General features: G+C 70.3%; 46 protein-coding genes and 1 pseudogene. 22 read left to right on the top strand and 25 right to left on the bottom strand.

Features of this window, described 5'->3' with window-relative positions:
- Positions 1-19 precede the first annotated feature (19 nt).
- Together ACFU6I_RS27575 and ACFU6I_RS27570 are read right to left on the bottom strand one after the other, a co-directional pair.
- A complete protein-coding gene (locus ACFU6I_RS27575) occupies positions 20-2377 on the bottom strand; it encodes a glycosyltransferase (RefSeq protein ID WP_384371552.1) in 2358 nt (785 codons plus the stop codon).
- Positions 2374-3921 (bottom strand): hypothetical protein, encoded by a 1548-nt coding sequence (locus ACFU6I_RS27570; protein ID WP_384371550.1) that lies wholly within the window; start codon positions 3919-3921, stop codon positions 2374-2376. Before ACFU6I_RS27570 ends, ACFU6I_RS27575 begins: the two co-directional genes overlap by 4 nt.
- A gap of 231 nt (positions 3922-4152) precedes the next feature.
- Here ACFU6I_RS27570 and ACFU6I_RS27565 point away from each other — a divergent pair, with 231 nt between their 5' ends.
- Complete coding sequence (locus ACFU6I_RS27565; RefSeq protein WP_384371564.1) at positions 4153-5292, top strand: acyltransferase family protein; 1140 nt, start codon at positions 4153-4155, stop codon at positions 5290-5292.
- Positions 5293-5481: 189 nt separating this feature from the next.
- Here the strand turns inward: ACFU6I_RS27565 and leuE are convergent, their stop codons facing one another.
- Both leuE and ACFU6I_RS27555 read right to left on the bottom strand, forming a co-directional pair.
- Complete coding sequence (leuE, locus tag ACFU6I_RS27560) at positions 5482-6159, bottom strand: leucine efflux protein LeuE (RefSeq protein WP_384371548.1); 678 nt, start codon at positions 6157-6159, stop codon at positions 5482-5484.
- Positions 6160-6278: 119 nt separating this feature from the next.
- Positions 6279-7859, bottom strand: a complete 1581-nt coding sequence (locus tag ACFU6I_RS27555; RefSeq protein ID WP_384371546.1) for a methylmalonyl-CoA mutase — start codon at positions 7857-7859, stop codon at positions 6279-6281.
- 224 nt (positions 7860-8083) lie between these two features.
- Here ACFU6I_RS27555 and ACFU6I_RS27550 point away from each other — a divergent pair, with 224 nt between their 5' ends.
- Positions 8084-8980: a L,D-transpeptidase family protein gene (locus ACFU6I_RS27550; RefSeq protein WP_384371562.1), complete on the top strand. Its 897-nt coding sequence runs from the start codon at positions 8084-8086 to the stop codon at positions 8978-8980.
- Positions 8981-9168: 188 nt separating this feature from the next.
- Here ACFU6I_RS27550 and ACFU6I_RS27545 read toward each other — a convergent pair whose 3' ends face one another.
- The 5 genes from ACFU6I_RS27545 to ACFU6I_RS27525 all read right to left on the bottom strand — a co-directional run bounded on the left by ACFU6I_RS27545 (position 9169) and on the right by ACFU6I_RS27525 (position 14899).
- Positions 9169-10296: a hypothetical protein gene (locus tag ACFU6I_RS27545; protein ID WP_384371544.1), complete on the bottom strand. Its 1128-nt coding sequence runs from the start codon at positions 10294-10296 to the stop codon at positions 9169-9171.
- Positions 10296-11018, bottom strand: a complete 723-nt coding sequence (locus tag ACFU6I_RS27540; protein WP_384371542.1) for an RNA polymerase sigma factor — start codon at positions 11016-11018, stop codon at positions 10296-10298. Before ACFU6I_RS27540 ends, ACFU6I_RS27545 begins: the two co-directional genes overlap by 1 nt.
- A gap of 620 nt (positions 11019-11638) precedes the next feature.
- The gene (locus ACFU6I_RS27535) at positions 11639-12208 is read right to left on the bottom strand and encodes a hypothetical protein (RefSeq protein ID WP_384371540.1); all 570 of its coding nucleotides are present in this window, start codon (positions 12206-12208) and stop codon (positions 11639-11641) included.
- A 169-nt stretch (positions 12209-12377) separates the two neighbouring features.
- Positions 12378-13076, bottom strand: coding sequence for a DUF4328 domain-containing protein (locus ACFU6I_RS27530; RefSeq protein WP_384371538.1), 699 nt, complete (start codon positions 13074-13076; stop codon positions 12378-12380).
- 212 nt (positions 13077-13288) lie between these two features.
- Positions 13289-14899, bottom strand: coding sequence for a glycoside hydrolase family 20 protein (locus ACFU6I_RS27525; protein WP_384371536.1), 1611 nt, complete (start codon positions 14897-14899; stop codon positions 13289-13291).
- 213 nt (positions 14900-15112) lie between these two features.
- On the opposite strand from ACFU6I_RS27525, the gene ACFU6I_RS27520 reads away from it, so the two are divergent.
- The 6 genes from ACFU6I_RS27520 to ACFU6I_RS27495 all read left to right on the top strand — a co-directional run bounded on the left by ACFU6I_RS27520 (position 15113) and on the right by ACFU6I_RS27495 (position 20086).
- Positions 15113-15745 (top strand): 2-oxo-4-hydroxy-4-carboxy-5-ureidoimidazoline decarboxylase, encoded by a 633-nt coding sequence (locus tag ACFU6I_RS27520; RefSeq protein ID WP_384371560.1) that lies wholly within the window; start codon positions 15113-15115, stop codon positions 15743-15745.
- A gap of 185 nt (positions 15746-15930) precedes the next feature.
- Entirely contained in the window at positions 15931-16311 is a 381-nt protein-coding gene (sdhC, locus tag ACFU6I_RS27515; protein WP_384371534.1) for a succinate dehydrogenase, cytochrome b556 subunit, read from the top strand.
- Between the two features lie 5 nt (positions 16312-16316).
- Positions 16317-16790 carry a succinate dehydrogenase hydrophobic membrane anchor subunit gene (locus tag ACFU6I_RS27510; RefSeq protein WP_345515111.1) on the top strand — a complete coding sequence of 158 codons (474 nt, stop codon included), beginning with the start codon at positions 16317-16319 and terminating at the stop codon, positions 16788-16790.
- Between the two features lie 29 nt (positions 16791-16819).
- Positions 16820-18574: a succinate dehydrogenase flavoprotein subunit gene (gene sdhA, locus ACFU6I_RS27505; RefSeq protein ID WP_384371532.1), complete on the top strand. Its 1755-nt coding sequence runs from the start codon at positions 16820-16822 to the stop codon at positions 18572-18574.
- Positions 18574-19332 carry a succinate dehydrogenase iron-sulfur subunit gene (locus tag ACFU6I_RS27500; RefSeq protein ID WP_327244728.1) on the top strand — a complete coding sequence of 253 codons (759 nt, stop codon included), beginning with the start codon at positions 18574-18576 and terminating at the stop codon, positions 19330-19332. Before sdhA ends, ACFU6I_RS27500 begins: the two co-directional genes overlap by 1 nt.
- Before the next feature lie 178 nt (positions 19333-19510).
- Positions 19511-20086 carry a hypothetical protein gene (locus ACFU6I_RS27495; RefSeq protein WP_384371530.1) on the top strand — a complete coding sequence of 192 codons (576 nt, stop codon included), beginning with the start codon at positions 19511-19513 and terminating at the stop codon, positions 20084-20086.
- Positions 20087-20494: 408 nt separating this feature from the next.
- Here ACFU6I_RS27495 and ACFU6I_RS27490 read toward each other — a convergent pair whose 3' ends face one another.
- Positions 20495-21004: a MarR family winged helix-turn-helix transcriptional regulator gene (locus ACFU6I_RS27490; RefSeq protein ID WP_384371528.1), complete on the bottom strand. Its 510-nt coding sequence runs from the start codon at positions 21002-21004 to the stop codon at positions 20495-20497.
- An 88-nt stretch (positions 21005-21092) separates the two neighbouring features.
- On the opposite strand from ACFU6I_RS27490, the gene ACFU6I_RS27485 reads away from it, so the two are divergent.
- The 4 genes from ACFU6I_RS27485 to ACFU6I_RS27470 all read left to right on the top strand — a co-directional run bounded on the left by ACFU6I_RS27485 (position 21093) and on the right by ACFU6I_RS27470 (position 24031).
- Complete coding sequence (locus tag ACFU6I_RS27485) at positions 21093-22331, top strand: MFS transporter (protein ID WP_384371526.1); 1239 nt, start codon at positions 21093-21095, stop codon at positions 22329-22331.
- Positions 22332-22398: 67 nt separating this feature from the next.
- The gene (locus ACFU6I_RS27480) at positions 22399-22833 is read left to right on the top strand and encodes a hypothetical protein (protein ID WP_384371524.1); all 435 of its coding nucleotides are present in this window, start codon (positions 22399-22401) and stop codon (positions 22831-22833) included.
- Positions 22830-23300 (top strand): thiol-disulfide oxidoreductase DCC family protein, encoded by a 471-nt coding sequence (locus tag ACFU6I_RS27475; protein ID WP_384371522.1) that lies wholly within the window; start codon positions 22830-22832, stop codon positions 23298-23300. The genes ACFU6I_RS27480 and ACFU6I_RS27475 overlap by 4 nt, the downstream gene beginning before the upstream one ends.
- A complete protein-coding gene (locus ACFU6I_RS27470) occupies positions 23294-24031 on the top strand; it encodes a TetR family transcriptional regulator (protein WP_384371521.1) in 738 nt (245 codons plus the stop codon). The genes ACFU6I_RS27475 and ACFU6I_RS27470 overlap by 7 nt, the downstream gene beginning before the upstream one ends.
- Before the next feature lie 282 nt (positions 24032-24313).
- On the opposite strand, the gene ACFU6I_RS27465 is transcribed toward ACFU6I_RS27470, so the two are convergent.
- The 4 genes from ACFU6I_RS27465 to ACFU6I_RS27450 all read right to left on the bottom strand — a co-directional run bounded on the left by ACFU6I_RS27465 (position 24314) and on the right by ACFU6I_RS27450 (position 29414).
- Positions 24314-25750, bottom strand: a complete 1437-nt coding sequence (locus ACFU6I_RS27465) for an IS1380 family transposase (RefSeq protein ID WP_384371558.1) — start codon at positions 25748-25750, stop codon at positions 24314-24316.
- Positions 25751-26016: 266 nt separating this feature from the next.
- Positions 26017-27570, bottom strand: a complete 1554-nt coding sequence (locus ACFU6I_RS27460; protein WP_384371519.1) for an ABC transporter substrate-binding protein — start codon at positions 27568-27570, stop codon at positions 26017-26019.
- 209 nt (positions 27571-27779) lie between these two features.
- On the bottom strand, positions 27780-29078 hold the full coding sequence (locus tag ACFU6I_RS27455; protein ID WP_384371517.1) for a metallophosphoesterase: 1299 nt from the start codon (positions 29076-29078) through the stop codon (positions 27780-27782).
- Positions 29079-29168: 90 nt separating this feature from the next.
- Positions 29169-29414 (bottom strand): SCO4848 family membrane protein, encoded by a 246-nt coding sequence (locus ACFU6I_RS27450; RefSeq protein WP_327244736.1) that lies wholly within the window; start codon positions 29412-29414, stop codon positions 29169-29171.
- A gap of 121 nt (positions 29415-29535) precedes the next feature.
- Between ACFU6I_RS27450 and ACFU6I_RS27445 the strand changes: the two genes are divergently transcribed.
- Positions 29536-30813: a D-alanyl-D-alanine carboxypeptidase family protein gene (locus ACFU6I_RS27445; RefSeq protein WP_384371515.1), complete on the top strand. Its 1278-nt coding sequence runs from the start codon at positions 29536-29538 to the stop codon at positions 30811-30813.
- On the opposite strand, the gene ACFU6I_RS27440 is transcribed toward ACFU6I_RS27445, so the two are convergent.
- The gene (locus ACFU6I_RS27440; protein ID WP_384371513.1) at positions 30761-31690 is read right to left on the bottom strand and encodes a YihY/virulence factor BrkB family protein; all 930 of its coding nucleotides are present in this window, start codon (positions 31688-31690) and stop codon (positions 30761-30763) included. The two genes, ACFU6I_RS27445 and ACFU6I_RS27440, sit on opposite strands and share 53 nt — an antisense overlap.
- 183 nt (positions 31691-31873) lie before the next feature.
- Positions 31874-32017, bottom strand: a pseudogene (locus ACFU6I_RS27435) (decaprenyl-phosphate phosphoribosyltransferase); the annotation flags it as partial.
- A gap of 154 nt (positions 32018-32171) precedes the next feature.
- Between ACFU6I_RS27435 and ACFU6I_RS27430 the strand changes: the two are divergent.
- Positions 32172-33521, top strand: a complete 1350-nt coding sequence (locus ACFU6I_RS27430) for an FAD-binding protein (RefSeq protein WP_384371511.1) — start codon at positions 32172-32174, stop codon at positions 33519-33521.
- A 54-nt stretch (positions 33522-33575) separates the two neighbouring features.
- Positions 33576-34331, top strand: coding sequence for a decaprenylphospho-beta-D-erythro-pentofuranosid-2-ulose 2-reductase (locus ACFU6I_RS27425; RefSeq protein WP_384371509.1), 756 nt, complete (start codon positions 33576-33578; stop codon positions 34329-34331).
- Between the two features lie 56 nt (positions 34332-34387).
- On the opposite strand, the gene ACFU6I_RS27420 is transcribed toward ACFU6I_RS27425, so the two are convergent.
- Together ACFU6I_RS27420 and trpS are read right to left on the bottom strand one after the other, a co-directional pair.
- Positions 34388-34978: a 2'-5' RNA ligase family protein gene (locus ACFU6I_RS27420; protein ID WP_384371507.1), complete on the bottom strand. Its 591-nt coding sequence runs from the start codon at positions 34976-34978 to the stop codon at positions 34388-34390.
- Between the two features lie 141 nt (positions 34979-35119).
- On the bottom strand, positions 35120-36133 hold the full coding sequence (gene trpS / locus ACFU6I_RS27415) for a tryptophan--tRNA ligase (protein WP_384371505.1): 1014 nt from the start codon (positions 36131-36133) through the stop codon (positions 35120-35122).
- 232 nt (positions 36134-36365) lie between these two features.
- On the opposite strand from trpS, the gene ACFU6I_RS27410 reads away from it, so the two are divergent.
- From ACFU6I_RS27410 to rocD, 4 genes are all read left to right on the top strand, one after another.
- Entirely contained in the window at positions 36366-36917 is a 552-nt protein-coding gene (locus ACFU6I_RS27410) for an RNA polymerase sigma factor (RefSeq protein WP_384371503.1), read from the top strand.
- Positions 36914-37735, top strand: a complete 822-nt coding sequence (locus ACFU6I_RS27405) for a hypothetical protein (protein WP_384371501.1) — start codon at positions 36914-36916, stop codon at positions 37733-37735. Before ACFU6I_RS27410 ends, ACFU6I_RS27405 begins: the two co-directional genes overlap by 4 nt.
- Positions 37736-37843: 108 nt before the next feature.
- The gene (locus tag ACFU6I_RS27400; protein ID WP_384371499.1) at positions 37844-38668 is read left to right on the top strand and encodes a hypothetical protein; all 825 of its coding nucleotides are present in this window, start codon (positions 37844-37846) and stop codon (positions 38666-38668) included.
- Positions 38669-38780: 112 nt separating this feature from the next.
- Entirely contained in the window at positions 38781-39986 is a 1206-nt protein-coding gene (rocD, locus tag ACFU6I_RS27395) for an ornithine--oxo-acid transaminase (RefSeq protein ID WP_384371497.1), read from the top strand.
- Between the two features lie 192 nt (positions 39987-40178).
- Here rocD and ACFU6I_RS27390 read toward each other — a convergent pair whose 3' ends face one another.
- Both ACFU6I_RS27390 and ACFU6I_RS27385 read right to left on the bottom strand, forming a co-directional pair.
- On the bottom strand, positions 40179-41372 hold the full coding sequence (locus ACFU6I_RS27390) for a glutathionylspermidine synthase family protein (RefSeq protein WP_384371495.1): 1194 nt from the start codon (positions 41370-41372) through the stop codon (positions 40179-40181).
- A gap of 6 nt (positions 41373-41378) precedes the next feature.
- Entirely contained in the window at positions 41379-41654 is a 276-nt protein-coding gene (locus ACFU6I_RS27385; RefSeq protein ID WP_266982384.1) for a hypothetical protein, read from the bottom strand.
- Between the two features lie 121 nt (positions 41655-41775).
- Between ACFU6I_RS27385 and ACFU6I_RS27380 the strand changes: the two genes are divergently transcribed.
- Complete coding sequence (locus ACFU6I_RS27380) at positions 41776-42630, top strand: hypothetical protein (RefSeq protein ID WP_384371556.1); 855 nt, start codon at positions 41776-41778, stop codon at positions 42628-42630.
- Between the two features lie 31 nt (positions 42631-42661).
- Here ACFU6I_RS27380 and ACFU6I_RS27375 read toward each other — a convergent pair whose 3' ends face one another.
- Entirely contained in the window at positions 42662-44065 is a 1404-nt protein-coding gene (locus ACFU6I_RS27375) for a PLP-dependent aminotransferase family protein (RefSeq protein ID WP_384371493.1), read from the bottom strand.
- Between the two features lie 47 nt (positions 44066-44112).
- On the opposite strand from ACFU6I_RS27375, the gene ACFU6I_RS27370 reads away from it, so the two are divergent.
- Together ACFU6I_RS27370 and ACFU6I_RS27365 are read left to right on the top strand one after the other, a co-directional pair.
- Positions 44113-44625 carry a carboxymuconolactone decarboxylase family protein gene (locus ACFU6I_RS27370; protein WP_345515080.1) on the top strand — a complete coding sequence of 171 codons (513 nt, stop codon included), beginning with the start codon at positions 44113-44115 and terminating at the stop codon, positions 44623-44625.
- Positions 44626-44693: 68 nt separating this feature from the next.
- Entirely contained in the window at positions 44694-45422 is a 729-nt protein-coding gene (locus ACFU6I_RS27365) for an isocitrate lyase/phosphoenolpyruvate mutase family protein (protein WP_384371491.1), read from the top strand.
- Here ACFU6I_RS27365 and ACFU6I_RS27360 read toward each other — a convergent pair whose 3' ends face one another.
- The 4 genes from ACFU6I_RS27360 to ACFU6I_RS27345 form a co-directional block, all read right to left on the bottom strand.
- Positions 45423-46811 carry a B12-binding domain-containing radical SAM protein gene (locus ACFU6I_RS27360; RefSeq protein ID WP_384371554.1) on the bottom strand — a complete coding sequence of 463 codons (1389 nt, stop codon included), beginning with the start codon at positions 46809-46811 and terminating at the stop codon, positions 45423-45425. It lies immediately after the preceding gene.
- Between the two features lie 161 nt (positions 46812-46972).
- Positions 46973-47962 carry a malate dehydrogenase gene (locus ACFU6I_RS27355; RefSeq protein ID WP_266982393.1) on the bottom strand — a complete coding sequence of 330 codons (990 nt, stop codon included), beginning with the start codon at positions 47960-47962 and terminating at the stop codon, positions 46973-46975.
- A gap of 182 nt (positions 47963-48144) precedes the next feature.
- Positions 48145-49191 carry a DUF2690 domain-containing protein gene (locus ACFU6I_RS27350; RefSeq protein ID WP_384371489.1) on the bottom strand — a complete coding sequence of 349 codons (1047 nt, stop codon included), beginning with the start codon at positions 49189-49191 and terminating at the stop codon, positions 48145-48147.
- A 462-nt stretch (positions 49192-49653) separates the two neighbouring features.
- Positions 49654-50874: an NADP-dependent isocitrate dehydrogenase gene (locus tag ACFU6I_RS27345; RefSeq protein ID WP_384371488.1), complete on the bottom strand. Its 1221-nt coding sequence runs from the start codon at positions 50872-50874 to the stop codon at positions 49654-49656.
- Positions 50875-51004: the final 130 nt, after the last annotated feature.

Below are 51004 nucleotides of genomic sequence, written 5' to 3'. Positions count from 1 at the left end.
GCCCCGCTTCGTCCTGCCGTCAGATACGCACGCCGCCCTGGATCACCCGGAGGTCCGCGGCGTTCGCCTCGGTGACCTTCCAGAGTTCCTGCTGCCTGCCGTGCACATCGGCGACCGTCGCCGCGTGGTCGTCCAGCAGCCCCGCCGCCCGCTCCACGAGCCGCGCCCCGAGGTGCCGGTCGTGGACGGAGATGCCCCACTCCGGGCGGTCGATGTCGGACAGGAAGTACGCCATCTTCGGGTGCGAGATCAGGCTGATGATCGGCGTACCGCAGCCGAACGGGATCATCCCCGCGTGCCCGCGCATCCCGATGACCAGCTTGGTCCGGGCGTACGTGGACCGGATCTCGTCGCATTCGAAGTCGTACATCGGGATCACCGGCAGCGAGATGCCGTGCTCGCGCCGCAGGTCGAACGCGATCCGCTCGTCGTCCAGCGAATGCGCCACGCACTTCACCTCGGCGCGCTTGCCGAGTTCCTTCACCGCGGTGGCCATCTCGGCGAGGAAGTGCCTGTAGTCGTGGCCGAAGCGGAGCCCGGACCGGTCGTACGCGGCGTTGATCAGCACGGTGTTCTCGCGCTGTGCGGGGTCGGTCCAGCCGCGGACCAGCTGCCGGGTGACCGTGGTCGGGCAGGGCTGGAAGCGGACCTTGTCGTGCAGCGACGGCGGCAGGAGCTCGCGGACCTTCTCGATGGAGCCGTGGTTGCGCAGCCCGAAGAACGAGGCGCGCTCCACCAGCTTCCGCAGGGAGGAGAGGAACCGGTCCCGGCCGTGGCCGTACGCCTGGCCGTCGAAGGCGTTGAACCCGACGGCGTACACCATGACGGGTACGTCGATCCGCTCCAGCAGCTCGTCGGGGACGTTCCACTGCCAGCCGCTGTTGCCGTTCGGCGCGGTGTCCGGGATGAAGAGGCCGCCGCCGCCGATGACCAGTCCGCGCCGGGCGTTGACCCGCTCCAGCGCGGCCTCGTCGAAGAGCCGGTGGGCGTGGATCGAGTGCCAGCGGGCCGGGCCGGTGTCCTGGCCGAACGCCAGCCGGACGCTCTCCGGGAGGAGCTTGTCCCCGGCGTTGCCCTGCCGGTCCATGTAGAAGGCGACATGCGCGAGCTGCTCGGCCGCCGGTCCCTCCACGGGGGTGGACACGTCCTTGGTGCGCTTGTACATCAGCCGGTTCGCCCGGTGGGTCGGGTCGACGCCGAGCCCTTCGATCGCGTACGCCGCCGCCGTGGCGTCGTCGCCGTGGATCCAGGCGATCTGGGCGAGCCGCGCGAAGGACGTCGCGGCCCGGTTGGGGGCGGCGGTCGCGAGGAGGAGCTGGGCGCGGGCCTCCTCGTAACGGGAGACGCTCATCAGCGCGTGGCCGAGCACCTCGTGCGGCCAGGCGTCGTCGACGGGTATCCGGACGGCACCGAGCAGGTCGGCCGCCTCCTGGTACTCACCGGCGGCGATGTGCGCGGCGGCGACCCGGCGGGCGCTCTCCGGGTCGGCGGTACGGCGCACGTGCGGAGTCCCGTAGTGCACCAGCAGGTCGTGGTGCTTGGTGCCGGGCAGCGCGAGGTACGCGGCGTGGAACTCGGCGTCGGGCAGCTCGAACTCGCGCCAGCGGTCCTCGGCCTGGCCGTAGCCGGCCTCGCCGCCCTGCCAGGGCTTGTGCCGCCCGGTGAAGTGCAGGATCGCGGTGGTGTCGGGCACCGGGAGGTCGCCGGAGAGCCGCCGCTTGACGAAGTTGTAGCGGGCGTCGAGCTGCACGAAGTCGCCGTCCAGGACAGCGTTCAGGATGCCCTGGTCGTGCTTGTCGAGCTCGTACGTGCCCGCGCGGCCGACCTCGTCGATCTTCGCGCAGAACTCGTCGCTCAGGTACTCGCGCTGGATGACCAGCAGCCCGCTGTTGAGCTTGTGCTGCCCGAAGAAGAACTGCGGTACGGCGGCCAGGCCGTCGCGCAGCTGCAGCAGTTCGCCGAGGTCGCCGAGGACCACCATGTCGGTGTCCAGAGTGATCACGGTGTCGTAGTCGCGCACCCGGAACACGTCGAGGATGAAGTACGCCTTGCGGACCAGGTAGTTGTCCTGGTCGCCCTTGGCGTACGAGTCGTAGTGCTCGGCGTCCACCCGGCGGAAGTCGATGCGCGGGTGCAGCGCCCGGATCTGGGCGACGGAGGCGGGGCGCAGTCCGTCGTGCAGGACGATGAAGTCCTCGCAGACGCCGGGGTTGGACAGGGCGAGGCTGCGCAGCAGGGCCAGGAAGCCGGGCAGGTAGTTCTCGTCCACGAAGCTCGCGAAGGCGACGCGGCGCTTGCCGGTGAGCGCGTTCGCGGGGGCGGGGGTCCGGGGCGCGGGCACGCGTGCCTGCGCGGTGGTCGTGGTGGGCGTCGTCATCGCAGACTGATCCTCATATCGGTGACGCTCTGGGCGCGTTCCATGACCCACGCCTTTTCGCTGGTGTACTCGTGCACGGAGGTGATGGGCATCTTCATCGCGGCAGGCAGGCGGTAGGCGCCGCTCTCGTAGAAGTCGAAGCCGATCAGGTCGAGCTGCGAGCTGACGTCCAGGTAGTCCAGCAGCCACAGCATGTTGAAGCCACTGGTGGGGATCGCCGGCCAGACGTCGGTGCCGACCTTGCCGATGTCGCGCAGCGGCCAGCGCAGCGATTCGTCGCCGAGGTACTTCTGGGCGCCGGGTACGAGCCGGTTGCGCAGCGAGTACTTCCAGTCGCCGGAGAGCCCTCCGAAGACCAGCCGGGTGTGGACCTTCCGGTCCCAGTTGAAGCCGTGCTTGTGGATGGTGGCGTGGATGTCGGTGCGCTTGCCGGTCGCCGACGGGTCGATCCTGTACGAGTTGAAGCGGACGACCAGGTCGTACGCATCGATCTCGGCCCCCATCGAACTGCTTCCGACACGCTGCGAGTTCGCGATCAGACAGATCGACTTGCCCGCTATCCGGTTTCGGAACTCGCCGAGCGTGGTCCATTCGACGTCGCCGAAGGTGGGGTCGCCGATCGGGCCGCGCATCCGGGTCCGGCGCTGCTCGGCGTAGAGCGCGATCAGGTCGGTGAGGACCGCGAGGTCGGTGGGACCGGTAAGACTGCCGGCGCCGCTGCCCGCCAGCCCGCCGGCCTCCATCGCGAGGCCCAGGTACTGGGACGCGGCCTCCTGGATCTCCGGCACCGGGGCTCCGGCCCGGTCCTGGGTGAGCAGCGCGCCGATCAGCCGGGGCCGGGCCGCATGCCAGTCGCCGCGCGCCTGCAGCTCCAGGCCTTCGGCCCAGGATTCGGTGACGGACCGGCCGGTGAACTCGCCGGCTTCCGGGCAGTCGCGCTCCAGCTTCCGCAGGAGCTCGTCCTGGCGCTCGGCGCCGGCCCGCAGGCCGGCGATCTTCGCCGCCACACCGAAGCCGTCCTCGTCGGTGAGCCCGAGGTAGCGCTCGTACGCCTCGACCGCGGCGTTCTCCGCCCCCATCGCCTCCAGCGTCCGGGCCCGCAACCGCCAGCCGGCGCGGGAGCGCCTGCGCTGGGTGAGCACGGTGTCGGTGATGAGGATCGCGAGCTTCAGCTCGTCCTCGTAACCGCAGTCCAGCGCCTTGTTGCCGACCGCGAGCAGCGGATCGAGCAGTGCGTCGCCGAGCACGAGCGAGGATCCTGTCCCGCTCCTGCCCGGGCGCCGCAGCAGCGGGAGCGGGGAGGCCGCGGCGGCCGTCTGCTCCATGGTGGCGTGGGTGGCCAGCAGGTTCCTGAGCGCCTCCGCAAGCGCCGTACGCCGCCGGTCGAGCCCGGCGACCAGCTTCCCGCTGTGCGCGGCACAGGCGCGCAGGCAGGTCTCCAGTTCCGTCGGGAGGACGGCGGCGAGGTGGGACGTCCCGCCTTCGGGCGGGGCCGAGTCCTCCGCGTCACGTTGCCGTGGCCAGCGGGTGCGGGCTTTCGTCATGGCGCTCCAAGCGTCTGGTGCCCGTGGGGGGAAGGGGGCGTGAGAAGGGGTACGGATGTTCGGCGACCGTGTGAGGTTCCGTAGCACGCTAAGAAACCTGAGCGGCCGCGAGATGAACTCGCCCTGTCAGCACAGGAAACTGCTCCCTTCCCGCCCGTTCCGGAGCCATCTGCGCCCTAGCCTGACCCTTCGCCGCTGTTGGAAGGGACGTCAGTGACCATCACTCCGGAGATGCCGGGCAGGACGATCGAGCGGGTTTCCACCGCCCGCGCGCAGGTGGGGCCCCGGTCACCGCAGCCGCGCGCCGCACCCCGGCTGCGGGCCCTCGACGGGCTGCGGCTGGTCGCCGCGCTGATGGTCGCGGCGTACCACTACGGGGGGCGGGGCGGTGAGATCACCACGGCGTGGGGAGTCTCCGCCGCTTCCCTGTTCCCGTCCGCCCACACATGGTTCGCCTACGGCTGTCTCGGTGTGCAGATCTTCTTCGTCATCAGCGGCTTCGTGATCTGCATGAGCGGCTGGGGCCGTTCGCTCGCGTCGTTCTTCGCCTCGCGGGCGGCCAGGCTGCTGCCCGCGTACTGGGCGTCGGTCGTCCTCGTGACCCTGGTCTTCGCACTGCCGACGGTGGCGTACGAGGCGGTCTCGCCCAGCGACGCACTGGTCAACCTGACGCTGCTGCAGCAGCCGCTGGGCGTGGACCGGGTGCTGGGCGTGTGCTGGACGCTGTGGGCGGAGATCCGGTTCTACGCCCTGTTCGCCGTGTGCGTCGTCCTGCCGGGGGCCAACCGGCGACGGATCGTCCTGTTCTGCGCCGCGTGGACCCTGGCAGCGGCGCTCGGCAAGGCATCCGGCGAGCCGCTGCTCGACGTGGTCCTGATGCCGGCGTACGCCCCGTTCTTCATAGGCGGCATCGGGCTCTACCTGGTCCACCGCAACCGGCGGGACGCCACGGCCTGGGGCATCGTCGGCGTCAGCTGGCTGCTCGGCCAGCACTCCGCGGTGGCCGATCTGTGGCATCCGGCGGGCCCGCACGCCTTCTCGTACCGCTCGTCACTGGTCATCATCGCCGTCGTGACCGCCGGTTTCGCCGCCGTCGCCGCCATCGCACTGGGCGCCCTGGCCCGCTTCGACCACCGGTGGCTGACCGTCGCCGGAGCACTGACGTACCCCTTCTACCTGATCCACGAGCATCTGGGCTGGGTGGCGGTGGACATGCTCCATCAGCGCCTCGGGGTTCCCGCGTGGGCGACGGCGGTTCTCACGGTGGTCCTGATGCTGGCGCTGGCCTGGTTGCTGCACCGGTACGTGGAGCGGTGGCTCACACCGCGGCTGCGCAGATCGCTGACGGGCGGTGCGGGCCGCCCGGCCTGACCACCGCCCGACGCACCCCGTACCGCGCCTCGATCCCCGCGATGATCAACCGCGGGCCGTCCTCGAACCGTTCGTCGACGCGTTCCGCGGACCGCACTTCACACTGCCGGCCGTCGGCACGGACGCCGGACTGCCCGCGCTCGGCGTCTCGGCGAGGCACGACAGCGGTGAACGGGCCGCCCGTCCGCCTCACACGCTGCTGAGCGAGAGCTTCGCCGCGAACCCGAGGAACAGCACACCCGCCGCCGAAGTGGCCCCGGCCGACAGCCGCTTGCGGCGGCGGAACGCGGCGGACAGCCGGGTGCCGCCGAATATCAGCGCCGACAGGTAGAGGAAGCTCGCGATCTGCAGCAGCGTCCCCAGCAGCAGGAAGGACAGCGCCGGATAGGCGTACCCGGGGTCGACGAACTGCACGAAGAAGGAGATCAGGAAGAGGATCGCCTTCGGGTTGAAGAGGCTCACCACCAGCGCCCGCCGGTACGGCCGCTCCACCGCCCCGGCCGCCGTCGTCGTTCCGTCCGGTCCGGCGGCCTCGTCCGTCAGCTCGGCGATCTGCCGGTGCCGCTCGCGCCACATGGACGCCGCGGCCCGCAGCATGCCGATCGCCAGCCAGGTCAGATAGCCCGCGCCCGCGTACTTGACGACGGCGAAGAGCACCGGCGTCGTCTGCAGCAGGGAGGCGGCGCCGAGCGCGGAGAGCGTCATCAGCACGGTGTCACCGGTCCACACACCGGCAGCCGCCACATACCCGGTCCGCACACCGCGGCGGGCGGCGACGGAGAGCACGTACAACGAGTTGGGCCCCGGCAGCAGAACAATCAGCACAAGGCCGACAAGATAGGTCGGAAGATCAGTGACACCCAGCATGAACAGGAGTGTCGCACGGGGGTACGACACTCCGTCCAGGTGTCTCGGAGGGCGGTACGGGGCTCAGCCTTCGCCGTCGAGCGGGCGGGAGAACATCCGCGAAGCAGGCGGACCCCCGCTCAGAAGGCGTCCGTCGGCACGTACGTCCCCCACACCTCCCGCAACGCGTTGCAGACTTCGCCGACCGTCGCCCGCGCCGCCAGCGCGTCCTTCATCGGGTAGAGGACGTTGTCCGTCCCCTCGGCCGCCTTCTTCAGCCGCCCCAGCGCCTCGTCGACGGCGGCCTGGTCCCGTTCGGCTCGGAGCTTCGTCAGCCGGGCCGCCTGCTGGGCCTCGATCGCCGGGTCGACGCGGAGCGGCTCGTACGGCTCCTCCTCGTCGAGCTGGAAGCGGTTGACGCCGACGACGACGCGCTCCCCGCTGTCCGTCTCCAGGGCGATGCGGTAGGCGCTGCGTTCGATCTCGTTCTTCTGGAAGCCCCGCTCGATGGCGTTGACCGCGCCGCCCATGTCCTCGACCTTGCCCATCAGCTCCAGGGCAGCGGCTTCGACGTCGTCCGTCATCTTCTCGACGACGTACGAACCCGCGAACGGGTCGACCGTGGCGGTGACGTCCGTTTCGTACGCCAGGACCTGCTGGGTACGGAGCGCGAGCCGGGCGGACTTGTCGGTCGGCAGGGCGATCGCCTCGTCGAACGAGTTGGTGTGCAGCGACTGCGTGCCGCCGAGGACCGCGCCCAGCCCCTGGACCGCGACGCGCACCAGGTTGACCTCGGGCTGCTGCGCGGTGAGCTGGACGCCCGCGGTCTGGGTGTGGAAGCGGAGCATCAGCGACTTGGGGCTCGATGCGCCGAACTCCTCCTTCATGACCCGGGCCCAGATCCGGCGGGCGGCACGGAACTTGGCGACCTCTTCCAGGATGGTCGTACGGGCGACGAAGAAGAAGGAGAGACGCGGGGCGAAGTCGTCGACGTCCATGCCCGCCGCGACGGCGGTACGGACGTACTCGATGCCGTCCGCGAGGGTGAACGCGATCTCCTGCGCGGGCGAGGCTCCGGCCTCCGCCATGTGGTAGCCGGAGATCGAGATGGTGTTCCACTTCGGGATCTCGGCCTTGCAGTACTTGAAGATGTCGGCGATCAGCCGCAGCGAGGGCTTGGGCGGGAAGATGTAGGTGCCGCGGGCGATGTACTCCTTGAGGACGTCGTTCTGGATGGTGCCGGTCAGCCTGTCCGCCGGGACGCCCTGCTCCTCGCCGACCAGCTGGTAGAGGAGGAGCAGCAGGGCGGCGGGGGCATTGATCGTCATGGACGTGGAGACCTTGTCCAGCGGGATCCCGCCGAACAGCACCCGCATGTCGTCGATCGAGTCGATCGCCACCCCGACCTTGCCGACCTCGCCGGACGCGATCGGCGCATCGGAGTCGTGACCCATCTGGGTGGGCAGGTCGAAGGCGACGGAGAGACCCATCGTGCCGTTGGCGATCAGCTGCTTGTAACGGGCGTTGGACTCGGAGGCCGTGCCGAAGCCGGCGTACTGCCGCATCGTCCACGGCCGGCCGGTGTACATCGTGGGGTACACGCCGCGCGTGAAGGGGTAGGCACCGGGCTCTCCCAGTTTGTCGTCGGCGTTCCACCCGTCGAGTGCGTCCGGCCCGTACACCGGCTCGATGGGCAGTCCCGACTCCGACTCGCGCGTCATCTGCTGTGCCTCCCACTGAAGCTACTAACTGGTAACCAACGATCCTCGCGACGGACTGTAGCGGCGGCCGCGCGACCGGTGGAGGGGCACCGGCTGGGACCTTGCTCACAGGGTGCGTCCTACGGCCTTCGCCACCGCACTCACCATCATGCGCGGGCTTTGGCAACCGGGCAGAGCGGGAATCCGTCCCAAGAGGGAACGAAGGAATCAGGGGGCCAAGGATGATGCGGATACAGAGAACCCGGCACGGCCGAGGAACAGCACACCGGGCCGGCGCCACGGCGGTGACCGCCGTCGTCGTCCTGACGCTGGCCGCCACGACCGCGGGCTGCCAGGCGCATGCCTCCGGCGGTTCCGCGGCGAAGCCCTCGTCCCCGCCGAGGACCTCCGCCCCGGCGACCGACGACGCCAAGCCCGCCGCGACCCCCTCGCCGTCGACCGCCGCGCCCTCGCCGTCGGTTTCCGCCGCACCGAAGCCCGCTCCGCAGGGCAGGACGCTGATGGCGACCGGCTCCGAGGGCAAGCAGGTACGGGAGCTGCAGGCCCGGCTCCGTCAGATCGGCCACTTCGACCGCAGCCCGACGGGCTACTACGGGACGCTCACCGTCGCCGCCGTGCAGTCCTTCCAGGGCAAGCGCGGTCTGTCCCGCACGGGCCGAACGGACACCCTCACCTGGCAGAAGCTGGTCGCCATGACGCGGAAGCCGACGGCGGCCGAGCTGAACCCGCCGACCTCCCGGCCTGCCGCCAGGCCCGACAAGCGCTGCATGACCGGGCGGGTGCTCTGCATCAGCAAGAACAGTCGGACCCTGTCGTGGATGATCGACGGCCGGGTCGTCTCCTCGATGGATGTGCGGTTCGGCTCGCAGTACACGCCGACCCGCGAAGGCACCTTCGCCATCTACTGGAAGTCCCGGCACCACGTGTCGACGATCTATCACACGGCCATGCCGTACGCGATGTTCTTCAGCGGCGGTCAGGCGGTGCACTACTCGGCGGACTTCGCGGCCCGCGGCTACACCGGCGCGTCGCACGGCTGCGTGAACGTCCGGGACGAGGGGAAGATCGCCGCCCTCTTCGACCAGGTGCGCAACGGCGACAAGGTCGTCATCTACTGGTGAGCGGAGGTGGGGAAAGGGGGCGCGGGCGGGACCGGGGGAACGTGTCCCGCCCGCGCCAGGTGCGCTGAGCCGAAGGTACGGGGGGAACCCCGGCTCTGTGCGCTGCCGATGACCAGTCGGCTCACTCTCTACTGCGTCAACGGGCCGAAAAGTGTCACACCCGGGGCGAGCGGAGCGGCCGGAACGGCTCAGCCGTCGGCCGAGGCGGCCTGAGCCGTGACCGTGGCCGTGGCCGTCGGGGAGGCGGCACCGGTCGGGGACGCCGGGGCGGACGGGGACGCCGGGGCCGGGGTACCGGGTGCGAACCAGAGCGACTGGCGCGCGTTCGCACTGCCGTCGGCCCGGTCCGCTGCGCCTGCCTCGTCCGCGTCTGAACCGTTCTGCTTGTCGGCGCCGTTCCCCTGATCCTGGTCGCCCTCGTCACCGGCCTCGTCGAGCATCCGCTGACAGAACCGGTCCAGGTTGGCGGCGCCGTCGGCCAGCTTTTCGAGACGGCGTCTGCGGGCGTCGTCGAGCTTGCCGTCGCGGTAGTCGCGGCACGCCTTGAGAGTCCGGGCGGACCAGACACCCGACGTGTCGTCCTGACCACCGCCGGGCGTGCCCCTGCTGTCGGTCGCGTCCGGGGAACGGAGGCCGTCGCTCCCGCCGTTCCGGGCGCCGCTCCCGTCCGGCGATCCCGCAGTGCCGGACGTGCCGTCACGGTCGTCCTTGCCCTGGTGGGTTCCCTCGGATGAATCCGGGGACGTGTTCACGTCCGGCGATCCCGACGGCGGGGCGGTCGTCCTGCCGGACGCGTCCCCGGAGCCCAGTTCCTCCGGAACCGCGGACGCCGATACCGAGGAGGCCGGCAGCGGGTCGGCGTGTTTGCCGAACGGACCGGGAAGCACGCCCGCGCCTGCCGCGACCGCCACCCCACCGAGCGCGCAGCCGGCGAGGGAGGCGGCAAGACCGAAACGGACGGGACGGCTCCAGCGCGGCGCACGCGTGCGGCTGCCCTGGGAGGCCGCGGGACCGATGCGTACCGGTCCCAGCGTCTTCGGTCCGCTGTCCTTCGCGGCGTGTCCCGCCGACCGGACGTCCGCCGGAACCGTCGCCCGCGTCCCTGCGCGCAGGGCTGTCCGGAACGCGGCCAGTGCCGCGGCCTCGCCCGGCAGTTCACCTGCGGCCGGGCGGGCACTGCGGGCAGCAGCGTCCAGCGCGGCCACGAGCCGTTCGGCGTCGGCGCGCGCATGGCCCTCGCCGGGATCGACCGGTTCGCCGCGGAGCAGTCGCTCCGCCGCGTCCCTGTCAAGCCATGCGTCCTGCTCGTCGGCCATCACATGTCCTTCTGCGTCCACGAACGCGAATCCGTCACACCGGCGGACGCCGCCAGACCGGTCCGGGAAAGGCGCTGCGTGGGTACGGCGCCGAGTTCCGCCGCATGACCTGCCGCGCTCCCGTGCGGCAGAAATCCCCGCGACACGTCCTCTTCGCCACCGTCGTCGTCACTGTCCGCGCGGAGCAGCTCCGCCAGCCGTTTCAGTCCACGGTGCGCGGCGGTGCGTACCGCTCCCGGCCGCTTGCCCAGCGTCTGCGCCGCGCTCTTCGCATCCAGGCCGACCACCACGCGCAGCACGACGGCCTCGGCCTGATCCTGCGGCAGTTGGGCGATGAGGGACATGGTACGCCCGGTGGCCAGGGCCTCGATCGCCTCGTCGGCGGTGTCGGACTCGGCCGGTTTCTCCGACAGTTCGGTCTCGTCGCCGCCGATCGCGGGGCGCCTGCCGCGCATTCGCACATGGTCGAGAGCCCGGTTGCGGGCAATCCGCGCCGCCCAGCCGCGGAACCGGTCGGCGTCCCCGCTGAACCGGTGGAGGTCGCGCGCTATCTGCAGCCAGGACTCGGACGCCACATCCTCGGCGTCCGGCTCCCCCACCAGCGTTCGTATGTAGCCCAGCAGCCGCGGCTGCACAGCGCGGTACACAGAACGGAAGGCGTCCTCGTCCCCGTCCTGCGCCGCGAGCACCGCGGCGGTCAGTTCCGCGTCGTCCCCCAGCACTCCCTCAACCCGCCCTGCTGTCCTGAATCGCAGCTGGTCACCACTACCGCGCCACCCTGCGCGCCTCAGCACGCTACGTCCTTCGCGGGGGCCGCGTCCATGACTTGTACAACCGGCAACGTTCCCGGACACAGTGAGGTGTGACAGAAAACGCACTCACGACGCTGAAAGGAGTACGGGGTCGTCCTGCGGCCCCGCGGAAGACGACCGGGGCCTCTCCTGTGGGGGGTGGCGGCCCCGGTCGTCTTCGTTCTTCCGGGGAATCCCCCGGGGCCACCCGGTGTGCGCCGCCCGCTCAGTGGCCGAAGAGCGCCCGGCAGCCGGGGACTTCGTCCGACCGGTGAGGGGCGGTTCCTCCGCCGGTGTGCCGGACCGCCGGTGTCCTTCGTCCGGGCTTCCGGGCGACCGCACCCTTCCCCTCCGGGGTGGGGCGCACCGGTGGACGCCTCGCGAATCCGAGGCTCGCCGCACACAGTCCAGGCAGTCGTGAACCGTCGCACACCGGACGGGCCTGCCGTTCCTCGATCGCCGGGCGGGCTCGCGATCAAGGCCCGGCCGGCGATCGAGGGCGCCTTCAACGCCCGGCGACGGAGGACGGAACGGTCACCGGACGGGCCCGGTCACGCCCCGTCCGGCCCGCGCCCCCGCGCCCTCCGCGCCGTCGCCGCGCGCAGCACTCGCTGCCCCTCCGTCGACACGTCCAGCACCTGGCGCAGGCCCGCAGTCCCCGTACCGGAATCCGCAAGCATCTCCAGGATGCGGATCTGGCGGCGTACTTCCCCGGCCACCAGCGGTCCCGCCTCCTCCGGACCGCCCTCGCGGCAGCGCCTCAGCACGTCCACCCCGGCACCGGGCGTCGGGTCCTGTTCGAGGTGGACCTCCAGGGCCAGCAGCGAGCACGCGTCCGCCCACTCCCGGAGGCCCGGAGCCGCCCGGTCCGCGGGCGCGTGGGCGAGCAGCTGCCGTATCTGCGTCCGCGTCTCCGCGCCCTTCGCACCGTCCAGCGCCTGGCGCGCCTCCGCGAGGCGGTCCGGCCACGCCTCACCGTCCGCGCAACCGGCCCAGAGCGGACGCAGCGGATCCGGTTCGGCGCCCTCGGCGGGCTGGGGCAGGCATCGGTCGAGGCAGGCGATCCCGCTCGCGACCAGCCCCCGCTCGTCGGCGGCAGCGATCAGTTCCAGCAGGCTCATCGGCTTCTCCCCGTCGGCCTGTCCCCGTACGGGTCCGCACGGGGACGCGGCGCTTCCCGCTGCCGCATACCGCTTTCAGCGCCGAATGGCTCAAAATCGTCACTGCTGGAGTCTGAAATCGCACCCTTCAGCGGGTCCGTCCCTCGTCGAGTCCTCGATGGGTTCGTCCTCAGCTGAGCGGATACACGCCCAGCGCCGCCCGCTCCCCCTGCATACGGGTCAGCTTGCGTACGAAGAGGATCGCGAGGACCGCGGCCACGATGGAGAACGCATCCGCTACCAGCATCCGGCCGGCCGCGTCCATGATCTCCTGCACCTCCTCGGCCTTCATGTACTGCTGGGAGGCGTACCGCGAGAAGAGCGACGAGCAGACCCACGCCCCCCACCACAGATTGACCGGGGCCGCGGAGACCGTCCGCCAGCTGCCGTCGGTGTTGGTCTGGGCGCTCGCGGTCCAGATGCCGCCCGCGATCCGACGCGGCAGCACCAGGTTGGCGAACGGGACGAACCAGGCGCCGACCGCCCACCCGGGCTTCATCTGCTGCATGCTCGCGTCGAACACCTCGGCGTTCAGCCGCACCCGGCGGAACCAGAGGATGAAGACGACGCCGGTGGCCAGCAGCACCAGGAGCTGAAGGACCCCGGAGGCCGCGTAGAGGTTGTCGGCGCGATCCGCCTCGGCGTCGTCGATCGTGGCGAGGCCGTTGTCCAGCACATCGCCGAGCAGGCTGCGGATGTTCAGCCCCGCAAGCACGGCCAGCAGGTCGGACACGGCGGCGACCACGAGCAGGATGACGACGGCCCTCGCGAGCCCGTCGGGTGAGCGCAGCTGCTGCTGCGGTGACGAGAAGGGCGGGGCCGCAGGCATCGGCGCCGACGCCCCGTCCGGCCCGGCACACAGGATGCAGCGCCCGTCCGCGGTGACCGGCGGTCTGACTCGGCAGATAGAGCACAGCATGAAGTGGCCCCCAGGGTTCCGAAACTTGCCGCAGGAACGCGCGCCCCTCCCGGAGCGCGCGGCAAGCGGAATGTAGCCCCGGCCCACCGGGCTGTCCATCGAGATCCGGTGCGGCCGCCCGCTCAGCCCGCCTTGTCGATCGTCGCGGCCAACGCCTGGAACTGACCCCAGCTCAGCGTCGGCCTTCTCGGATCCCACAGCTTCTGGGCCGTGGCCCGCAACGGCATCCGGATCCCCGCCGCCACCTGCGCCGGGGTCTGCGCCTGCGGCAGGTCGCCCCAGACCGCGAACCGGCCGCCCAGGATCTGCTTCGAGTAGCGGGCCGGTACCGGCTGCGTGCCGCGCAGGACGAGCGGGGTCCACTGTTCGTAAATCCGCTTCCCGGTCGGGTAGACGAATGCATTGGGCTGGCCGAGCACGTAATAGAGGAACTCGTCGTTGAGGTTGACCAGGCGCCGGCCCTCGCTCAGATACTCCTCCGGCGGCCGGGCACCGTACTCCTTGCCCGTCCAGTACTCGACCTCGATGTTCTTGTCGGCCTGGACGACTCCGCCGCGGAAGAAGCCGTCGTTCCAGGCCTTCGGCTGCTGCCCGTGCGGGCGCACCACTGCCGCGCGGTCGTTGAGCCAACCGGTGGCGAGGTCCTTGATCCCGGCGGCCGGTCCGTACTTCTGCTGGGCGGCGCGCTGGAGCTGCGGGTACGAGGCGGCCGGGTCCTTCACCATCAGCGCGCGGTACTCGTCCCCGCCCAGGTGCCAGTACGCGCCGCCGAAGAGTTCGGCGAACTCGCCGATCAGCTGGTCGACGAGTTTCGCCGCGCCCGGGTCGGAGATGTCGATCGATCCGATCGAGCGCACGCCCGCCGCGTTGCGCAGCTGGAGCTCCGGGTGGGCGCGCAGGACGGCGCCCAGGTGGCCCGGGGAGTCGATCTCGGGGACCACGTCGATGTGCAGCCGGCCCGCGAGGGCGAGGATCTGACGGACCTCCGTCTTGGTGAGGTGCTGGGGCGACACCACCTCGGGGTGGGTGTCGGACTGGATCCGGAACGCCTGGTCGTCGGAGAAGTGCAGGCCGAGCTGGTTGAGCTTGAGGTCGGCCATGTCGCGCAGCCGGTCCTCGATCCAGCCGACGGTGTAGTACTTGCGCGCGATGTCGAGGTTGAGTCCGCGCTGCGGCCGGTCGGGACGGTCGCGCACCTCGCCCTCGGGCATCACGCCGTCGGCGCGCAGGGACTGCTTCAGCGTGCGGGTTCCGTAGAAGACACCCGCCTGGTCGGGGCCGGTGATGACGACCCGCCGGTCGTGGGTCTTCAGGGTGTACGACTCGGGGGCCCCGCCACCCGGGGCGCCGAGGGCCAGCTCGACATCGCCCGCACGGGCCGGGACGGCGCCCCGGTAACGGATCTTCAGCTCCTTGGCGAGCAGCTGCGCCTCGTCCGCGAGCGGACCACTGCCGTTGGCGATCACGACGGTGCTGGTCGGGCCCGGCCGCCAGCCGGGGCCGCGGGCGGCGATGTGCTCACGCACGGCGGGGATGGCCCGGGGCGCCGTGGAGAGCGGGTAACTGCGGGTCGGCGAGGGAGTGAGGGAGGCGTGCGAGGGGGCGCTGGCCATGGACGCCTCCCCCGGGGGGCCGGTGTCCGCACCTTCCGGCCAGACGACGACGGCGATCGTCACGGCGGCTGCCGCGACGAGGGCCGCACCGGCCGCGAGGGCTCCGCGCGAGGGCGACATCGGTCAGAAACCTCCGGTTGAGGCGGGCAAAAAAGAAGAAGTAAGGAGATAGCCGGGCATTCTCCTCGAAGAAACGTCCATCAGTCGTACCGAAACTCTCCCTTCCGGGTGAAATTCGTGCATCCGTCGCACGGCCGTTGCCCGGCCCCGATAGCGTTGGGCACATTCGTCTCTCCCTTCACCCTGCATCTCCCTGGTCTCCGGTCCCCCTCACTGCACCAGGCTCACAGAGATGCCGATGTTTCGAGGAGTCCCACGCTGTCCAGGCCCAGCGAGTCCCACGCCGGCCTCCCGGAACCACCGCAGCGGCGGGTCGGCCCGCCCGCGCTCCCCGCCCAGAACTGCGGCCCGGCCCCGGCTTGCCTCAGCACCCGCCCCCTCGGCCTCGACCGGTTCAACACCGCACCCACCGCCGACGCCGAAGCCGCCCTGCTCCGCTGCTGCGGCAGTCCCCGCTGGGCGCTGCGGCTGGCCGCCCACCGCCCGTACCCCGATCTGGACGCCCTCCTCGCCGCCGCGGACGAGGCGGGGTACGACATGGCGCCCGCGGATCTCGCCGAGGCGCTCGCCGCCGAGGTCTCCCCGGGACTGCACCACGCCGCACCGCACTCCGCGCATCTCGCGCTGAGCGCCGCGCACGCCGCGTACGAGAGCCGCTTCGGCCATGTCTTCGTGATCTGCCTCGACGCCTTCCGCCCCGCCGAGCACCCGGACCAGGTGCTGGCCGGCATCCGGGCCAGGCTGGGCCACGACCCCGACGAGGAGCGGGTGGTCACGGCGGACGAGATGCGCCGGCTCGCCCGGGGCCGCATCATCGAGCTGGTGACGGGCGCCGGACGGGCATGATCCGAACGAAAGGGCCTAGCCCGTCCGTGCCTGTTTCATTGCCACTTTGATCACACCAGAGGCCCCGGCGCGAGCGAACCGACAAACCGTCGCTACGATGGCCGGGGCCGGTGGACCGTACCCGGCCGGGTCAGACCGACAGTCAAGCCGGCCGACCCCAATCCCCGCTCCCGGAGGGTTCTTCCGTGCCGGCTGGAACGCTGTACCGCGGCCGGGAAGGCATGTGGTCGTGGGTGGCTCATCGAGTCACCGGTGTCCTCATTTTCTTCTTCCTGTTCGTACACGTCCTGGACACCGCTCTCGTCCGCGTCTCCCCCGAGGCCTACGACAACGTCGTGGCCACGTACAAGACCTGGCCTGTTGCGCTCCTCGAATACGGCCTGGTGGCCGCCATTCTCTTCCACGCGCTGAACGGTCTCCGTATCGTCGCCGTGGACTTCTGGGCCAAGGGCCCGCGCTACCAGAAGCAGATGCTCTGGTCCGCCATGGGCATCTGGATCGTGCTGATGGTCGGGGCCGTGTACCCCGTCCTCGGCCACGCCGCACGCGCAGTCTTCGGGAGCTGAGGCCAATGTCCACCGAGTCCTCCGCGATCGGCGCCGTCGAAGGCGTCAGCCTCTACGACGTCGACCACCCGGCCCCGGTCATCGAGCCCCCGCGCAAGCGGACGGGCAAGACCCCCAAGGGTTCGCGCACCAACTTCGAGATGTACGCCTGGCTCTTCATGCGCCTGTCGGGCATCGTGCTCGTCGTCCTGGTCATCGGCCACCTGCTGATCCAGCTCGTGCTGGACGGCGGTGTCTCCAAGATCGGCTTCGCCTTCGTGGCGGGCCGCTGGGCCTCGCCGTTCTGGCAGGTCTGGGACCTGACGATGCTGTGGCTGGCCATGCTGCACGGCGCCAACGGCCTCCGTACGGTCATCAACGACTACGCCGAACGGGACAACACCCGCTTCTGGCTGAAGATGCTGCTGTACACCGCCACGGTGTTCACCGTCCTGCTGGGCACGCTGGTGATCTTCACCTTCGACCCGAACATCCGCTAGGCGCCGGGCCAGAGGGACCAGAGGAAATCATGCAGATCCACAAGTACGACACCGTCATCGTCGGCGCAGGCGGCGCCGGCATGCGCGCGGCCATCGAGTCGACGAAGCGCAGCCGTACCGCCGTGCTCACGAAGCTGTACCCGACCCGCTCCCACACGGGCGCCGCGCAGGGCGGCATGGCCGCCGCGCTCGCCAACGTGGAGGAGGACAACTGGGAGTGGCACACCTTCGACACGATCAAGGGCGGCGACTACCTGGTCGACCAGGACGCCGCCGAGATCCTGGCGAAGGAGGCCATCGACTCCGTTCTCGACCTGGAGAAGATGGGCCTGCCGTTCAACCGCACGCCCGAGGGCAAGATCGACCAGCGTCGCTTCGGCGGCCACAGCCGTAACCACGGCGAGGCCCCGGTCCGCCGGTCCTGCTACGCCTCGGACCGCACCGGCCACATGATCCTCCAGACGCTGTACCAGAACTGCGTCAAGGAGGGTGTGGAGTTCTTCAACGAGTTCTACGTCCTGGACCTGCTGCTGCAGGAGGTCGACGGGGTCAAGAAGTCCTCGGGCGTCGTCGCGTACGAGCTGGCGACCGGCGAGATCCACATCTTCCAGGCGAAGGCGATCATCTTCGCCTCCGGCGGCACCGGCAAGTTCTTCAAGGTGACGTCGAACGCCCACACCCTGACCGGTGACGGCCAGGCCGCCGCGTACCGCCGCGGGCTGCCGCTGGAGGACATGGAGTTCTTCCAGTTCCACCCGACGGGCATCTGGCGCATGGGCATCCTGCTGACGGAGGGCGCCCGTGGTGAGGGCGGCATCCTCCGCAACAAGGACGGCGAGCGCTTCATGGAGAAGTACGCGCCCGTCATGAAGGACCTCGCGTCCCGTGACGTCGTGTCCCGCTCCATCTACACGGAGATCCGTGAGGGCCGCGGCTGCGGTCCCGAGGGCGACCACGTCTACCTCGACCTCACGCACCTGCCGCCGGAGCAGCTGGACGCGAAGCTCCCGGACATCACCGAGTTCGCGCGCACGTACCTCGGCATCGAGCCCTACACGGACCCGATCCCGATCCAGCCGACCGCGCACTACGCCATGGGCGGCATCCCGACCAACGTCGAGGGCGAGGTGCTGGCCGACAACACCACCGTCGTCCCGGGCCTGTACGCCGCCGGCGAGGTCGCGTGCGTCTCCGTGCACGGCGCCAACCGTCTGGGCACCAACTCGCTGCTCGACATCAACGTCTTCGGACGCCGGTCGGGCATCGCCGCCGCCGAGTACTCGGCGAAGAACGACTTCGTCGCGCTTCCCGAGAACCCGGCACAGATGGTCATCGACCAGGTCGAGCGGCTGCGCAACTCGACGGGCACCGAGCGTGTCGCGACGCTCCGTCTGGAGCTGCAGGAGTGCATGGACGCCAATGTGATGGTGTTCCGTACCGAGCAGACCATCAAGACGGCCGTCGACAAGATCGCCGAGCTGCGCAAGCGCTACCTGAACGTGTCCATTCAGGACAAGGGCAAGCGGTTCAACACGGACCTCCTGGAGGCCATCGAGCTGGGCAACCTGCTCGACCTGGCCGAGGTCATGGCGACCTCCGCGCTGGCCCGTAAGGAGTCCCGCGGCGGTCACTACCGCGAGGACTACCCGAACCGCGACGACGTCAACTTCATGCGCCACACCATGGCGTACCGCGAGGTCGCCGACGACGGCACCGAGTCGATCCGGCTCGACTACAAGCCGGTCGTCCAGACCCGCTACCAGCCGATGGAGCGTAAGTACTGATGGCTACCCCGACTCTGGACAAGGTGGAGGCGGAGTCCGCCGCCTCCCCGTACATCACGGTCACCTTCCGGATCCGCCGCTTCAACCCCGAGGTCTCCGACGAGGCCCAGTGGCAGGACTTCCAGATCGAGATCGACCCGAAGGAGCGTGTCCTCGACGCCCTTCACAAGATCAAGTGGGACACCGACGGCACCCTGACGTTCCGCCGTTCCTGCGCCCACGGCATCTGCGGCTCCGACGCGATGCGGATCAACGGCAAGAACAGGCTCGCCTGCAAGACGCTGATCAAGGACATCAACCCGGAGAAGCCGATCACGGTCGAGGCCATAAAGGGCCTCACGGTCCTCAAGGACCTCGTGGTCGACATGGACCCGTTCTTCCAGGCGTACCGCGACGTCATGCCGTTCCTCATCACCAAGGGGAACGAGCCGACGCGTGAGCGTCTGCAGTCCGCCGAGGACCGCGAGCGGTTCGACGACACCACCAAGTGCATCCTGTGCGCCGCGTGCACCTCGTCGTGCCCGGTGTTCTGGAACGACGGCCAGTACTTCGGCCCGGCGGCGATCGTCAACGCGCACCGCTTCATCTTCGACTCGCGTGACGAGGGCGGCGAGCAGCGCCTGGAGATCCTCAACGACCGTGACGGTGTGTGGCGTTGCCGCACCACCTTCAACTGCACGGACGCGTGCCCGCGTGGCATCGAGGTCACCAAGGCGATCCAGGAAGTGAAGCGCGCGCTGATCACGCGTCGCTTCTGACCCTTCCGGTACGCCAGTTGCACAGGAGGCCCCGCTTTTCGTAGCAATGCTGCGGGAGGCGGGGCCTCCTGCTGCGCTGCGCAGGTCTGTTCGGTACGGTCGTGCGGAGCCGGAGTCCGGTTCACCGCCCGGGGCAGCAAGGCGCGGGGCGCACAGGCTTGATCGAGAGCGGGGAACGTTGAGCGATCCGAATCCGTACGCGGACGACTCATACAAGTGGGGACCGCCCCAGCAGCCGGGCAATCCGCCCACCGTCGCGGATGGTCAGGGATACGGCTACCCGCAGCAGTTGCCCGACGCCGCGACCCAGCCGGGCCCGGCCTACGGCTATCCGGCCGTGAACCCGCCGGCTCAGCCTGCCCCGCCCGGTTACGGGTTCCCGCCGCAGCAGGGCCCGGGGCCCGGCGGCGGGGCGCCGATGCTGTCGCTCGGGGACATCACCGTCATGAACGATTCGATCGTGACGCCGTCCGGCACGCTGCCGCTCAAGGGCGCGGTGTGGACGGCCACCGACATGTCGCGCACCGAGGAGAAGATCCCGACGGTCGCGATCGTGCTGGCGATCATCTTCGCCCTGCTCTGCCTGATCGGGCTGCTCTTCCTCCTGATGAAGGAGAAGAAGACGACCGGGTTCATCCAGGTCTCGGTGACCAGTGGCGGCCGCCACCACTCGACGATGATCCAGGCGACCGGCCCGGAGACGTTCCAGATGGTGATGGCCCAGGTCAACACCGCGCGCTCCATGAGCATCTGACGCACCTTTGGCGAAAGGGCGGACGGGGGCGGCGCCCGGGCACCGGCAACGCCCTTCCCCACGGGGCAGGGTGGCGTCATGGCCCGCTTCCACCGCACCGTCACCGTCGCCCCATGGAACACCACCGGCTCGACGAGTACGCCGAACCGGCCCGTGATCGCGCGGAGTCCGCCCGGTCCCGCGGCCAGGAGACCGTGCCGCCGGACGGGCGGGCCCCGGACGGCCCCAGCCCCTCTTGGGGCGTGTGTCGGAAGTCCCGCCTGCCCCGCGACGCCCGGCACGCTCGCTGCGTTGTCGGGGCCGTCCTCGTACGTCCGGTACGAGGACGACCCTCCGCCTTGCGATCGCACGCACCGGACGCCGCCGGGCCCACCCTTCGGGCGGACGGCGGGACTTCCGACACACGCCCTAGTCCCAGGCGGCTCCGCCGCGGTCCTCCGCGACGACCATGATGCGGCGCAGCATGTCGTTGAGCAGGATCTGTTCGCCCTTGTCGAGTACGCCGAGGAGCCGGTCCTCCTCGTGACCGAGGAAGTCCATCGCGCCGAGCCAGGTCGAGCGGCCTTCCTCGGTGAGTTCCACGTCGACCCGTCGCCGGTCCGTGGTGGAGGGCGTACGGCGAATGAAGCCGCGCCGTTCGAGCGCGTCCAGCCTGCCGGTGACGGAGGCGGGGGCGAGGTCGAGGTCGGCGGCGAGTTCGGAGGGGGCCGCCTTCCCGCCGCGTCCGGCGAGCTTGTGGAGCGTCTCGAACTCCTGGCGGTCCAGGTCGAAGTCGACCAGGGACTGTTCGCGCACCCTCCGCAGATGGACGGAGAGCTTCTTCATACGCGTCACCGCACCCTCGACATCGGGATCGAGGTCGGGAAGCACGGGCTTCCACCGCTCGACATGTCCGTCGGTCCAGTCGCGTGGCTCCATGAGGAAAGGGTACGCCCGGCGCACATATGCGCTTCGGCGTCAGATATTTCGTTGACGAATAATTCGGTACCGAAATAGATTGCCCCGCATGCCGCATCCCTTGCGCACGCGCGCCTTCCGCCTGCTCTTCATCGGACGCACCCTCTCCCTCCTCGGCGACGCCGCCATCCCCACCGCCCTCTCCCTCGCCGTCTACCTGGCCACCGGCTCGACCGCCGCCCTCGCCCTGGTGCTGGCGTGCGCGATGGTGCCCAAGCTGCTCCTGCTGCCCCTCGGCGGCGTCGTGGGCGACCGCTTCAACGCCCGCACGGTGGCACTCACCACCGATCTCGTACGGTGCGCCACCCAGCTCTTCGTCGGCATGGAACTGCTCGGCGGTGAACCGCGGCTCTGGCAGATCGCGGTCGCCGAGGTGATCGGCGGCGCGGCCGGCGCCTTCGCCATGCCGACCGTGTCACCACTGATCCGCGGCACGGTGGAAGCTCCGGGCCTGCTGCGCGCCAACTCCCTGATGGCGGTCGCCACCAGCGCGACCCGGCTCGGCGGCCCGGCCGTCGCCGGAACGCTGATCCTCACCGCGGGCCCCGGCTGGGCATTCGTGCTGGACGGCGCGAGCTTCGCGGTGAGCGCCGCCCTCCTGTCCACGATCAAGGTCCGGCACGTGCCGATACCGCACCGGTCGATGCTCGCGGACCTCAAGGAGGGCTGGGGCGAGGTCCGCGGCCGCGACTGGTACTGGACGAGCCTCATCGCCCACTCCACGTGGAACGGCGCGGCGGCCGTCCTGATGACCCTCGGACCGGCACTGGCCGTCGAGGACATGGGCGGCGAGGGCGCCTGGATCGCCCTGCTCCAGACCGGCGCGGTCGGCCTCCTCCTCGGCTCGCTGCTGGCCGGGCGCGCCCGGCCGCGCCGCCCGGTCCTGGCCGCCAACCTGGGCCTCGCCACGTACGCACTCCCCCTCGGCCTCCTCGCAGCCGGCGCCCCCGCGCCGCTGACCATCGCCGGGTACGGCATCGCGCTTGCGGGACTCGGCTTCCTCGGCCCGGTCTGGGACACCTCGGTCCAGTCCGCGGTGCCCGCCCACGCACTGGCCCGCGTGACCTCGTACGACTGGCTGCTCTCCCTCGGCGCGATGCCGCTGGGCTACACCCTGGCGCCGGTCGCGGCCACGGCCTGGGGCTCCGAAGTCCCGCTCGCCGTCGCCGCCGTGATGGTCGGTGCGGCCTGTCTGGCGACGGCGGCGGTACCGGGCGTGCGACGGTTCAGGGCGCCTGCATCCCAGACCGGGGCAGCCGGGGAGAAGCACCCCCGAGTACCCGCTTGAACATGTTCAAATTCAGGTCTAGAGTCCATGACAACGACTTTTGAACGCGTTCAAGGGAGGGTGGGGCATGGACCTCACTGTTGTGGCGTACGTCGTCTACCTACTGATCAGCGTGGGGCTCACGGTGTGGGTCGCCCGCACACTGAGCCGTAACGGAAAGGTCTTCCTCGCCGACGTCCTGCACGGGAACGAGAAGCTCGCCGATGCCGTCAACCACCTGCTGGTGGTCGGCTTCTACCTGGTCAACCTCGGGTTCGTCGCCCTCTACCTGAAGAACGCGGACGGGGTCGCCGACGCCCGTGGACTCTTCGAGGCGCTCTCGGTGAAGGTCGGCGTCGTCCTGCTCGTCCTCGGAGTGCTTCACCTCGGGAACGTCTACGTACTCAACAAGATCCGCCGCCGCGGGCTGATGGAGCGTGAGCAGACCCCACCGGTACGGCCGCAGGGCTGGACGGGCCCCGCCGGCCAGGGCCCGTGGGCCGCACCCGCCACAGGCCGGTGACCGCGCCGGTGGCGGTCACGGCCGACCGGGAGCGGACGCCCGTCGAGGGGCTCACCGTGCTCTACGACGCGCGGTGCCCGCTCTGCGTCCATCTGCGCCACTGGCTGATGAAGCAGCGTCAACTCGTCCCGCTCGATCTCGTCCCGGCGGCCTCCGAGGAGGCACGGCGCCGCTTCCCCGGGCTCGACCACTCCGGGACGCTCTCCGAGATCACCGTGATCGGCGACCGGGGGCAGATCTACCGGGGGACCTCCGCCTGGATCGTCTGCCTCTGGGCGCTGGCCGAACACCGGCCCAGGGCGCACTGGCTGGCCACCCCCGCGGGGCTGCCGTTCGCCCGGGCTTCCGTGCTCGCCGCCGCCAAGTACCGGTCGCTGACCGCGGCGCCCTGCGGCCCCGGGGACGGAGCGTGCCAGGTCCCCGGCACGGAGGACCAGGGCGGACGGCTACCCTCGGGGCTGTGGTGAAGGAAGCGAAGGACGCGAAGGAAGCCAAGGCTCCCAAGAGCGAGCAGACCCGCACACTCATTCTCGAGACGGCGCTCCGGCTCTTCGAGGAACGCGGCTACGACAAGACGACGATGCGGGCCATCGCGCAGGAGGCCGGGGTCTCCGTCGGCAACGCCTATTACTACTTCACGGGGAAGGACGCTCTCGTCCAGAGCTTCTACGACCGGCTAGCCGCAGAGCACGAGGCGGCGGTGAAGCCGGTCCTGGAGGGCGACAAGGACCTGGCCGTGCGCATCCGCGGGGTGCTGCTCAGCTGGCTCGACGTGGCCGAGCCGTACCACCGCTTCGCCGCCCAGTTCTTCAAGAACGCCGCCGACCCGGAAAGCCCGCTCTCCCCGTTCTCCGAGGAGTCGGTCGCGGCCCGGGAGGCGGCGATCTCCATCCATGAACGGTGCCTGCGCGGCTCCAGCACCAAGACCGACCCCGACATGACCGACGTGCTGCCGCAGTTGATGTGGCTGATACAGATGGGTCTGGTGCTGTTCTGGGTGTACGACCGGACGGAGGGCGCCGAGCGCAGCCGCCGCCTCGTCGAGCGCACCGCACCGATCGGTGCCCGGGCGATCGCGCTCTCCCGGTTCCGGGTGCTGCGACCGCTCGTACGGCAGATCCACGACGTGCTGGCGGACTTCCTGCCCGGGTCAGTGAAACAGCCGACCACCGCGCGGCCGGGCCGGGAGAAGGCGTAAAGGGCCGGGGCCGGCCGGAGACCTCGCACACGGTGTGCGGCAGTCTCCGGCCGGCCCCGGCCCTTACGGTTCCCTGGGACCGGGGGGCGGGTGGATCGCGGCCCCGCCCCTGGTCCGCCGGGCACTCCTAGCCTCGCCGTTTCGGTTGGGCTGAAGCGGCGTCGCTGATGACCAACTGTGGGGTGGTCGAGGCGATTTTGTTTCCTGGGCATGGCGGGGCCCCGGCGCGGTGGTCGGGTTCTCCGGGGTCCTTCGGGTTGTGGGTGGGCGGGGGACAGCCGGTCAGCCAACCGGTCGGGGCAGTGCGGCAAGGCGGTGGAAGGCCGTGGCCAGTGCGTGTCTCCAGGGCCAGGTCGCCGAGATCCGTAGGCGGAGGCGGCGTCCGCCGCGGGTGAGGCGGGCGGCGACGTGCAGCAGCCGGTAGCGGAGTTTCTTGGGTTCGGCAGCGGCGAGTTCGCCATCCAGCAGGAGGAAGCGGGCCCAGGCGAGGAGATCGATTGCCGCGAGGCTGAGTTCAAGCCAGGTGGCGTTGACGTCGAAATGGCGGGAGGGGAAGCGGCCGAAGCCGGTGCTCTTGCCGCACCGGATGTGGTCCTCGACGGTGGCGTGTCCGCGGTGGCGGACCTCCAGGAACTGCGCGGAGCCGCTGCCGGGGTAAGGGGTATCGGTAAGGAATACCTGGTGCCGCAGGCCCTCGTTGTGATCGAACAAGGACAGCTGGGCGCCGGGGTGCGGACGCTCTCGACGCACGATGATGCGGGTGCCGGCCGGGTAGCCGGCAAGGTCGACCATGCCGGTCAGCTCGGCAACCGCGGCTCCCTCTCGCAGTGTCCCGTTCTGGTCCAGGGCGGGATGCCAGACCTGCTCAGGCAGGGTCCGGATCGCACGGCGGACCGGCTCAGTGACCGCGTATCCGACCGAGAAACGCAGGTCCAGGCCGTGCTCGCGCAAGGTTCGGATGTGGGCGAGGAAGGCTTTCGCGGATCCGGCGCTGTCGGCGCGGACCAGGATCGCGGTGCCGTGCCGGTGGGCGTCGGGGATCTGCGCGAGGGCGTCGTCCAGCACCGCAATGTGATCGGCGGCGGTGTTGGCTCCGGAGTTGCCGGGCCGCAGCCGGCCAGACATGGCCTCGCCGGTATTCGCGAGGAAACACAGCAGCGGATGAAAGCCGAAGCCGCCCTTATAGGTGGGCGCGGCTTGTTCCTTTTCCGAGTGGGAGGTGATCAGCGTGGCGTCGAGGTCCAGGACCAGGCCAGGAAGTTCTCGTCCGCCGGCCCGGACGACGGGTATGCCCTGGCCGGTCTCGGCGGCCTGCATCCAGGCGACTTCCCGGGCCGAGGCGCGGGCCGCTCGCAGCGAAGCGAGTACTGCACCGTCGGTGTCGGCGAGCAACCGCCAGGCCGTGGGCGTGGAGGCGACCGGTCCGAACACCTCGCCTTGGTCCCGCAGCACGGCCAGATCCGCTATCGCCTCACCACCGTCGGCGAGCATCACCGCGAGATCGGTCGCGGTCCGGCCCGGATCATGCCCGGTGCCACGCGGTCGCAGCGGCCTGAGCGCAGTGGAGTACGCGGTGGCCAGACCAGTGGCCTCGGCAAGATCCGTCAGCAAACGTGCCCCGGCGTGCCCGACCACGCCCGAACCGTCGGTGGACACATGAAGCTTGGGACGAGAACCGATACCCTGCACGCAGAAAGTGCCTTCCGCTTGGACCGACAGAACCCCTCGACAAGGTTCATCGTCCCAGCTCAGAAGGCACTTTCGCGTATCCGGCCAACATCCGGACCAGCCCCAACCGAAACGGCGAGGCTAGGGCGTGTGTCGGAAGTCCCGCCGTCCGCCCGAAGGGTGGGCCCGGCGGCGTCCGGTGCGTGCGATCGCAAGGCAGAGGATCGCCCTCGTACCGGACGTACTCGGGTGATGCGACAACGCGGCGAGGTGCCGTGCCGGGCGTCGCGAGCCGGTGAACCCTTCCGGTCGCAGCACTAGATCCAGTTGAGTTCCCACAGCCGCCAGATGCCCGTGCCGTCCGACAGGTACTGCGAACCGGAGACATCGGTCGTGCTGACGACGTAGTCCTTCTTCTGCCACAGCGGCACGAGCGGCACGTCCTCGCCGACCAGCGCCTGGAGCTCCTTGAAGTCGTCCGAGGTACGGCTGCGGTCGCTGTACTGCAGCGTGGCCGAGATCAGGTCGTCCATCTTCTTGCTGGTGTAGCCGTTGTGAAGGCTGCTGTCGCGGCCGACGAGCGGCTGGCTGAAGGTGTCGGGGTCCGGGTAGTCGGGCAGCCATCCGACGGTGTACGCGTCGTACTTGCCGGCCGCGTAACCCTTCTGGAAGTCCTGCCAGTCCACGGCCTTGACCGAGACCTTGAACAGCCCGTTCGCCTCCAACTGGCGGCGGAGCTCGGCGGTCTCCTTCGTGTACGCGTCGTCGGCGCGGTAGGCGAAGGTGATGTGCAGCGGGGTCTGCACGCCCGCCTCCTGCATCAGCCGCTTGGCGCGCTCCGGGTCGGGCGCCGGGTAGGCGTCGAAGAACGGCGTGCTGTGCCCGATGTAGCCCTGCGGGATCAGCGAGTAGAGCGGTTCGACGGTGCCCTTGTAGACATCCGTCACCAGCGGCCCGCGGTCGATGATGGACGCGATGGCCTGCCGGACCTTCTTGTCGGCGAGGGGGGACCCGGCGCGCACGTTGAAGACCAGGTTGCGGATCTCGGCGCTGTCCGCCTCGGTGATGCGCACGTCGGGGTCGCCGGGGTTCAGCTCGGCGAGCGTGGACGGCGGCAGCTGCCGGTGCGTCACATCGACCTGTCCGGACTTCCAGGCCGCCAGGAGGTCGTCCGACTGCTTGTAGTAGCGGACGGTGACGGGAACGCCGGTCTTCTTCAGTGCGCCCTTGTACCGGGTGTTCGGGACCAGCTCCGCCTCGACGCCCGGTTTGTACGACTTGAGGACGTACGGCCCCGAGCCGTCGACCGTGGTTCCGGTGCGGAGCTTGTCCGCCGGGTACTCCTCGCGGTCGACGATCGAACCGGCTCCGGTGGCGAGCTTCTGCGGGAAGGTCGCGTCACGCGAGGAGAGGTTGAAGGTGATCGTGCGGCCTTCGGACACCACGTTCTTGAGGCTCGGGAACAGGACCGACGGACCCACGTCCGTCTTGATCTTGATCATGCGCTCGATGGAGTACTCGACATCGGCGGCGGTCATCTTCCGGCCGCTGGCGAAGGTCAGGTCGTCGCGCAGTTTGCACTGGTACGTCTGGAGCTTCTGACCGATGAACCCACAGCTCTCGGCGGCGTCCGGCTCCGGGACGATCGCCCCGGACTTGAACGTCATGAGGGACTGGTAGAGGTTGCTGTACATCGCCCAGGAACCGGCGTCGTACGCACCGGCCGGGTCGAGGGACGTCACCTCGTCCGTCGTCCCGACCATGATCGGATCGCTCTTCACCTCGTTCGAGGGAAGCAACTGCCAGGCGACGACGCCTGCGATGACCAAAACCGCGAGAATCGCGAGAATCCGTAGCCGGATCGACCGCATTGCCGTGCTCTCCCTTAACAGCCCCACCTGGGCAGATGCGCTCAGAAACGCACATCACCGTGCTCACGGTCAGCCAATCACACGATTTTCACATCTGGAAGAGGAAATCCGTATCTCATAGCCTTTTGTTCGACAGTTGAAACCTCGGCTGGGCCGAACGGCTGAAAACTGTGGAGGCGCCGTGCAATTGAGTCGCCCCTTTTGTGCCGTTACGCCTGACGGGACGCCAGGTGTACGACGGTGATGTCGGAGGGAGCGCCGACCCGTACGGGCGGACCCCAGGCGCCCGCGCCCCGAGAGACGTACAACTGGGTGTCGCCGTAGCGCTCCAGGCCGGCGACCGTGGGGTTGGCGAGTTCGGCGGCGTAGTTGCCCGGCCAGAGCTGGCCGCCGTGGGTGTGGCCCGAAAGCTGGAGATCCACGCCGTACGCGACCGCGTCGTCGATGACGACGGGCTGATGGGCGAGGAGGACGGAGGCGCGGGTCCGGTCCCGGTCACCCAGGGCGCGCTCGAAATCCGGGCCCTGCCCCTCGCTCTCCCCGGCGACGTCATTGACCCCGGCAAGATCGAAACCGTCGATCTCGACTCGGGCGTTCTCCAGTGGGCGCAGGCCCAATTCCCTTACGTGATGGACCCATTGGGCCGCACCGGAGAAATACTCATGGTTGCCGGTGACGAAGAACGCGCCATGGCGGGCCTCCAGCCGGGCGAGCGGCTCGGCGGCCGGACCGAGGTCGGCGACGGAGCCGTCGACGAGGTCCCCGACGACGGCGATCAGATCGGGCTGGGTCCGGTTGATCGTGTCGACGATCCGCTGAGTGTGGGCGCGGCCCAGGATCGGGCCGAGGTGGATGTCGCTGACGACAGCGATCCGGAAGCCGTGCGCGGCGCGGGGCAGTTTGGCGAGCGGAACGGTGACCTGCTTGACGCGCGGACCGCGCAGCACGCCGTAGGTGCCGTAGCCGACGGTGCCGAGCCCGGCGACGGCGGCCGCGCCCCCGACGGCGCGCGCGACGAACAGGCGGCGGGTCGGGTCGGCGGGGCCGGTGGCGGGGGCGTCGGCGACGAGGGTGGCGGGGGCTCCGCTCACGGCCGCACGGGCCGGGGAGTTCCCTGCCGCGGGTGCTTCGACCCGAGATGAAAGGAATTCGGCCGAATCGTTCTCGGTAGTCGTACCGCCGCCCGCCCGGCGCGCGAGGACCCGCCGCAGAACAGGCCGTACCGCCTCGCCCACCAGCAGAGCCAGCGTCAGGTACAGCAGCGCCGCCAGCCACAGATAGCCCGGCCAGGCCAGCACCTGCTGCAGCCAGAACGGGGCGCCCGTCCGCCCCGAGACCAGGGCGCCGATGCTCAGCAGCGGCAACAGCCAGACCGCCGCCGTGCCCACCCTGCGCAGCGTGCCGCCCGGGGCCGTCGTGTCGGCGACGAAGCGGAGCCACACATAGCGGTGCACACCGACGAGCAGCGCGAGGACCGCCAGCGCCACCACAACGAAGACCACTGCCACGTCACTCCCCCACCCATGTGCGGCTCTCGGTACGCCTGCGCCTTGTGCGCCGGCGCTTCGTACACCTATGTCCGGTCGCCGCGCGGCCGGTTATGAACGTTCGCGGCGCAGGGCCCTGAGTCCGCGGAACCCGATCAGACCGACGGCCGTCCCCAGGAGAAAGGACGTGATGGCGAGCAGCAGATGGACCCAGAAGTACGCAGTCGGGTCACCCGCGTCGTCGAAGGCAAGTCCACTGCCGTCTTTCCATAGATTCTTGGCGAAAGTGACCCAAATGACCCAGCTCCACACCCCGAAGGCGAGCAGGAACCAGGAAACGGGGCGGCTGAGCTTCATGGATCCAGTATCGCCACCGCGCTCCGGCCGGAGCGCCCGGGGTGGGCTGTCCCAGCGTCGCGGACGGCCGGTCAGCAGGTCCGCAACACTCGTCACATCATCAGCCTGTACGTTTCCGACCGTGCCCGCTCTGAAAAAGACCGCGCTGACGGTCATCTCCGCCGCCCTGTTGTCCACTTTCGTCATCAGTCCCGCGTCAGCGGTCGACAAGGACACCGCCGACGACCCGAAGCCGACCGTCCCGATGTCGAAGGTCGGCGGCGCGCAGCTCGGCCGGGTCGGCACCCAGGTCGAACTGGGGCCCGGCGCCCCGGTGCTGCCGAAGGACCTCACCGGGCGGTCCTGGATCGTCGCGGACGCGGAGAGCGGTGAGGTGCTCGCCTCGCACAACTCCCACTGGCGGCTGCCCCCCGCATCCACCCTGAAGATGCTGTTCGCCGACACGGTCATGGACTCGCCCGAACTGCAGCCGAAGACCCTGCGGCACAAGGTGACGAGCGAGGACCTCGCCGATGTCGGCGAGGGCAGCAGCCTGGTCGGCGTCAAGGAACGTCTGACCTACACGGTCCACGACCTGTGGCTCGGCGTCTTCCTGCGCTCCGGCAACGACGCGGTACATGTGCTGTCCGCGATGTACGGAGGTGTGCCCCGGACCGTCGCCGCCATGCAGGCACGCGCCGAGGAGCTGCAGGCCCTCGACACGAACGTGGTGTCTCCCGACGGATACGACGCACCCGAACAGGTCTCCAGCGCGTACGACCTCACCCTGTTCGCCCGCAGCGGGCTGCAGAAGGAGGACTTCCGCGAGTACTGCGCGACGGCCACGGCCGACTTCCCCGGGGAGAAGAAGAAGGGGAAGAAGCGCGGGACCTTCGAGATCCAGAACACCAACCGGCTGCTCACCGGCGCCGGCGTCGAACCGTACAAGGGCATCGCGGGCGTCAAGAACGGCTACACCACGCATGCGGGCAACACCTTCACGGGCGTCGCCGAGCGCAACGGCAAGGTGTTGCTCGTCACCGTCATGAACCCGTCGTCGAAGGAGCCCCACGCCGTCTACAAGGAGGCCGCGAGCCTGCTCGACTGGGGCTTCGACGCGGCCGGCAAGGTGACCCCGGTCGGCGAACTGGTCCCCCCGAAGTCTGCACGGACGGGCACCGGGAAGGGCAACGAATCGGCCGACGGCAACAGCTCCTCGGGCACCTCCGACTCGGGAAGCAAGGGTGCGGGCAAGCACGGTCCGGCCGTCACCGGGGCGGCGGCCACCCAGGGCTCCAGCGGGGTCGGGATCGCACTGGGGATCGTCGGCGGAGTGCTGGTGCTGCTGGCCGGCGGCGTGTTCCTGGTCAACCGGCGCTGGCCGCTGCCGGACCTGGTGCGCCGCCTCCCTCGCCGCTGACGGCCGCGCCGCCCGCCCCGACGTCCTTGCTGCTCGGCGTCGCCGTCCAGGCGGCGCAGAACAGCAACAGCCTCGCCGTGAAGTTGATCCACAGCAGGAGGGCGACCGGCACACCGAAGGCGCCGTACATGCTCTTCGACGCGACACTCTTCATATAGCTGCCGAGCAGCAGCTTGAGGAGTTCGAAGCCGATCGCGCCGATCACCGCCGCTGTCAGCAGCCTGCGCCGCGGCGGCTTCACGCCCGGCAGCAGTGTCAGCAGATAGAGCAGCAGCAGGAAATCGGCAACGGCCGCCACGAGCAGGGCCACGGTCTGCAGCAGCACTCCGCCCGCACCACGGTTGGGGATGCCCAGGAGGCCGGCGGTCCAGCCGACCGCGGTGGAGCCCGCCGTGGACGTGGCAAGGGTGACGAGCGCGGCTCCGCCGAGGCCGATCAGCAGTCCGGCGTCCTTGAGCTTGCGGACGACCGGATTGCCCTCGTCCACATCGTCCTTCTCCCAGACAGCGCGCAGACAGCCCCGCATCGCACCGATCCAGCCGATGCCGGTGAAGAGCAGCAGTGCACCGGCGACCAGCCCGACCGTGCCCGCATTGGCCACCAGATTGCTGATGCCCAGCTGGTCGGAGATGCCCGGCACCTGGTCGGCGATCAACTTCTCGATCTTGTGCAGCTGCTCGTCGGAGAGCAGCGCGGCGCCGATCGCCGCGCCGACCGCGATCAGTGGGAAGAGCGCCAGGAAGCTGATGAAGGTGATCGCGGCGGCGAGCCTGGTCCAGTGGACCATGTCCAGCCGTTCGTACGAGCGCCAGGCGTGCGTCATCATCAGCCGGGCGACGAGTGGCCCGATGACGGGAAGATTCTTCAGCCAGTCCATGACGTGCGCGTACCCTCCTGGGCGCGAAAAACCGGTGTACGGGCCCGGGCACGCGGGCGCCGGGTGGTGTCGGGCCGAGCCCGTGGGCGACACGGCCGGACGGACCAACTGCACCACAGAGCCGCGGGCGTCGACGGCGACCAACACCCGGTACGGCCGAGGCGGACCCGGCAGGCGGGACCGTCACAGGTCGGCGAACGCCGGCCCGTACGCGGCCGCCCGCAGCAGCCCGATGACGGCGAGCGCCCGGTCTCCCGGCACCACGTCCTCGGGGGTGCCGGGCGTGCGGCGGTCGGCGAACACCGCGTACCGCAGCGCCGCCAGGACCCCGCCCCCCTTCCGGGTCGTCCCGAAGCGAACTCTTCTGGTCAGCAAAGGAAGTTGCGCGTCATTGACGAGCCAAACTCCCTTAATCACCCATTTCGGTGAGCTGTGTAACAAATCCCTCAAAGGTGTTTTCTCGGGCGATACGGTCACCACCATGTCTGTCGACACCGTCTCCCTGACCGGCTGGGGCCGTACCGCTCCGACGACCGCCCTGCGGTTCCGTCCCCGTACGTACGAGGAGGCGGCGGTCGCGGTGCGCGGCTGCGGACCCCGTGGTTCCATCGCGCGCGGTCTGGGCCGGGCCTACGGCGACGCGGCGCAGAACGCGGGCGGCTCCGTCCTCGACATGACCGCGCTGAACCGGATCCGCACCATCGACGCCGCCACCGGTCTGGTGGTGTGCGACGCGGGCGTGAGCCTGCACCGGCTGATGGAGGTACTGCTGCCGCTCGGCTGGTTCGTGCCGGTGACTCCCGGGACCCGCTACGTCACCGTGGGCGGAGCGATCGGCGCCGACATCCACGGCAGGAACCATCACATCTCGGGCTCCTTCTCCCGCCACGTGCAGGACATGGAACTGCTGACCGCCGACGGCGGGATCCGTACGGTCCGGCCCGGCACCGCTCTCTTCGACGCGACCGCGGGCGGCATGGGACTGACCGGGGTGATCCTCTCGGCCACGCTCCGGTTCCAGCCCGTCGCGACGTCACTGATGTCGGTCACCACCGAGCGGGCTGTCGATCTGGACGACTTGATGGCCCGGCTCACCGCTTCCGACCACCGCTACCACTACTCGGCCGCCTGGATCGACCTCCTCGCCCGGGGCAGGGCGACCGGGCGTTCCGTACTCACCCGAGGGGAGCACGCGCCCCTGCATGTGCTCCCGGCGCGCGCCCGGCGCACACCGCTCGCGTTCCGCCCGGGACAGCTGCCCGTCGCGCCCGCGTTCGTACCGCACGGACTGCTCGGCCGCACCTCCGTCGCCCTGTTCAACGAGCTCTGGTATCGCAGGGCTCCCACGTACCGCATCGGCGAACTCCAGAAGCTGTCCACGTACTTCCACCCGCTGGACGGCGTGCCGCACTGGAACCGGGTGTACGGCCGCGGCGGCTTCGTGCCGTACCAGTTCGTCGTCGGATTCGGGCAGGAGGAGGCGCTGCGCCGGATCGTGCGCCGGATCTCGCGACGGCGCTGCCCGTCGTTCCTGGCCGTGCTCAAACGGTTCGGGAACGGCGATCCGGGCTGGCTGTCGTTCCCGATGCCCGGCTGGACACTCGCCCTCGATCTGCCCGCCACGCTGCCGGGCCTGGCCCGCTTCCTCGACGAACTGGACGAGGAGGTCGCGACGGCCGGTGGCCGCGTCTACCTGGCGAAGGATTCCCGGCTGCGGCCCGAGACGCTGGCCGCGATGTATCCGCGGCTGCCCGAATTCCGGTCGCTGCGCGCCGAACTGGACCCGGACGGGGCGTTCCGTTCGGACCTCTCCCGCCGCCTCGGCCTCTGAGTCCACGCACTGCCCGCTCCCTCCTCCCCCGCCGCCCCCGCTAGGAGTGTTTTCGTGAAGGACGCCTTCGGTGCCCCGCAGTCCCTGCTCGTCCTCGGTGGGACATCGACGATCGGGCTCGCCACCGCGCGCCGGCTGATCGCCCGCCGCACCCGCACGGTCTGGCTGGCCGGACGCCCCTCCCCCGCTCTGGAATCGGCCGCGGCCGAACTGCGGGAACTGGGTGCGTACGTCCATACCGTCGCCTTCGACGCCCTCGACTCCGAGTCCCACGAGACCGCTCTCGGCAAGATCTTCACCGAGGGCGACATCGACATGGTGCTGCTTGCGTTCGGCATCCTCGGGGACCAGGGACGCGACGAGGAGGAACCGCTCTCCGCGGTCCGGGTCGCCCAGACCAACTACACCGGCGCCGTCTCCGCCGGACTGGTGTGCGCCGGCGCACTCCAGGCGCAGGGGCACGGATCGCTGGTGGTGCTCTCCTCGGTGGCGGGTGAGCGTGCCCGGCGAGCCGACTTCATCTACGGGTCGAGCAAGGCGGGCCTGGACGCGTTCGCCCAGGGGCTGGGGGACGCGCTGCACGGCACGGGGGTGCATGTGATGGTCGTACGGCCGGGCTTCGTACGGTCGAAGATGACGGCCGGGATGCCGGAGGCACCGCTCGCGACAACCCCGGACGCGGTCGCGGAGGCGATCGTGACGGGACTGCGGCGGCGCTCGGAGACGGTGTGGGTACCGGGGGCGCTGCGGGTGGTGATGTCGGCGCTGCGGCACGTGCCGCGGCCGCTCTTCCGGCGCCTGCCGGTCTGAGCGCAACGCTCGGCCCGGGTGCACTGTCCGTCGTGCACCAGGCCGTCACCGACGCCTCAGGGCCGCAGGGACGGCTCGTCCACCGAGCTGCCGCCCTGCGCGGGCACGGCGGGCGCGCCGCCCCCGGCCCCGAACGGGAACTCGTTGATCTTGCGCCAGACGGCGTCCGGGCCCTGTTCGTACAGCGCGAAGGAACCGCAGGTCCAGGACGCCTCGTAGTCGGCGAGCTCCTCGTACGCCCGGTCCATCGCCTGCTCCGGGATGTCGTGCGCCACGGTCACATGCGGGTGGTACGGGAACTGCAGCTCGCGCATCAGCGGGCCGGACGCGTCCCGCACCCGCTTCTGCAGCCAGGAGCAGGCAGACGCGCCCTCGACGACCTGGACGAAGACGACCGGCGACAGGGGGCGGAAGGTCCCCGTGCCGGACAGGCGCATCGGGAAGGGACGGCCACCTGTCGCGATCTCGGCGAGATGCCGCTCGATCGCGGGCAGGTCGGCCGCCTCCGCCTCGGTCGGCGGGAGAAGCGTGACGTGGGTGGGAATGCCGTATGCGGCAGGATCCCCGAAGCTCGCGCGCCGCTCCTGGAGCAGGCTGCCGAAGGGCTCCGGGACCGCGATCGAAACGCCGAGCGTAACGGTCCCCACGTCGTTCTCCTCACTCTTCGAAGTCGGTGACCGGCGTGCCGTCGTCACCGCGGTCGATGGCTGGATTCAGACCATCACCGGGGTTGGTCTCCCACCGCCAGTGTGCAGCCTGGAGCCGTCATCTCGCCAGGGTCCTTGGACTCAGTGCTTCGCAGGCAGAAAGCCCATCCGGTCGTACGTCCGGGCCAGGGTCTCGGCGGCCACCGCCCGGGCCTTCTCCGCCCCCTTGGCCAGGATCGAGTCCAGCGTCTCCGGGTCGTCGAGATATTCCTCGGTACGGGTCCGGAACGGTGTGACGAACTCGACCATGACCTCTGCGAGGTCGGTCTTCAACGCACCGTAGCCCTTGCCCTCGTACTTCTGCTCCAGATCCGCGACACCCGTGCCGGTGAGGGTGGAGTAGATGGTCAGGAGGTTGCTGACACCTGGCTTGTTCTCGACGTCGTACCGGATGACCGTGTCGGTGTCGGTGACCGCGCTCTTGACCTTCTTGGCCGTGGTCTTCGGCTCGTCGAGCAGGTTGATCAGGCCCTTCGGCGTGGACGCCGACTTGCTCATCTTGATCGACGGGTCCTGCAGGTCGTAGATCTTCGCCGTCTCCTTGAGGATGTACGGCGCCGGAATGGTGAACGTGTCACCGAACCGGCCGTTGAAACGCTCGGCGAGGTCGCGGGTGAGCTCGATGTGCTGGCGCTGGTCCTCGCCGACCGGGACCTGGTGGGCCTGGTAGAGCAGGATGTCCGCGACCTGGAGGACCGGGTACGTGAAGAGGCCGACGGTCGCCCGGTCGGCGCCCTGCTTGGCGGACTTGTCCTTGAACTGCGTCATCCGGGAGGCCTCGCCGAAACCGGTGAGGCAGTTCATGACCCAGCCGAGCTGGGCGTGCTCCGGGACATGGCTCTGGACGAAGAGCGTGCAGCGCTCGGGGTCGAGACCGGCGGCCAGCAGCTGGGCGGCCGCGAGCCGGGTGTTCGCACGCAGCTCCGCCGGATCCTGCGGAACGGTGATCGCATGCAGGTCCACCACCATGTAGAAGGCGTCGTGGGACTCCTGCAGCGCCACCCACTGGCGGACTGCACCGAGGTAGTTGCCGAGGTGGAACGAGCCTGCGGTGGGCTGGATTCCGGAGAGCACGCGGGGGCGTTCAGAGGCCATAGAACTCATTGTCTCAGGTACGGAACCGATCTCCGGCAGCCGGTGTATGAAAGGTGTGAGGACGCAGGAGGGGGCCCTGCAGAGGGGCCGGGAGGGGGGCCGCGCCGTCGAGGACAGGGGTGCGGACCGCGCTCCCGGGCGTGCCGGAGGGCAGGCCGAGGGGCGGGTCGAACAGCGGACCGGGACCCGTGCGGAGGCGTCGGAAGGGGCGCCGGCAGAGGGCGAGGCCGCGGTGATCGCTCGTGTGCGCGCCGGAGAGGCGGAGGCATACGCGCAGCTGGTGCGCGCCCACACGGGCGTCGCGCTGCGGGCCGCGGTCGCCTTCGGGGCGGGGGCCGAGGCGGAGGATGTGGTGCAGTCCGCGTTCTTCAAGGCGTATCAGTCGCTCGGGCAATTCCGGGAAGGCGCGGAGTTCCGTCCGTGGCTGCTGCGGATCGTCGTGAACGAGACGAGGAACTCACTCCGGTCGGCCGGCCGGGCGCGGGCTGTGGCCGGGCGCGAGGCGGTGCTGCGGGGCGCCGAGCCGGTGATACCGGAGTCGGCGGATCCGGCGGTGGCGGCGCTCGCGGAGGAGCGGCGGACGCTGCTGACAGCCGCGCTCGACGAGCTGAGCGAGGAGCATCGGCAGGTGGTCACCTACCGGTACCTGCTGGAGATGGACGAGGCGGAGACGGCACGGACGCTGGGCTGGCCGCGGGGGACGGTGAAGTCCCGGCTGAACCGTGCGCTGAAGAAGCTGGAGAAGAAGCTCGGGACCGGGGTGGGAGGGGGTGACGTGGGATGACGGGTGTGAATGATCCGGACCGGGCCCGCCTGCGGGCGGAGCTGCTGGCGCTGGGGCGCGGGATGGAGGTCCCCGAGCCGGAGGGCGGCGGACCGACGATGGCCGAGCGGGTGCTGGCACAGATCGTCGCCGAAGCGGTCCCGGTGCCTGTGCCGGTACCCCCGGGACGGCTGGAGCGGGCCGGGGAATGGGCCCGTCGGCGGGCCCGCCTGATGGCCGCGGTCCTCTCGGGTCTCCTGGTCGTGCTGGTGCTGACGCCTCCGGTGCGGGCGACGGTCGCCGACTGGTTCGACTTCGGCGGGGTGGACGTGCGGTACGACCCGTCCGCGCCGGTCCCCGCGCGGCCGGGAGCGCCGGTGCCGGGCTGCGGCACCCCGGTGACGACGGAGGAGGCGGCGCGGCGGTCGGGTTTCCGGCCGGTCGTGCCCGGGGCGCTCGGTGCGCCGGACGCGGTGTCCGTGTCGGGCCTGCCGGACGGCCGGTGGATGGTCACGCTGTGCTGGCAGGAGGAGGGGCGGACGATACGGCTCGACGAGTTCGCGGCGCCGCTGGATCCGTACTTCACCAAACAGGTGCGGGAGCAGCCGGAGTGGCTGAAGGTGGCCGACGGCCGCGGCGGCACGGTGGACGGCCTCTGGTTCGCGAGGCCGCATGTGCTGCGGTTCGGCATGGTCGATGCGGACGGCGTGCGGTGGTCACGGTCCCAACGGACTGCCGGACCCACCCTGTTGTGGGTGAAGGACGGGCGGATGACACTGCGGCTGGAGGGCGTGGCATCGCGGGAGCGGGCCCGTTCGGTCGCCGGTTCCGCGCTCTGACGGTCCAGGAGAACGGTCGGCCCGGAAGGGGAACCTGCGGGGCCCGGGCGGTGTATCAGAGGTGACACGGTACGGGCGGTCCGTACCGGACAGCGCAAGGGGGACGTCATGCGAAAGCCAGGAGGCCGGCTCGCGGAACGACAGCCAGGCGTTCGATCCACCCGGCGGCCGGTGGGCCGCTTCCGATTTCTGCGACGGCTGGCCGTGTCGGCGGCGGCGGTGTGCGGGCTGAGTCTCTGTCTCGCTCCGGGTGCGGTGGCGGGCGGGCCGACGACGGTGCTGGTCGCCTCACCGGACAGCGGGAAGGCGGCCGCGCTCTCCGTCACGGATCCGAGGTACACCAAGCTGGAGGCGCTGCTGGGCGCGGCGGGCGAAGGCGACAAGGAGCGGCCCCAGAGCCTGGACGGAGCGGTGGGGACGCGGCAGATCAATGTGACCTGGATGGTCCACGACCTGGAGCCGATGCGGACCGACCGGGTCTTCCCGGGAGACGATCCGGACACGGTCTGGATACACACGGCCTCCGAAGTTCCCTATACCTACCGCGGGTACTGGCACCGGGCGAAGAAGCCGACGGAGCTGGTCGCGCTGTTCAAGCACCTCGGACTGCTGGGGAAGAAAAGCAGCGAGGAGGCGTATGCGGCGCTGTTCCCGCAGCCGTGGGAGGACAGTGGGCAGTCCGCCCCCCAGGGCCGCGCGGCGGGCCCCGCACCGGCACCGTGGCCCTCCGCGTCCGCTGCCCCGACGGCGGCCGGCGCCTCCGGCTCGTCCGACCGCTTCAACGGTGTGTGGTGGGCCGTACCCGGGCTGGTGGCAGGGGCGGCGCTCGCCCTGGCCCTGCGGCCGCTGGCGTCCCGTCGAAGCGGCGGAGGCGGGGGCGAGGGCCGTTACGGCCGGGAGACCGGTCCGCGTCAGGAACTCCTCGACCTCTGACTGCGCAAACGCATGGGCGCGCCGTGGATTGAAGGTTTCCTCCCCGAGGATCCGACCGACGATACAAAGTGGGCATCACCCCTGCCCACGCCGCACGACGAACGGAGATCCCGTGTCGACCACGGAAACTGCCATCGCCTCCGCCGAGGCGCACAGCGCGCACAACTACCATCCGCTTCCGGTCGTCGTCGCCTCGGCGGACGGCGCCTGGATGACCGACGTCGAGGGTCGGCGGTACCTCGACATGCTCGCGGGCTATTCGGCGCTCAACTTCGGCCATGGCAACCGGCGTCTGATCGAGGCCGCCAAGGCACAGCTGGACCGGGTGACCCTGACCTCGCGCGCCTTCCACCACGACCGGTTCGCCGATTTCTGCACGCAGCTCGCCGAGTTGTGCGGCATGGAGATGGTGCTGCCGATGAACACGGGGGCGGAGGCCGTGGAGACGGCGGTGAAGACCGCCCGCAAGTGGGGCTACCGGGTCAAGGACATCCCGGACGGCATGGCGAAGATCATCGTCGCCGCGAACAACTTCCACGGCCGGACGACGACCATCATCAGCTTCTCCACGGACCAGGAGGCCCGGGCGGACTTCGGCCCGTACACGCCGGGGTTCGAGATCGTGCCGTACGGGGACCTCACCGCGCTCCGTGCGGCGATGACCGAGAACACCGTGGCGGTCCTGATGGAGCCGATCCAGGGCGAGGCCGGGGTGCTCGTGCCGCCGCCCGGCTATCTCCCCGGGGTGCGCGAGCTGACCCGAGAGCGGAATGTGCTGTTCATCGCGGACGAGATCCAGTCGGGTCTGGGCCGGACGGGCAAGACCTTCGCCTGTGAGCACGAGGGCGTCGTGCCGGACATGTACGTGCTCGGCAAGGCGCTGGGCGGCGGCGTGGTCCCGGTGTCGGCCGTCGTCTCGTCGGCCGAGGTGCTGGGGGTCTACCGGCCCGGTGAGCACGGTTCGACGTTCGGCGGGAATCCGCTCGCCTGCGCGGTCGCACTGGAAGTCATCGCGATGCTGCGTACCGGCGAATTCCAGCAACGGGCAACGGAGTTGGGTGACCACCTCCATCAGGAGCTGGGCCTGCTGGTGGGCGGCGGCGCCGTGGAGGCGGTGCGGGGCCGAGGGCTGTGGGCGGGCGTGGACATCGTCCCGAGCCGCGGCACGGGCCGGGAGATCTCCGAGAAGCTCATGGACCGCCGGGTGCTGGTCAAGGACACCCACGGTTCGACGATCCGGATCGCCCCGCCCCTGGTGATCAGCAAGGAGGACCTGGACTGGGGCCTGGAGCAACTCCGGGAGGTGCTGCGCGGCTGACCGGACGCGCATGTCGCCCCCGGTCGGCCCTCGGAGCGATCTCGGCCGGCGGGCGCATCGAGCACGTCCGGCGGCTGAGGACGAGGCGGGCACCGGGCGCCCCGGCCGACTCGTGACGAGTCCTCCGCCTCCCCGGCTTCCGCGCCCCGGCCCCGCGTCTCCGGCCCCGCGTCTCCGACCCCGGTCGCAGCACTAGAGGATGACGTGGGGCAGGAAGCGGGCGTACTCGTCCGTGACCAGCCCCGCCGATTCCCGGATGCCGAGCCCTGCCGCCTCGTCCTCGACGACCCAGGCACCGAGCACCACCCGATTGCCGTCGAAGTCCGGCAGAGGCGCCAACTCCTGGTAGCAGCACGGCTCGTCCCGTATCACCGCGGGGCTTCCCGGTTCATGGATCGTGACACCGGCGCCCTCACGGCCGAGCAACGGCTTGGCGACATAGCCACGGCCGCCCTTCCCGTCCGCGGCCAGTTCGCGGGGGCCGTCCAGATAGGAGGGCAGCAGATTCGGGTGGCCCGGAAAGATCTCCCAGAGGATGGCCAGCAGCGCCTTGTTGGAGAGGAGCATCTTCCAGGCCGGCTCGATCCAGCAGGTGGTGCCGGTTCCGCCCCCGTTGTCGAGGGTGTCCAGGACATGCGGGCCGAAGCGGTCGGTCGCCAGCCACTCCCACGGGTACAGCTTGAAGCAGCTCCGGATGAAGCGGAGCCGCTCGTCGACGAACCGCCCGGTCATCCGGTCCCAGCCGATCTGTTCGACGGAGAGGGCCTCGGTGTCGATCCCGGCCTGTTCGGCGGTCTCCCGCAGATACGCGACCGTCATCAGGTCCTCGCCGAGTTCGTCTCCTTCGGAGTGGGCGAAGTGCAACGGCCCCGGTGGCAGCAGTGCGGCCTGCCGCTTCCAGGCGGCGACGAGACGCTCATGAAGGGAGTTCCACTGGTCGGCGTCAGGGAAGCGGTCCTCCATCCAGAACCACTGGGCGCCGGCTGCCTCCACGAGTGAGGTGGGGGTGTCGGCGTTGTACTCCAGCATCTTCGCCGGGCCTGTCCCGTCGTAGCGCAGGTCGAAACGGCCGTACAGGGACGGCAGTTCGCCGCGGCGCTGCCAGGATTCGGTGATCAGGGCGGCCAGTCGGCGGTCGGTGATGCCGAGCTCGGCGAAGCGGTCCTGGTCGACGATGTGCGCGGCGGCGGCCAGACACATGGTGTGCAGTTCCTCGACGACGTCCTCCAGTGCCTCGACCTCGGGCAGCGAGAAGACGTAGTAGGCGCTCTCGTCCCAGTACGGGCGCAGGGATCCGTCCGGGTAGCGGGTCAGCGGGTAGACGATCCCCTGCTCTTCGACCGTCTCCTGCCAGCCGGGGCGCGGCTGCACGGTGCGGCGTTCCATGACCGGTCAGCCACCGCTCGTGCCGGAGCAGCCGAAGCCGCCGCGGTCGACGGCGGACTTGTTGAAACTGCCGCCCTGCACGGTGCCCCCCTTGGAGGTGCCGCCGTAGTAGTAGTCGCCCTTGCCGCTGCTGTTCTTGCACTCGTAGCTCGGCAGCTTGGAGTGGGTGACCGGGTCCACGCACCGTTTGTCCGGCTCCGAACCGCAGGAGGTGATCGCCGCCGCGAGAACGCCCATGGAACCGAGCACCACCGTGCTCGACCTCAACCTACGCTTGGCCATTTTCTGTCTCCCCGTTGTCCGGTCCACGCCATAGGAACGTTCGTCAGATTAGAGGGCTGCTGGATTCGGCCGGAACCCGGTGGGCCAGGCCCCCACGTAGAGTCCCCCTGTGCTCTTCGGGATGATCTGCGCGCTCGGATCCGCGGTCTGCTTCGGTACGGCCTCCGTCCTCCAGGCCGTAGCCGCGCGGGCCGCCGCCGGGCCGGGGTCCGGTGCGGGGGTCGATCCGGCGCTGTTGCTGCGCGCCGTGCGCCAGTGGCGCTACATGGCCGGACTCGCTCTCGACGGCTGCGGTTTCGTCCTCCAGATCATCGCCCTGCGCTCCCTGCCGATCTATGCGGTGGGCGCCGCCCTCGCCGCGAGTCTCGCGGTGACGGCCGTGGTCGCCGCGCGCCTGCTGCACGTGCGGCTGAGCCGTACCGAGTGGGCCGCCGTCGGCGTGGTCTGCGCGGGTCTCGCCATGCTGGGGCTCGCCGCCGGCGGCGAGGGCGACCGGACCGGCTCGACCGCCCTGCGCTGGTGGATGCTGGGTATCGCACTGGGTGTCCTGCTGATCGGCGCGGCGGCCGGGCGGCTGCCGGAGAAGCCGCGCGCACTGGTGCTGGGGCTGGGGGCAGGGTGCGGTTTCGGGGTGGTCGAGGTCGCTGTGCGGCTGATCGACGACATCTCGCCGTCCGCGCTGGTCGCCAACCCGGCGACGTATGCGCTGCTGTTGGGCGGAGGCGCGGCGTTCCTGCTGCTCACGTCCGCGCTGCAGCGGGGCTCGGTGACGACGGCGACGGCCGGCATGGTGATCGGCGAGACGATCGGCCCGGCGCTGGTGGGCATCGTCTGGCTCGGGGACCGTACGCGGGAGGGTCTCGGCTGGCTGGCGGTCACCGGGTTCGCGGTGGCGGTCGTGGGCGCGCTGGCGCTGACCCGGTTCGGCGAGGCCCCGACGGACACCCCCGGGCCGGCTGTCCCGGGCGCACGGTAGGACGTACTGCGCCGGTGCGCTCTCCCCGCCCCTAAGGGAGCACCCGGCAGAGCGCCTCCAGCGTTCCTGCCCAGGCGCTGTCGGTCGGCGTCCCGTAGCTGATGACCAGGGCGTCGCTGCCCGCCTCCGCGTCCGTGTGCCGGAAGCGCGCCAGGCCCTCCAGCGCCAGGCCCTGCCAGGCAGCGGCCTGGATCACTGCCCGCTCGCTGCCCTCCGGGAGTTCGACCACGGCGTGCAGACCCGCGGCGATCCCGCTGACGCGCAGCGCGGGGGCATGTTCGGCGAGCGCCGCGACGAGCTGGTCGCGGCGGCGCCGGTAGCGCAGCCGCATGGAGCGCACATGGCGGTCGTAGGCACCGGACTCGATGAACTCCGCGAGCGTCAGCTGGTCCAGCGTGCTCGACACCCAGTCGACCTGCCCCTTCGCCTCGGTCACCTCCCCCACCAGCCCGGGCGGCAGCACCATCCAGGCCAGCCGCAGTCCCGGCGCCAGGGACTTGCTGGACGTCCCCATGTACACGACGCGTTCCGGGTCGAGGCCCTGGAGGGCGCCGACCGGCTGCCGGTCGTAGCGGAACTCCCCGTCGTAGTCGTCCTCCAGGATCAGCCCGCCCGTGCCCCGCGCCCAGTCGACCGCCGCGGCCCGCCGGTCCGGATGGAGCGGGACCCCCGTGGGGAACTGGTGCGCGGGCGTCATCAGGACCGCGCCCACCCCGCGCATCCCAGCCAGTTCCGCGGTCCGGGAACCGAGTCCGTCGAGCGGCAGGCAGGGGGTACGCAGTCCGGCGTCGGCGAGCAGCTTCCAGTGCATGTCCAGTCCGTACGACTCGACGGCCACCTCGCGCACGCGTCGCTGCCGCAGCACCTTCCCCATCAGCATCAGGCCATGGACGAAGCCCGAACAGATCACGATCCGCTCCGGGGCCGCGTACACACCGCGCGCCCGCGCCAGATAACCGGCCAGTACGGTGCGCAGCTCGATGCGTCCGTGCGGATCGCCGTATCCGAAGGCGTCGTTCGGCGCGGCGGTCAGGGCGCGCCGGGCCGCCTTGAGCCAGTCGGCGCGCGGGAACGTGGAGAGATCCGGCGAGCCGGGCATCAGGCTGTACGCGGGCCGTCGGCGCACCGGCCTGGAACGCGGCGCCGTCGTGGCCACCGGACGCGGTTCGGCCCGCTGCGCGACCCTCGTGCCGGAGCCCTGCCGGGCGGTGAGCCACCCCTCGGCGACCAGTTCGGCGTAGGCGTCGGCGACGGTGTTCCGGGCGATACCCAGGTCCGCGGCGAGCGCGCGGGAGGACGGCAACCGGGTACCGGGGGCCAGCCGCCCGGTCCTTACGGCCTCCCGCAGGGCGTCCATCAGCCCGGCCCGCAGCCCTGCCGCACCGGTCGGGTCGATATGCAGGTCGGCTCCGAAAGTGGCCCAGGAATCCGTCATGGAAATGGACCATACCGGTGCGCCATCCACCCCGTAGCGTCGTACCCATGACCACGAACGAGCACTCCCACCCGAGTTCCGACCACGCCCCCGAGCACAGCGCCCGCCTGCACTGGGCCCAGCTCGCCCCCGATGTCTACAAGGCCATGGTCCGGCTGGACGCCGCGTCCCGTAAGGGCCTCGATCCGGTCCTCGCCGAACTGGTGAAGGTCCGCGCCTCGCAGCTGAACCACTGTGCGTTCTGCCTCGACATGCACACCAAGGACGCGCTCGCTGCGGGCGAGTCCGTCGAGCGGATCGTTCAGCTCAGCGCGTGGGAGGAGTCGCGGCACTTCTACACGGAGAAGGAGATCGCGGCGATCGAGCTGACGGATGCCGTGACGGTCCTGACCGACGGTTTCGTGCCGGACGAGGTGTACGAGAAGGCCGCGAAGCACTTCGAGGAGGCCGAGCTCGCTCAGTTGATCGCCGCCATCACGGTGATCAACGCCTGGAACCGGTTCGGTGTGACCACCCGGATGGTCCCGGGTCACTACACCCCCGGCGACAGCAAGCACTGACCCGGATCCGGCAGAACCGGGCCGGGTCGCGCCCCGGTCCGTCAGCCCACCACCCCAGGAGCCCCGCGATGTCTGTGTCCGTCCTCCGTGCGCTGCACCACGGCCGCGCCCCCGGCGATCCGCTGGTCCTCCCCGGCCCGTGGGACGCCGCGAGCGCCCGCGTCTTCGCCGACGCGGGCTTCCCCGCGCTGGCCACCCCGAGCGCCGGGGTCGCGGCCTCGCTCGGGTACGAGGACGGGGCGACGCCCGCCGCCGAGATGTTCGCGGCCGTCGCCCGGATCGTGCGCGCCGTCCCCGTACCCGTGTCGGCGGACATCGAGGCCGGTTACGGACTGCCGCCGAAGGAGCTCGTGGAGCGTCTTCTGGCCACCGGCGCGGTCGGCTGCAATCTGGAGGACTCCGCGGACGGCGTCCTCCTCGACCCGCAGCGGCAGGCGGACCGGCTGGCGGAGGTACGGGCGGTGGCGGGCGAGGACCTCTTCGTCAACGCCCGCGTCGATACGTATGTGCGCGGCGTCCCGGAGGGCACGGACCAGGAGGCGGAGACGATCGCCCGCGCCCGGCTGTACGCGGCGGCCGGCGCGGACTGCGTCTACCCGATCGCCGCGCCGCCCGAGTCCCTTCCCCGCCTGGCCGCCGCCGTCGCGGCCCCGCTCAACGCACTGGCGCTACCGGACGGTCCGACTCCGCGCAGGCTCGGCGAGCTGGGCGCCACGCGCATCACCTTCGGCCCCGGCCTGCAGCGCCGGGCCATGGCAGCCGTGCGGGAGATGGCCGACCGGCTGCACGCCGGCTGATCACCGTGCGCCGGGCGAGCCGGCCGTGGCCCGTCGTCCGCCGAAGGCCGCCAGGGTCCGCTCCAGCACGGGCATGGCCCGCACCACGTTGCGGGAGCGGATCAGGGCGTCCCAGGCGGGTTCGAACTTCTTCCAGCCGCCGGCGTACGCCAGGTGCCGCAGCCGCTCGTGCGTGCCCGGCTGGGCGGACGCGCCGCGCCAGATGTTGGACCAGCGGTAGAAGTCCCGGTAGGCGCGCCAGTAGCCGTCCTCCAGCTGACGCGGAGTCATCCCCTTCGGTCGGTACACGACATGGCGGGTGTCGTAGAGGTCCCAGTCCCGATGGACGATCCGGTCCTCGGCCTCCATCTGCTTCCACAGACCGGTGGACGGGTACGGCGTCATGATGTGGAAGGTGGCCGTCTCGATGCCCTGCTCGACGGCCCACTCCACCGTACGGTCGAAGACGTCCGGCCCGTCGTGGTCGAGTCCGAAGACGAAGCTGGCGTTGACCATGACACCGGCGTCGTGGAGCCGGCGGACGGCGGCCGCGTAGTCCTTGCCGATGTTCTGGTCCTTGCGGCGCTCTGCGAGGTTGGCACTGTTGACGGTCTCGAAGCCGACGAACAGGCTGCGCAGTCCCGCGTCGACGGCCCGTTCCAACAGATCCGGCTGGAGTACGGACTTGACGGTTCCGGCCGCCTGCCAGAGCCTCCCCATGCCGGCCATCCCGTCGAAGAGTGACTCCGCGAAGCGCCGGTTTCCGAGCAGATGGTCGTCGAGGAAGTACAGATGGCGGCCGGGCAGCCGCTCGATCTCGGCGAGGGCGTCGTCCACGGCCTGGGTGTAGAAGGACTTTCCGCCCTCGAAGAAGGCGTCCTTGTAGCAGAAGTCGCAGTGGTGCGGGCAGCCGCGCGAGACGACGATCGAGTTGGGCACCAGATACAGGTGACGCTTGATCAGATCCCTTCGCACGGGAGGCAGTCCGGCCAGCGTGCGCAGCGTGGAGTCGTAGCGGCGGCCCGGCACACCGTCCCGGAACTCCTTCAGGAAGAGGGGCCAGGTGTCCTCCCCCGGCCCGGTGAAAATCGTGTCGGCGTGCTCCGACGCCTCGTCGGGGAGCGAGGTCACATGCAGGCCGCCCATGGCGACGTGCACGCCACGGGCGCGGAAGTGGTCGGCTATCTCGTAGCCGCGCCGGGCGGAAGTGATGTACGGCTGGACGACGAGGAGGTCGGGGCTGTCGAGCGCCTCGATGTCGACCCGCTCGACATGTTCGTCGAGGAGCGTCACCTCGTCGTCCGGGTCCAGGTAGCCGGCGAGGGTCGCCAGGCCGAGCGGCGGGAAGAGCGAGTACTTGATGGGCCGGAAGAGCGGGCTGGTCGCCTCGGTCAGGGCCGGAAGAATCATCGTCACACGCATGACCACACAGACCCGGTCGGGGCGCGTTCAGTTCCCGGGCGGGGCGTACGGGTCCGCATGCACGGCCGCCCCCGGCAGCAACGGCTGCCGGGGGCGGTGAGGTACGCGAAGGGCGTACGGACCGGATCGGGAACGACCGGATCCGACGGTCAGATCAGGCCGAGCTCACGGACCGCGTCGCGCTCCTCGGTGAGCTCCTGCACCGACGCGTCGATGCGCGCGCGGGAGAACTCGTTGATGTCCAGGCCCTGGACGATCTCGTACTTGCCGTCCTTCGTGGTGACCGGGAAGGACGAGATGAGGCCCTCGGGCACACCGTAGGAGCCGTCCGACGGAATACCCATCGAGGTCCAGTCGCCGGCGGCGGTGCCGTTGACCCAGGTGTACACGTGGTCGATGGCGGCGTTGGCGGCCGAGGCGGCCGAGGACGCGCCGCGGGCCTCGATGATCGCGGCGCCGCGCTTGGCGACGGTCGGGATGAAGGTGTCGGCCAGCCACGCCTCGTCGTTGACGAGCTCGGCGGCGTTCTTGCCGGCGATCTCCGCGTGGAAGATGTCCGGGTACTGGGTCGCCGAGTGGTTGCCCCAGATCGTCAGCTTCCTGATGTCGGAGACGGCGGCACCGGTCTTGGCGGCCAGCTGCGAGATCGCGCGGTTGTGGTCCAGGCGGGTCATCGCGGTGAAGCGCTCGGCCGGTACGTCCGGGGCGGCGGCCTGCGCGATGAGCGCGTTGGTGTTGGCCGGGTTGCCGACGACGAGGACCTTGATGTCGTCCGCGGCGTTGTCGTTGATGGCCTTGCCCTGCGGCTTGAAGATGCCGCCGTTGGCGGAGAGCAGGTCGCCGCGCTCCATGCCCTTCGTGCGCGGGCGGGCGCCGACGAGCAGGGCGACGTTCGCACCGGCGAAGCCGACGTTGGCGTCGTCCGTGATCTCGATGTTGCGCAGCAGCGGGAAGGCGCAGTCGTCGAGCTCCATCGCGGTGCCCTCGGCGGCCTTCAGCCCCTGCGGGATCTCCAGGAGGCGCAGGTTGACCGGCACGTCCGGGCCGAGCAGGTGGCCGGAGGCGATGCGGAAGAGCAGCGCGTAGCCGATCTGGCCGGCTGCGCCGGTCACGGTGACATTCACGGGAGTGCGGGTCATGGCGATCTCCGTTAGACAGCTGGCGGTGGGGGTCCCTGCCCCTGGTGCTGGACATCTCCTGAATCTTGATGTGAAGAGATATCCAGCGATCAGGCTATCCGACCCGGGGCCTCCCGGCCGCCCGGCCCCCTGTGGCACCGCACACAGCCGGTCACTCACCGCTCACCGAACCCCGCCCGTTCTCACTCGGCGGCGGCGGTGGTGCACCCCTTCGTGCCGGAGGCGAGGGTCGCGCATGCCCTGGCGTCGGCGGCCTTCTTCACGGCGACCATTGGGGTGTACGCGTCCGCGTCGGCGTCGACCGTGCCGTCCTGCCGCGCGGTACCGCCCGCGGTGATCCGTACCGTGTCCCCCCGGACGGCATCGGTGATCCGGGCCCACGCCGCGCCACACGTCCTGCTGTAGCGCACCTCGACGAGGCTTCCGCCGACCGTGGCGCTGGAGACCGTGCGCGCTGACCGGCCGCCGCACCCCATGTCCTCCGGGTCCCGTCCCGTGCAGTCGGCGCCGCTGCACCCGACCCCGGCGGCCGGTGCGGACGCGCCGGCCGCCGACGATGCGGACGACGGGTCGGCCCCGGCCTGCCCGCCGTTGTCGTCGCCGCCCGGACCGGTCAGGAGTACCGCGGCGGCCAGCACCAGCAGCGCGCCCACCGCACCGGTGACCGACAGGGTCAGCCTGCGGCGGTCGGCCGGCTCCCTCTGGACGCCGTCGGGCCGGCGCGGCCGGTCCTCCGACTGCGGCGCCCGTGGTGCGTCCCCATGCTGGACCGGTACGGATGGCGGGTGGCCCCAGTCGCCCGCACCCGCGCCTTCACCCTCGTCCACGGCCGTGCCGGTGGTCCGGCCGCCGAAGCGGCGGCTCCTGTCGTCGCCCAACGGGTTCGGCCCGAACTCACCGAGCGCCGCGCGCGCCTGCGCGACCCGGATGCCTTCCATCGTCAGGTCGTGGCGCATCTCGGAGCGGCTCCAGGCACGCTCCGCCAACTCCCACATGGTGGCCAGATGCACCTGGTCGGTGCCCGTGACCTCGGCCAGAGCGACGATCGCCCCTTCGGGCGCGAGCAACCGCCCGTTCAGATAGCGCTCCCACGACGTCCTGCTGTAGCCCGTGCGGTCGGCCACCGCCGCGACACTCAGCCCGGTGCGGTCGATGAGCCTGCGCAGCTGGCCCGCAAACTCCCTCACCTGCGGGTCGAGTTCATCCGGTAATGCCTTCCAACGAGGCATTGTTCCCCCTCCGTTCCCCCGAACGTGCCTGGCGTGCCCCGCTCTTCCGTCGCCCTGTTGTTCCCCCTGCCCCGATACGGCGGTCCACCGTTCCGGACTACCCAGAAGGATGCCCGGAGGCAGGCTGCAAGTTCCGGGAGAGATGGCGCACGGTGGCATTCGGGGGATCGGCGAGTGCCCTCGCGCGCCCCCCTTCCGTGGTGCTCCGCCGCGCCGGACCGCCACCGTTGCGCAGCGATCACAGCGTGGCGGAATGGTCACTTCCGTGCCACAGGCCCCCGGCCTCCCTTGATCCCTGACACTCCGTCGACAAAGCTGACGTCAGGTCGGGGCAGGGCCGCTCAAGTCGCCACGTTCCGGGGACATCTGCGCTCCGGTGGGCTCCGGCCTCGGGTGTCCGTCCCTTCTCGGGGGAGGGGACGGACACCACAGATCAACGTGCGGGCTGTCGGGGCGAGGCCGTCAGAGCGACGCGATCTTCTTCTGCAGGTTCACATCGAGCGCGTCCAGAAACTCCTCCGTGGTCAGCCACGGGGCGTCCGCGGAGATCAGCCGCGCCAGGTCCTTCGTCATCCGACCGCCTTCCACGGTCTCGACACAGACCCGCTCCAGCGCTTCGGCGAACGCGACCACCTCGGGAGTGCCGTCCAGTCTGCCCCGGTGGGCGAGTCCGCGGGTCCAGGCGAAGATCGACGCGATCGGGTTGGTCGACGTCGCCTCGCCGCGCCGGTGCCGGCGGTAGTGGCGGGTGACCGTGCCGTGCGCGGCCTCCGCCTCGACGGTCCTGCCGTCGGGGGACGTCAGGACCGAGGTCATCAGGCCGAGCGAGCCGAAACCCTGCGCGACGACGTCGGACTGGACATCGCCGTCGTAGTTCTTGCACGCCCAGACGTAGCCGCCCTCCCACTTGAGCGCCGAGGCGACCATGTCGTCGATCAGGCGGTGCTCGTAGGTGAGACCCGCCTGCGCGAAGTCCGCACCGAACTCGGTGTCGAAGACTTCCTGGAAGATGTCCTTGAAGCGGCCGTCGTACGTCGCGAGGACGGTGTTCTTCGTCGACATGTACACCGGGTAGGCGCGCGCCAGTCCGTAGCGGAACGAGGCGCGCGCGAAGTCGCGGATCGCCTCGTCGTGGTTGTACATCGACAGCGCGACACCGGCACCCGGGTACTCGTGGACCTCGACCTCGACGGGCTCGGAGCCGTCCTTCGGCGTGTAGGTCATGGTGAGGGTCCCCGGGCCGGGGATGTTCAGTTCGGTGGCGCGGTACTGGTCGCCGAAGGCGTGCCGTCCGACGACAACGGGCTTGGTCCAGCCCGGGACGAGCCGCGGCACGTTCCGCATGATGACCGGCTCGCGGAAGACGACGCCGCCGAGGATGTTGCGGATGGTGGCGTTCGGCGAGCGGTACATCGCCTTGAGCCCGAACTCCTCGACCCGCTCCCTGTCCGGCGTGATCGTGGCGCACTTGATGCCGACGCCGTACTTCTCGATGGCGTGGGCGGCGTCGACCGTCACCCGGTCGTCGGTGGCGTCCCGGTGCTCGATGCCCAGGTCGAAGTACTTCAGCTCGATATCGAGGTACGGCAGTATCAGCCGGTCCTTGATGAAGGACCAGATGATGCGGGTCATCTCGTCGCCGTCGAGCTCGACGACGGGGCCGACCACCTTGATCTTGGCCATGGAGCGGACACACCCCTCTCACAGTTGGAGGATTTATCTCGACGCCAAGATACTCGACATCGAGATATGCGGTGACGGTTTTCTCCCCCGCACATAACCGCGGCCCCCTCGCACCTGTCGGGTGCGAGGG

Origin of the sequence: Streptomyces sp. NPDC057486 (assembly GCF_042802415.1) — a bacterium.
Lineage (GTDB): Bacteria > Actinomycetota > Actinomycetes > Streptomycetales > Streptomycetaceae > Streptomyces > Streptomyces yanii.
This window is presented reverse-complemented; position numbering and strand designations above follow the sequence as displayed.

Coding starts and splice junctions, on each gene's coding strand:
- ACFU6I_RS27575 (WP_384371552.1), bottom strand. CDS start 2,377: ATGACGACGCCCACCACGACCACCGCGCAGGCACGCGTGCCCGCGCCC.
- ACFU6I_RS27570 (WP_384371550.1), bottom strand. CDS start 3,921: ATGACGAAAGCCCGCACCCGCTGGCCACGGCAACGTGACGCGGAGGAC.
- ACFU6I_RS27565 (WP_384371564.1), top strand. CDS start 4,153: ATGCCGGGCAGGACGATCGAGCGGGTTTCCACCGCCCGCGCGCAGGTG.
- leuE (WP_384371548.1), bottom strand. CDS start 6,159: ATGCTGGGTGTCACTGATCTTCCGACCTATCTTGTCGGCCTTGTGCTG.
- ACFU6I_RS27555 (WP_384371546.1), bottom strand. CDS start 7,859: ATGACGCGCGAGTCGGAGTCGGGACTGCCCATCGAGCCGGTGTACGGG.
- ACFU6I_RS27550 (WP_384371562.1), top strand. CDS start 8,084: ATGCGGATACAGAGAACCCGGCACGGCCGAGGAACAGCACACCGGGCC.
- ACFU6I_RS27545 (WP_384371544.1), bottom strand. CDS start 10,296: ATGGCCGACGAGCAGGACGCATGGCTTGACAGGGACGCGGCGGAGCGA.
- ACFU6I_RS27535 (WP_384371540.1), bottom strand. CDS start 12,208: ATGAGCCTGCTGGAACTGATCGCTGCCGCCGACGAGCGGGGGCTGGTC.
- ACFU6I_RS27530 (WP_384371538.1), bottom strand. CDS start 13,076: ATGCCTGCGGCCCCGCCCTTCTCGTCACCGCAGCAGCAGCTGCGCTCA.
- ACFU6I_RS27525 (WP_384371536.1), bottom strand. CDS start 14,899: ATGTCGCCCTCGCGCGGAGCCCTCGCGGCCGGTGCGGCCCTCGTCGCG.
- ACFU6I_RS27510 (WP_345515111.1), top strand. CDS start 16,317: ATGTCCACCGAGTCCTCCGCGATCGGCGCCGTCGAAGGCGTCAGCCTC.
- sdhA (WP_384371532.1), top strand. CDS start 16,820: ATGCAGATCCACAAGTACGACACCGTCATCGTCGGCGCAGGCGGCGCC.
- ACFU6I_RS27500 (WP_327244728.1), top strand. CDS start 18,574: ATGGCTACCCCGACTCTGGACAAGGTGGAGGCGGAGTCCGCCGCCTCC.
- ACFU6I_RS27490 (WP_384371528.1), bottom strand. CDS start 21,004: ATGGAGCCACGCGACTGGACCGACGGACATGTCGAGCGGTGGAAGCCC.
- ACFU6I_RS27485 (WP_384371526.1), top strand. CDS start 21,093: ATGCCGCATCCCTTGCGCACGCGCGCCTTCCGCCTGCTCTTCATCGGA.
- ACFU6I_RS27480 (WP_384371524.1), top strand. CDS start 22,399: ATGGACCTCACTGTTGTGGCGTACGTCGTCTACCTACTGATCAGCGTG.
- ACFU6I_RS27460 (WP_384371519.1), bottom strand. CDS start 27,570: ATGCGGTCGATCCGGCTACGGATTCTCGCGATTCTCGCGGTTTTGGTC.
- ACFU6I_RS27450 (WP_327244736.1), bottom strand. CDS start 29,414: ATGAAGCTCAGCCGCCCCGTTTCCTGGTTCCTGCTCGCCTTCGGGGTG.
- ACFU6I_RS27440 (WP_384371513.1), bottom strand. CDS start 31,690: ATGGACTGGCTGAAGAATCTTCCCGTCATCGGGCCACTCGTCGCCCGG.
- ACFU6I_RS27430 (WP_384371511.1), top strand. CDS start 32,172: ATGTCTGTCGACACCGTCTCCCTGACCGGCTGGGGCCGTACCGCTCCG.
- trpS (WP_384371505.1), bottom strand. CDS start 36,133: ATGGCCTCTGAACGCCCCCGCGTGCTCTCCGGAATCCAGCCCACCGCA.
- ACFU6I_RS27405 (WP_384371501.1), top strand. CDS start 36,914: ATGACGGGTGTGAATGATCCGGACCGGGCCCGCCTGCGGGCGGAGCTG.
- ACFU6I_RS27400 (WP_384371499.1), top strand. CDS start 37,844: ATGCGAAAGCCAGGAGGCCGGCTCGCGGAACGACAGCCAGGCGTTCGA.
- ACFU6I_RS27390 (WP_384371495.1), bottom strand. CDS start 41,372: ATGGAACGCCGCACCGTGCAGCCGCGCCCCGGCTGGCAGGAGACGGTC.
- ACFU6I_RS27385 (WP_266982384.1), bottom strand. CDS start 41,654: ATGGCCAAGCGTAGGTTGAGGTCGAGCACGGTGGTGCTCGGTTCCATG.
- ACFU6I_RS27380 (WP_384371556.1), top strand. CDS start 41,776: ATGATCTGCGCGCTCGGATCCGCGGTCTGCTTCGGTACGGCCTCCGTC.
- ACFU6I_RS27375 (WP_384371493.1), bottom strand. CDS start 44,065: ATGACGGATTCCTGGGCCACTTTCGGAGCCGACCTGCATATCGACCCG.
- ACFU6I_RS27370 (WP_345515080.1), top strand. CDS start 44,113: ATGACCACGAACGAGCACTCCCACCCGAGTTCCGACCACGCCCCCGAG.
- ACFU6I_RS27365 (WP_384371491.1), top strand. CDS start 44,694: ATGTCTGTGTCCGTCCTCCGTGCGCTGCACCACGGCCGCGCCCCCGGC.
- ACFU6I_RS27360 (WP_384371554.1), bottom strand. CDS start 46,811: ATGATTCTTCCGGCCCTGACCGAGGCGACCAGCCCGCTCTTCCGGCCC.
- ACFU6I_RS27355 (WP_266982393.1), bottom strand. CDS start 47,962: ATGACCCGCACTCCCGTGAATGTCACCGTGACCGGCGCAGCCGGCCAG.
- ACFU6I_RS27350 (WP_384371489.1), bottom strand. CDS start 49,191: ATGCCTCGTTGGAAGGCATTACCGGATGAACTCGACCCGCAGGTGAGG.
- ACFU6I_RS27345 (WP_384371488.1), bottom strand. CDS start 50,874: ATGGCCAAGATCAAGGTGGTCGGCCCCGTCGTCGAGCTCGACGGCGAC.